This is a genomic window from Enterococcus viikkiensis (assembly GCF_005405345.1).
GTDB classification, from domain to species: domain Bacteria; phylum Bacillota; class Bacilli; order Lactobacillales; family Enterococcaceae; genus Enterococcus_A; species Enterococcus_A viikkiensis.
Map to the genome: position 1 here is coordinate 1 of NZ_BJDW01000007.1, position 57,671 is coordinate 57,671.

At 40.8% G+C, this 57,671-nt stretch carries 51 protein-coding genes, 4 pseudogenes and 1 riboswitch (1 of these 56 running past the window's edge); of the genes and pseudogenes, 21 read left to right on the plus strand and 34 right to left on the minus strand.

Features of this window, described 5'->3' with window-relative positions; translation table 11 throughout:
* Positions 1-275: 275 nt before the first annotated feature.
* Both FFM67_RS05225 and FFM67_RS05230 read left to right on the plus strand, forming a co-directional pair.
* The gene (locus FFM67_RS05225; RefSeq protein ID WP_137613528.1) at positions 276-1,799 is read left to right on the plus strand and encodes a helix-turn-helix domain containing protein; all 1,524 of its coding nucleotides are present in this window, start codon (positions 276-278) and stop codon (positions 1,797-1,799) included.
* The gene (locus FFM67_RS05230) at positions 1,777-3,309 is read left to right on the plus strand and encodes an AcpB/EbpR/MafR family transcriptional regulator (RefSeq protein WP_137613529.1); all 1,533 of its coding nucleotides are present in this window, start codon (positions 1,777-1,779) and stop codon (positions 3,307-3,309) included. Before FFM67_RS05225 ends, FFM67_RS05230 begins: the two co-directional genes overlap by 23 nt.
* Before the next feature lie 31 nt (positions 3,310-3,340).
* Here FFM67_RS05230 and FFM67_RS05235 read toward each other — a convergent pair whose 3' ends face one another.
* Positions 3,341-3,730: a hypothetical protein gene (locus FFM67_RS05235; RefSeq protein WP_137613530.1), complete on the minus strand. Its 390-nt coding sequence runs from the start codon at positions 3,728-3,730 to the stop codon at positions 3,341-3,343.
* Between the two features lie 294 nt (positions 3,731-4,024).
* Here FFM67_RS05235 and ald point away from each other — a divergent pair, with 294 nt between their 5' ends.
* Complete coding sequence (gene ald, locus FFM67_RS05240) at positions 4,025-5,161, plus strand: alanine dehydrogenase (protein ID WP_137613531.1); 1,137 nt, start codon at positions 4,025-4,027, stop codon at positions 5,159-5,161.
* A 77-nt stretch (positions 5,162-5,238) separates the two neighbouring features.
* Entirely contained in the window at positions 5,239-6,933 is a 1,695-nt protein-coding gene (locus FFM67_RS05245; protein ID WP_137613532.1) for a M3 family oligoendopeptidase, read from the plus strand.
* A gap of 205 nt (positions 6,934-7,138) precedes the next feature.
* On the opposite strand, the pseudogene FFM67_RS12375 reads toward FFM67_RS05245, so the two are convergent.
* A pseudogene (locus tag FFM67_RS12375) lies at positions 7,139-7,330 on the minus strand (IS3 family transposase); the annotation flags it as partial.
* A 328-nt stretch (positions 7,331-7,658) separates the two neighbouring features.
* On the opposite strand from FFM67_RS12375, the gene FFM67_RS05250 reads away from it, so the two are divergent.
* Positions 7,659-9,296, plus strand: coding sequence for a putative polysaccharide biosynthesis protein (locus FFM67_RS05250; protein ID WP_371851566.1), 1,638 nt, complete (start codon positions 7,659-7,661; stop codon positions 9,294-9,296).
* 106 nt (positions 9,297-9,402) lie between these two features.
* Here the strand turns inward: FFM67_RS05250 and FFM67_RS05255 are convergent, their stop codons facing one another.
* The 7 genes from FFM67_RS05255 to serC all read right to left on the minus strand — a co-directional run bounded on the left by FFM67_RS05255 (position 9,403) and on the right by serC (position 15,864).
* Positions 9,403-9,639: a hypothetical protein gene (locus tag FFM67_RS05255; protein WP_137613534.1), complete on the minus strand. Its 237-nt coding sequence runs from the start codon at positions 9,637-9,639 to the stop codon at positions 9,403-9,405.
* A gap of 23 nt (positions 9,640-9,662) precedes the next feature.
* Complete coding sequence (locus FFM67_RS05260; protein ID WP_137613535.1) at positions 9,663-10,166, minus strand: prolyl-tRNA synthetase associated domain-containing protein; 504 nt, start codon at positions 10,164-10,166, stop codon at positions 9,663-9,665.
* A 23-nt stretch (positions 10,167-10,189) separates the two neighbouring features.
* Positions 10,190-10,666 (minus strand): hypothetical protein, encoded by a 477-nt coding sequence (locus tag FFM67_RS05265; protein ID WP_137613536.1) that lies wholly within the window; start codon positions 10,664-10,666, stop codon positions 10,190-10,192.
* Positions 10,667-10,755: 89 nt separating this feature from the next.
* Positions 10,756-11,907 carry a trans-sulfuration enzyme family protein gene (locus FFM67_RS05270; RefSeq protein ID WP_137613537.1) on the minus strand — a complete coding sequence of 384 codons (1,152 nt, stop codon included), beginning with the start codon at positions 11,905-11,907 and terminating at the stop codon, positions 10,756-10,758.
* A gap of 460 nt (positions 11,908-12,367) precedes the next feature.
* Positions 12,368-13,594: a DUF1015 domain-containing protein gene (locus tag FFM67_RS05275; RefSeq protein ID WP_137613538.1), complete on the minus strand. Its 1,227-nt coding sequence runs from the start codon at positions 13,592-13,594 to the stop codon at positions 12,368-12,370.
* Positions 13,594-14,781, minus strand: a complete 1,188-nt coding sequence (locus FFM67_RS05280) for a 3-phosphoglycerate dehydrogenase family protein (protein ID WP_137613539.1) — start codon at positions 14,779-14,781, stop codon at positions 13,594-13,596. The genes FFM67_RS05275 and FFM67_RS05280 overlap by 1 nt, the downstream gene beginning before the upstream one ends.
* Positions 14,782-15,864, minus strand: a complete 1,083-nt coding sequence (gene serC / locus FFM67_RS05285) for a 3-phosphoserine/phosphohydroxythreonine transaminase (RefSeq protein WP_137613540.1) — start codon at positions 15,862-15,864, stop codon at positions 14,782-14,784. It lies immediately after the preceding gene.
* A 259-nt stretch (positions 15,865-16,123) separates the two neighbouring features.
* Between serC and FFM67_RS05290 the strand changes: the two genes are divergently transcribed.
* The 4 genes from FFM67_RS05290 to FFM67_RS05305 all read left to right on the plus strand — a co-directional run bounded on the left by FFM67_RS05290 (position 16,124) and on the right by FFM67_RS05305 (position 20,580).
* Complete coding sequence (locus FFM67_RS05290; RefSeq protein ID WP_137613541.1) at positions 16,124-16,423, plus strand: DUF2316 family protein; 300 nt, start codon at positions 16,124-16,126, stop codon at positions 16,421-16,423.
* A 321-nt stretch (positions 16,424-16,744) separates the two neighbouring features.
* Positions 16,745-18,370: a malolactic enzyme gene (locus tag FFM67_RS05295; RefSeq protein ID WP_137613542.1), complete on the plus strand. Its 1,626-nt coding sequence runs from the start codon at positions 16,745-16,747 to the stop codon at positions 18,368-18,370.
* A 103-nt stretch (positions 18,371-18,473) separates the two neighbouring features.
* Positions 18,474-19,796 carry a 2-hydroxycarboxylate transporter family protein gene (locus tag FFM67_RS05300; RefSeq protein WP_137613543.1) on the plus strand — a complete coding sequence of 441 codons (1,323 nt, stop codon included), beginning with the start codon at positions 18,474-18,476 and terminating at the stop codon, positions 19,794-19,796.
* Positions 19,797-19,974: 178 nt separating this feature from the next.
* Positions 19,975-20,580 carry a TMEM175 family protein gene (locus FFM67_RS05305; protein WP_137613544.1) on the plus strand — a complete coding sequence of 202 codons (606 nt, stop codon included), beginning with the start codon at positions 19,975-19,977 and terminating at the stop codon, positions 20,578-20,580.
* 35 nt (positions 20,581-20,615) lie between these two features.
* Here the strand turns inward: FFM67_RS05305 and FFM67_RS05310 are convergent, their stop codons facing one another.
* The 6 genes from FFM67_RS05310 to FFM67_RS12500 all read right to left on the minus strand — a co-directional run bounded on the left by FFM67_RS05310 (position 20,616) and on the right by FFM67_RS12500 (position 27,401).
* Positions 20,616-21,188 carry a helix-turn-helix domain-containing protein gene (locus FFM67_RS05310; RefSeq protein ID WP_137613545.1) on the minus strand — a complete coding sequence of 191 codons (573 nt, stop codon included), beginning with the start codon at positions 21,186-21,188 and terminating at the stop codon, positions 20,616-20,618.
* 321 nt (positions 21,189-21,509) lie between these two features.
* A complete protein-coding gene (yjeM, locus tag FFM67_RS05315; RefSeq protein ID WP_137613546.1) occupies positions 21,510-22,994 on the minus strand; it encodes a glutamate/gamma-aminobutyrate family transporter YjeM in 1,485 nt (494 codons plus the stop codon).
* Positions 22,995-23,640: 646 nt separating this feature from the next.
* Positions 23,641-25,236, minus strand: coding sequence for an ABC transporter (locus FFM67_RS05320; RefSeq protein WP_137613547.1), 1,596 nt, complete (start codon positions 25,234-25,236; stop codon positions 23,641-23,643).
* Complete coding sequence (locus FFM67_RS05325; RefSeq protein WP_137613548.1) at positions 25,229-25,987, minus strand: ABC transporter ATP-binding protein; 759 nt, start codon at positions 25,985-25,987, stop codon at positions 25,229-25,231. The genes FFM67_RS05320 and FFM67_RS05325 overlap by 8 nt, the downstream gene beginning before the upstream one ends.
* Positions 25,988-26,137: 150 nt before the next feature.
* Entirely contained in the window at positions 26,138-26,989 is an 852-nt protein-coding gene (locus tag FFM67_RS05330; RefSeq protein WP_137613549.1) for an AraC family transcriptional regulator, read from the minus strand.
* 286 nt (positions 26,990-27,275) lie between these two features.
* Positions 27,276-27,401: a hypothetical protein gene (locus FFM67_RS12500; RefSeq protein ID WP_281279092.1), complete on the minus strand. Its 126-nt coding sequence runs from the start codon at positions 27,399-27,401 to the stop codon at positions 27,276-27,278.
* A gap of 198 nt (positions 27,402-27,599) precedes the next feature.
* On the opposite strand from FFM67_RS12500, the gene FFM67_RS05335 reads away from it, so the two are divergent.
* Positions 27,600-29,033, plus strand: coding sequence for a basic amino acid/polyamine antiporter (locus FFM67_RS05335; RefSeq protein ID WP_137613550.1), 1,434 nt, complete (start codon positions 27,600-27,602; stop codon positions 29,031-29,033).
* Positions 29,034-29,068: 35 nt separating this feature from the next.
* Here the strand turns inward: FFM67_RS05335 and menA (FFM67_RS05340) are convergent, their stop codons facing one another.
* The 4 genes and pseudogenes from menA (FFM67_RS05340) to pplA all read right to left on the minus strand — a co-directional run bounded on the left by menA (FFM67_RS05340) (position 29,069) and on the right by pplA (position 33,193).
* Complete coding sequence (gene menA / locus FFM67_RS05340; protein WP_174784461.1) at positions 29,069-30,055, minus strand: 1,4-dihydroxy-2-naphthoate polyprenyltransferase; 987 nt, start codon at positions 30,053-30,055, stop codon at positions 29,069-29,071.
* A 41-nt stretch (positions 30,056-30,096) separates the two neighbouring features.
* Positions 30,097-31,046 (minus strand): annotated as a pseudogene (gene menA / locus FFM67_RS05345) (1,4-dihydroxy-2-naphthoate polyprenyltransferase).
* Position 31,047: 1 nt separating this feature from the next.
* Positions 31,048-32,094 carry an FAD:protein FMN transferase gene (locus FFM67_RS05350; RefSeq protein WP_371851567.1) on the minus strand — a complete coding sequence of 349 codons (1,047 nt, stop codon included), beginning with the start codon at positions 32,092-32,094 and terminating at the stop codon, positions 31,048-31,050.
* A gap of 199 nt (positions 32,095-32,293) precedes the next feature.
* On the minus strand, positions 32,294-33,193 hold the full coding sequence (pplA, locus tag FFM67_RS05355; protein WP_137613552.1) for an extracellular electron transfer flavoprotein PplA: 900 nt from the start codon (positions 33,191-33,193) through the stop codon (positions 32,294-32,296).
* A 10-nt stretch (positions 33,194-33,203) separates the two neighbouring features.
* Here pplA and FFM67_RS05360 point away from each other — a divergent pair.
* The 4 genes and pseudogenes from FFM67_RS05360 to FFM67_RS05375 form a co-directional block, all read left to right on the plus strand.
* Positions 33,204-34,433 (plus strand): annotated as a pseudogene (locus tag FFM67_RS05360) (NADH dehydrogenase FAD-containing subunit); the annotation flags it as partial.
* A gap of 119 nt (positions 34,434-34,552) precedes the next feature.
* On the plus strand, positions 34,553-34,969 hold the full coding sequence (locus tag FFM67_RS05365) for a NusG domain II-containing protein (RefSeq protein ID WP_137613553.1): 417 nt from the start codon (positions 34,553-34,555) through the stop codon (positions 34,967-34,969).
* An 11-nt stretch (positions 34,970-34,980) separates the two neighbouring features.
* On the plus strand, positions 34,981-35,547 hold the full coding sequence (locus FFM67_RS05370; RefSeq protein ID WP_137613554.1) for a Gx transporter family protein: 567 nt from the start codon (positions 34,981-34,983) through the stop codon (positions 35,545-35,547).
* Positions 35,544-36,530: a polyprenyl synthetase family protein gene (locus tag FFM67_RS05375; RefSeq protein ID WP_137613555.1), complete on the plus strand. Its 987-nt coding sequence runs from the start codon at positions 35,544-35,546 to the stop codon at positions 36,528-36,530. The genes FFM67_RS05370 and FFM67_RS05375 overlap by 4 nt, the downstream gene beginning before the upstream one ends.
* Before the next feature lie 44 nt (positions 36,531-36,574).
* On the opposite strand, the gene FFM67_RS05380 is transcribed toward FFM67_RS05375, so the two are convergent.
* The 7 genes from FFM67_RS05380 to FFM67_RS05410 all read right to left on the minus strand — a co-directional run bounded on the left by FFM67_RS05380 (position 36,575) and on the right by FFM67_RS05410 (position 43,617).
* On the minus strand, positions 36,575-37,111 hold the full coding sequence (locus FFM67_RS05380; RefSeq protein ID WP_137613556.1) for a GNAT family N-acetyltransferase: 537 nt from the start codon (positions 37,109-37,111) through the stop codon (positions 36,575-36,577).
* Between the two features lie 64 nt (positions 37,112-37,175).
* Positions 37,176-37,529 (minus strand): DUF1634 domain-containing protein, encoded by a 354-nt coding sequence (locus FFM67_RS05385; RefSeq protein WP_137613557.1) that lies wholly within the window; start codon positions 37,527-37,529, stop codon positions 37,176-37,178.
* Complete coding sequence (locus tag FFM67_RS05390; RefSeq protein ID WP_137613558.1) at positions 37,529-38,377, minus strand: sulfite exporter TauE/SafE family protein; 849 nt, start codon at positions 38,375-38,377, stop codon at positions 37,529-37,531. Before FFM67_RS05390 ends, FFM67_RS05385 begins: the two co-directional genes overlap by 1 nt.
* Before the next feature lie 119 nt (positions 38,378-38,496).
* Positions 38,497-40,062: a phosphatase PAP2/LCP family protein gene (locus FFM67_RS05395; RefSeq protein ID WP_174784462.1), complete on the minus strand. Its 1,566-nt coding sequence runs from the start codon at positions 40,060-40,062 to the stop codon at positions 38,497-38,499.
* A 21-nt stretch (positions 40,063-40,083) separates the two neighbouring features.
* On the minus strand, positions 40,084-41,226 hold the full coding sequence (locus tag FFM67_RS05400) for an FtsW/RodA/SpoVE family cell cycle protein (protein WP_137613560.1): 1,143 nt from the start codon (positions 41,224-41,226) through the stop codon (positions 40,084-40,086).
* Positions 41,198-42,346, minus strand: a complete 1,149-nt coding sequence (locus FFM67_RS05405) for an FtsW/RodA/SpoVE family cell cycle protein (protein ID WP_137613561.1) — start codon at positions 42,344-42,346, stop codon at positions 41,198-41,200. Before FFM67_RS05405 ends, FFM67_RS05400 begins: the two co-directional genes overlap by 29 nt.
* 108 nt (positions 42,347-42,454) lie before the next feature.
* Positions 42,455-42,622, minus strand: a riboswitch (M-box (ykoK) riboswitch).
* Between the two features lie 359 nt (positions 42,623-42,981).
* Positions 42,982-43,617 (minus strand): pentapeptide repeat-containing protein, encoded by a 636-nt coding sequence (locus tag FFM67_RS05410; protein WP_137613562.1) that lies wholly within the window; start codon positions 43,615-43,617, stop codon positions 42,982-42,984.
* Positions 43,618-43,771: 154 nt separating this feature from the next.
* Here FFM67_RS05410 and lepB point away from each other — a divergent pair, with 154 nt between their 5' ends.
* Positions 43,772-44,341, plus strand: coding sequence for a signal peptidase I (lepB, locus tag FFM67_RS05415; protein WP_137613563.1), 570 nt, complete (start codon positions 43,772-43,774; stop codon positions 44,339-44,341).
* Positions 44,342-44,383: 42 nt separating this feature from the next.
* Here the strand turns inward: lepB and FFM67_RS05420 are convergent, their stop codons facing one another.
* A complete protein-coding gene (locus FFM67_RS05420; RefSeq protein WP_246042939.1) occupies positions 44,384-44,821 on the minus strand; it encodes a hypothetical protein in 438 nt (145 codons plus the stop codon).
* Positions 44,787-46,094, minus strand: coding sequence for a Y-family DNA polymerase (locus FFM67_RS05425; protein WP_137613564.1), 1,308 nt, complete (start codon positions 46,092-46,094; stop codon positions 44,787-44,789). The genes FFM67_RS05420 and FFM67_RS05425 overlap by 35 nt, the downstream gene beginning before the upstream one ends.
* Positions 46,095-46,299: 205 nt before the next feature.
* Between FFM67_RS05425 and FFM67_RS05430 the strand changes: the two are divergent.
* Positions 46,300-46,830: pseudogene (locus tag FFM67_RS05430) on the plus strand (ClbS/DfsB family four-helix bundle protein).
* A gap of 163 nt (positions 46,831-46,993) precedes the next feature.
* On the opposite strand, the gene FFM67_RS05435 reads toward FFM67_RS05430, so the two are convergent.
* Both FFM67_RS05435 and FFM67_RS05440 read right to left on the minus strand, forming a co-directional pair.
* A complete protein-coding gene (locus FFM67_RS05435) occupies positions 46,994-47,938 on the minus strand; it encodes a permease prefix domain 1-containing protein (RefSeq protein WP_137613565.1) in 945 nt (314 codons plus the stop codon).
* Positions 47,939-47,941: 3 nt separating this feature from the next.
* Positions 47,942-48,268 (minus strand): PadR family transcriptional regulator, encoded by a 327-nt coding sequence (locus FFM67_RS05440; protein ID WP_137613566.1) that lies wholly within the window; start codon positions 48,266-48,268, stop codon positions 47,942-47,944.
* 142 nt (positions 48,269-48,410) lie between these two features.
* Between FFM67_RS05440 and FFM67_RS05445 the strand changes: the two genes are divergently transcribed.
* Positions 48,411-49,529, plus strand: a complete 1,119-nt coding sequence (locus tag FFM67_RS05445) for an NAD(P)/FAD-dependent oxidoreductase (protein WP_137613567.1) — start codon at positions 48,411-48,413, stop codon at positions 49,527-49,529.
* A 128-nt stretch (positions 49,530-49,657) separates the two neighbouring features.
* On the opposite strand, the gene FFM67_RS05450 is transcribed toward FFM67_RS05445, so the two are convergent.
* Entirely contained in the window at positions 49,658-50,563 is a 906-nt protein-coding gene (locus tag FFM67_RS05450) for an AraC family transcriptional regulator (protein WP_137613568.1), read from the minus strand.
* A 393-nt stretch (positions 50,564-50,956) separates the two neighbouring features.
* On the opposite strand from FFM67_RS05450, the gene FFM67_RS05455 reads away from it, so the two are divergent.
* The 4 genes from FFM67_RS05455 (at position 50,957) to rarD (ending at position 54,693) form a co-directional block, all read left to right on the plus strand.
* Positions 50,957-51,220: a hypothetical protein gene (locus FFM67_RS05455; protein WP_137613569.1), complete on the plus strand. Its 264-nt coding sequence runs from the start codon at positions 50,957-50,959 to the stop codon at positions 51,218-51,220.
* A gap of 241 nt (positions 51,221-51,461) precedes the next feature.
* A complete protein-coding gene (locus FFM67_RS05460) occupies positions 51,462-52,493 on the plus strand; it encodes an aldose epimerase family protein (protein ID WP_137613570.1) in 1,032 nt (343 codons plus the stop codon).
* A 1-nt stretch (position 52,494) separates the two neighbouring features.
* Positions 52,495-53,664 carry a galactokinase gene (locus FFM67_RS05465; RefSeq protein ID WP_137613571.1) on the plus strand — a complete coding sequence of 390 codons (1,170 nt, stop codon included), beginning with the start codon at positions 52,495-52,497 and terminating at the stop codon, positions 53,662-53,664.
* 135 nt (positions 53,665-53,799) lie between these two features.
* Positions 53,800-54,693: an EamA family transporter RarD gene (rarD, locus tag FFM67_RS05470; RefSeq protein WP_137613572.1), complete on the plus strand. Its 894-nt coding sequence runs from the start codon at positions 53,800-53,802 to the stop codon at positions 54,691-54,693.
* Between the two features lie 204 nt (positions 54,694-54,897).
* On the opposite strand, the gene FFM67_RS05475 is transcribed toward rarD, so the two are convergent.
* The 3 genes from FFM67_RS05475 to lysA form a co-directional block, all read right to left on the minus strand.
* Positions 54,898-55,797, minus strand: a complete 900-nt coding sequence (locus tag FFM67_RS05475) for an NAD(P)-dependent oxidoreductase (protein WP_137613573.1) — start codon at positions 55,795-55,797, stop codon at positions 54,898-54,900.
* Between the two features lie 122 nt (positions 55,798-55,919).
* A complete protein-coding gene (gene dapF, locus FFM67_RS05480; RefSeq protein ID WP_137613574.1) occupies positions 55,920-56,753 on the minus strand; it encodes a diaminopimelate epimerase in 834 nt (277 codons plus the stop codon).
* A gap of 21 nt (positions 56,754-56,774) precedes the next feature.
* Positions 56,775-57,671 carry the 3' portion of a diaminopimelate decarboxylase gene (lysA, locus tag FFM67_RS05485; protein WP_137613575.1) on the minus strand. Its footprint extends 402 nt past the window's final position, so 897 of the gene's 1,299 nt are visible here — the last part of the coding sequence; its start codon lies beyond the right edge, outside the window; its stop codon occupies positions 56,775-56,777.

Here is a 57,671-nt window from a genome sequence, read left to right on the forward strand (position 1 = left end):
ATTATCGAACACCTTTGGAAGTATTTTTGAGTTACGTAAGTATTGATGATTTGTCTAACTTAATTTGACAATTAAGAGAATTAAAAAATAAAAAATAAATTCGAAATTTTTTTTAATTATTTGCGTTTATCCTTATAAAATTAGTATCCTAATTTATAATAATTCTTATTGAGAATTAGTTAAATAACAAGGATAAGCATAATACAAATTAATCTAGCTTGTTTCCCCTCATTTTTGCCATTATATTAAATAAAAAATTATTCAAGGAGTTATCTATGAATTTACGAGGGTTAATGAAACAAGAGACGACGAGACGTTTAAGTCTCATCGAACAATTATATTATGCCAAAGATTTGCTTTCTTCCGAACAATTAATGGAAGCATTGGACTGCTCGCTACCTGCGTTAATTAGTGATATTCGTTTTTTAAATGAAGAAAACTTACCGATCAAAATAAAGAAAAAGAAAGGTCTTTATTCAATTGCGTTCGATCAATTCGCGACGATTGACATTGTCTATGCCTATATTTTACGGACCAGTTTAGAGTTTCAAGTAATCGAGTGCCTGTTTTTTGAGAAAAGTCGGGGAATTCAACTAGCGGCGGATCAATTAAATTGTAGCTTCTCTAACATGCAGCGTTATTTGAAAAACATCAAGCACACGCTAGCGAATTGGGATATCACTGTCCATCATCGCCCACTGCGAGTTGCCGGAGATGAAGCGAACTTACGACAATTCTATTATCATTTTTTTAGAGAAGCTAGAATGGCCTTTGCCGATTATGGTTTCTCAAAGGAATTACTCAATTCAGTGGATTGCTTCTTACGGCAATTATTAAAAGAAAATCAAATTGATAACAATATGACTGTCCACTTTCAACTGATGCACAGCTTTTTGATTGGCTTACAACGTTTGAAAAATGGTCATTCCATGAAAAAACTGTCTACTGAAAGCGGCTTAAGAATTCCTGCTTTCGATCAGCTAGAACGATTATCCAAACTGATCAAACGTGAGACTAAGGTTGATTTTACTGAGAAATTATTACAGGAATGCTTGTGGCCACTATTTTCTCATCAATTAATCTTAAACCGTCAGCAGCAATTATTTGCGATCCAAAAAAATACTCGACTGGCGAATTTCTATGAAGCTCATCATTTATTATTGAATCGTATTAGCGAACTGCTAGATACGCCACTTTCACAAGCTGAAATCGTTGAGAATCTGCGAATATTAGGCAATAGTCTGTTTTGCTACCAACCTAACAAACGATCGGTCGAGATTTTGCAGGAAACACAAGCCACTATGCTAAAATTGATCGAAAAAAAATATAGCCGTGAGCTGAGAAAAATCAGAACGGTCGTGGAAGATTTTTTACCAAACCAGCAGCATAGCGCCTTTACTGAGCTGTATATCAGCTTATTGGTTACATCAATCAGTCATCTGCTGCAGCGCTTAGTAGCGGCGGATAAACCAATCAAAGTCTTGCTGCTCTCTGATACCTCCACCACCCATGAACGTTTCTGGCACTCAATTTTTCCGGCTTTTATTAAAGGCGCTGTGGATTATGAATATTTTAGCAGTCCGTTTATTCAGCAGGAACAACTCACTAATCTAACTAAAAGATATGATTTGATTGTAACCAATGTGACGATGACTGCGCTTAAATCTGCTTGCCCACTGATTGCCATCAACACCTATCCAACCGCTCAAGATTTTGAACGAATTCAGCAATTTGTGAATTGTTTCGAACCACTGCCATTACGAAAGGAATATTATAATGAACTTACGCCGACTTCTTAAGCGAGATAGCCAGCGCCAATTAAATTTAATTGAAACCCTTTATTATTCCAAGCATCCTTGTTCCAGCGAGGAATTGTCTACCATCGCAGACTGCACGACACCTGCTTTATTAAATGATATCCGAACAATCAACACCCAAAGCAACTATTACAAAGTCGTGCGAGAAAACAGCTTATATCGGCTGGAGCTGAAAGACAACGCCACCATTGATGTTCTATTCTCTACGCTGCTAAATCATTCGATGGCTTTTAAAATCCTAGAAGCTATCTTCTTTGAGGAATGCTCTACCTTATTAGAGTTATCGCAAAAATTATTTTGCAGCTTGACCACGGTCCAATCGGCCATGAAGGATCTACAAGATGCTCTGGCACAATGGAAATTGACGATCCAACGGCGACCTTTTCGTTTGACTGGTGATGAGGTCGCGATCCGTCATCTATTCTTTCTCTATTTTTCAGAGAAAAAAGTTATGCGAAAAAATACGCGTTTCAGCTCGGAACTTTTCCGTTACGGTGACGAAATTGTTCGCTCTATGATCCATGAAAATGATTTATCGGTATCGTTTGCGCAATACAACCGCCTAAGTCTTACCTTTTTTATCAGTCTTGTGCGTATCTCTAACAACCACCGTTTTTCCTCCCGCACATTAAAATCGGAGAGCATTCTGCCACCAAAACAAGCGACGATGAGCCGCTTTGGTCCGCTCTTGCGGAAAGAGCTGCATATTCTCTACTCAGAAGATGTTATGAAGGATAGCTTTTGGTTGCTGTATTCGGATCTCTTTTTGCTAGGTGACAGACAAAAGAAAAAAGCCTTGGAATCAAATTATTCCTTGGCTTATCATTATGAAACGCATTATGAACTAGCTGAAAAACTCAGTACAATGCTCGTCGATCCCTTGACTGAAAACCAAAAGGATCAGTTAACCACCATTTTGATCAATCAGCATCTGTTTCATGCCAAAACAAAAGAATTTATCAGTATTCTACAAGACCGAAAAAAAGACTGCTTACATTTGCTAGAGACTTTTCATGCTCATTGTGTGCATCAGCTACGGGAACTAGTGCTTGAATTCACTGAAGATTATCAGCTTTTCGCGACAACCGAATTCATCGATAATTACATTTATCAAATAATAGCTGCCGTTCCCAGCTGTCTAAATAATATGCAGCAATCTAATCAGCCTGTCACCTTGCTAGTCGTCTCGACAGACTCTAGTATGCAGGAAAGCCTACTATCTGAATTGCTACGCTTTTCAATCAGGGGCAATTACACAATCCAACATATCAATTTTAACAGTCTCCAAAACAAAAGTTATTTAGAAATCTTTGAAGAATATGATATCGTCATCAGTACCTCCACCTTTGATGTACAAAGTTGTCGAACGCCGATCATCGCAGTAGAGCTGTGTCCCAGCATCCATTCTTTAAACAAGATTCAATCGTTGGTAGATAAGATTCATCGCAAAAATTTCTCTTCAGAAAAGCGCGAAGCTATTCCCGTTCAATAAACGTACCCTTTAAATGAGACCAGTCGAGACATTACGTTCTCGGCTTGTTTTCTTTTAACCGCATGACTTCTTTTTCCATTGACGCTTTTTCTAAGGTCAAGCTAGCAATCATCTTCTGGTATTTTTCAGGCCCATTTTTCTTACGGATCAGATTTAGTTGAACCGTAGAAAAGAAAATCATGAATACTGACAAAATAACTATTACAGCAAAAACCAATCCTGGTGTGATGCGAAAGAATACATACAGTAAAATAATTAGCCCAATAAGAATCTCGGCGATACTCAGTTTGGCACGCCGCCCTCCCCCAAAAAGAATTCGTTTTAAAACTGATCCATGTAACAATTCTTCATAACGCGTCAAACGTGCTTCTAAAAAACTGATTTGTTCCTTTAATATATCTATCCGTTGATTTTCCGGCATAATACAATCTCCCTTAAGTTTCTTTCCTTATTATTACCAGTAATTGGTTTTTTCGCAATAAATTCAGCAATCAAATAATAAATTTAAAATTATCACAAACTTTCAACCCATTCATTCTTACTTATTCCTCGAAAAGGCTTAGATGAGAAAATGAAAAGGGTTTCATTTGCTTACTTGTAGTAAAATGAATCGTATTTTTCACAAAATTTTATTTGATATTGTTTGAAACTCCTGTACAATTAATTTGTAAGCGGTTACGCTTGCCTATGATTTGTTAGAAGGAGTGTGTGTCGAATGATTATTGGAATTCCAAAAGAAATTAAAAACAACGAAAATCGTGTTGCCCTTCCCCCTTCAGGTGTTTTTGATCTGAGTAAACGTGGCCATAAAGTCCTCGTTGAGAAAAGTGCTGGCGCAGGATCCGCAATCTCTGATGATGAATATCGTGAAGCTGGAGCCACTATCGTTGAGGATGCAGCGACAGCCTGGTCTGCTGATATGGTCATGAAAGTGAAGGAACCTCTTCCTGAAGAATACCAGTATTTCCGCAAAGATTTGCTATTATTTACTTATCTGCATTTAGCTGCGAACAAGCCATTGACTGAAGCTTTGATTGAAAGTGGCGTCAATGCTATCGCTTATGAAAATGTTCAACCTGCTGACAATACGCTACCTTTGTTAGCCCCTATGAGCGAGATCGCTGGACGTATGGCGGCTCAAATCGGTGCCAACTATTTAGAACGAATCAATGGTGGTAAAGGAATCTTGTTATCTGGTGTGCCTGGTGTTCGTCGCGGCAATGTCGTCGTTATCGGCGGCGGCGTAGTAGGACTGAACGCTGCGAAAATCGCAGTCGGCCTTGGAGCGAACGTGACGATTTTAGATGTCAGCGTCCCACGTTTGAAAGAATTAGATATCATTTTCGGCAACGACGTACAAACCTTAATGTCAAATAGCTTCAATATTCAAGAAGCGTTAAAAACCGCTGACTTAGTCATTGGAGCGGTCTTGATTCCTGGTCACAAAGCGCCAACCTTAGTCACTAAGGAAATGGTGGCCAATATTCCAGATCATTCCGTGGTAGTCGACGTTGCCATTGATCAAGGCGGCATTTTTGAAACAGAAGATCGCGTAACCACTCATGACGCACCAACTTATGTCAAAGAAGGGGTTGTCCACTATGCCGTTGCAAACATGCCGGGCGCTGTTCCACAAACTGCAACTCATGCCCTAAGCAACAGTACGATGGCCTATGCAAACCTATTAGCTAACAACTCGTTAGAAGACTTGCTGAAGAGCAATCTGGCCTTAAATCGCGGGGTCAACACCTACAAAGGAAAACTAACTATTGAAGCAGTAGCCAAAGATTTGAACATAGACTACACACCAATCGATGAATTAATAAACAAAGAACTGCTAATGAATTCGTAAGCTTATAAGAACCGCCAGCACTATGCTGGCGGTTTTTTTGTTATACTTACAAAAAAGTTATTTATTGGAGGTTCGTTATGTCCTTTTCAACTTATCCTTATCAACGTCCGGAGCTGAAACAATACGAAAAAGCGTTTCGGCAAGCCTTGCAGCTCTTTGCTACGGCTTCTAATTATTCTGAGGCTAAAGAAGCCTTGACCCAGCTAAATCAATTACGCAATGAGATTGCCACTAATGCTAAGCTGGCCTATATTCGTCATTCGATCAATACCAATGACTCTTTTTATCGTGCTGAAAATGATTTTTGGGATCATCACCAGCCTTTGATTGATCAGCTCCACAACGAGTTTTATGAAAAGTTATTAGACTCGGCTTTTGAGATGGAACTAAAACAAGAATTTCCCGAAACCCTTTTTCTCTATGCCGAAGACCAACTGCGGCTGTTAAATGATGCAGTCATTCCCCTGAAACAACAAGAGAACGAAACCGTTAGTCAATACACCCAGCTCATTGCTTCTGCTCAGCTAGAATTTCAGGGACAGACATTGACCTTGTCAGAATTAGCGGCTTTTTTCACCGATACTGATCGCTCTATCCGCAAAGCCGCTCATAAAGTCTACGAAGACTTTTTTGTCGCCCATGAAAAAGATTTCGATACTATTTTTGATCGGTTGGTTCAGTTACGGCACCAACAAGCCCAACAATTGGGATTTAAAAACTATGTGGAGTATGGCGACCGCTTAATGAATCGCTGGAGCTATGATCGCAAGCAACTACAGTCCTTCCGTCAATTTATTATTGACGTTGTCGTTCCCATCAATCAAAAATTGTATCAACGGCAAAAAGAACGCTTGCAGCTAAAAGATCTCTATCATTATGATCTGCCGTTAGTGTTCCCTACTGGAAATGCCCAACCTGAGGGAGACGATTTAGTCCAAAAAGCTCAGCAAATGTATCATGAGTTGTCGCCTGAAACCGGGGACTTTTTCGACCAAATGATCAATCAAGAGTTGTTGGATTTGAGTAGTCGCCCCGGCAAGCAAAGCGGAGGTTATTGTGAATTCATTGACGGTATGCAGATGCCCTTCATCTTCGCTAATTTCAATGGTACATCAGATGATGTTGATGTCTTGACCCATGAGACCGGTCATGCTTTTCAAAGTTATTTATCTCGCTGGATCGAAGAAACGGAACTCGTTTTCCCCACTTCAGATACAGCGGAAATCCACTCCATGAGCATGGAGTTTTTAACTTGGCCGTGGATGAACCAGTTTTTCCCTAACGACAGTGTAAAATATCAATTTGCTCATTTAAGCAGCGCATTGCAGTTTCTGCCTTATGGTGCTTTAGTGGACCATTTCCAAGAAGAAGTCTATCTCCACCCAAGTTGGTCATCAGAAGAACGCAAGCGATGCTGGCGGGATTTGGAAAAAAGCTATTGTCCAGAGCGTAACTATCAAGAATCTGACGCTTTGGCTCGCGGACTCTATTGGTATCGTCAAGGACATATTTTTGAAGTTCCCTTCTATTATATTGATTACACGCTGGCACAAGTCTGCGCCCTACAATTTTGGCAACGACGAATTATCGCAGAAGATCCCGCTGTTTGGGCGGACTATCTCGCCATCTGTCGTATCGGCGGAACGAAGACTTTTTTAGAGACAGTAAGCTATGGAAAGCTCGCTTCGCCTTTTGACTACGAAAAAATGACTGAACTACTAACTATCGCAAGTAATTATTTGGCCACTATTCCAGAGACTGAATTGAACTAATCCTTAAATAATCCATCGGTGGGTTACAGATATCGCTCAGTTACTTTTCCCTATCCACTGATTCTGAAGCGATTCCGTTGGTCTTGTAAATCCAGAGATAGCCTCCGTGCTCTTTACCATACAGTGGATTGTCTAAAAGAGGATTCCCCCACACGTCGTGATGTGGAAGTGCACCCATTTTTTGATACAAAATAAAAAGAGCCACTCAATTTAATCTTGTTAATCGGGAATCAACGGGGGAAAGATACCCTAATTTGGCTAAAATTCTATTGTTATTCCAAAAATAGATGTATTTTTCAACGATATCGATTACTCTAGTATTAGAGCATATTGGCACGTTATCTGAAGGAGTTCCCTTATGGGGCATACTTTGGGTAACGTTTTTTTGTTTGACTAAATCAATTTACGCAAAGGATAAAATTTCCATACGGCGACACTCTCCCACTCCTATTTTTTGAATCACCACAGCAATTGAAAATTTCATCGATCAAAAGTATTTACGACCCTCGCTTTACACCGATTTCTTAAAGATTTTCTTACAGGATTGTAAGTCGCTGACAGAACAGGTAAAATATGGAGGACACTGTTGGAGAAAGCTGGTATATATGACAAATAATAGACAAGACAACGCCCTACCGGGAAATGAACCTCGTTCGCGAATGGCGCGTTATCATACAGAAACGGTCAAACTGACCAAAGAAGATAGCGAACAATCGGAAAAACAAATGGAGAAAGTCTCCCCGCCTGTTAAAAAACAAGCGACTGCCCAAGAAAAAATGGTCCAAAGCACCGCTTGGTTAACTGTAGGAAATATCTTCTCGCGCTTACTAGGCGCTGTATATGTGATCCCCTGGTACATGTGGATGCAGCCTCACGGAGAAGCAGCCAACTATCTTTATACAAAGGGCTACAATGTTTATGCATTGTTTCTAATGATCTCCACCGCGGGAATCCCAGCGGCGGTAGCGAAACAGACTGCTCGTTACAATTCCATGAATGAATATGGACTTAGTAAAAAACTTTTATTTTATACCTTGCGGCTGATGACGATTGGCGGCGTGATTTGTGCGGGCATTATGTTCGTTGGCGCCCCCTTCCTATCACAAGGAAATCCGGATCTCGTTCCGGTGATGCGTTCATTAAGCGTCGTCCTTTTGATTTTCCCTGCGATGAGTGTGATTCGCGGCTTCTTCCAAGGAAACAGCAATATGAAGCCGTATGCCATTTCACAAATTATCGAGCAGATCGCTCGCGTGTGTTATATGCTGGTCTCGGCTTATATCATTATGAAGATCAATAACGGCAGCTACAAAACCGCCGTCGTTCATTCCACCTTTGCGGCCTTTATTGGGGTAGCTTTCGCTATGGGTGTACTGATGTTCTCCTTATTAAAAGAACGTACCGCCTTTCGTCAGTTGGTTAAGGAAAGCAGTAATCAAATCAGCTTCTCTGGCCGCCAACTCGTAATGCAAATGATTGCGCAAGCCATTCCATTTATTATTGTCGGTAGTGGGATCAGTATTTTCAAATTAATCGACCAATATTCCTTTGAAAAAATTATGACGATCGTTACGAATTATTCTGCCGCCAAAAATGCGGATCTTTTCGCATTGATCTCAGCCAATCCGGACAAATTGACGATGGTCGTTATTGCGTTAGGAACCGCGATGGCTACTGCGGGACTGCCTTTGATCACCGAACGCTTTACGAAAAAAGATCAAGCGGGCTTGGCTAATTTAGTCACAAATAATTTTCAATTACTATTTTTTGTGATGATGCCAGCTACCGTAGGCATGATCGTCTTAGCTTATCCTTTAAACACTTTGTTCTATCGTCCAAATCCACTCGGAGCGCAATTATTGGCAGCTTCCTGTGTTGTTGGTATCATGATGGGCCTCTTCATGGTCTGTTCCACGATGCTGCAAGGATTAGACGGCAATATGCAAGCCGTTGGTTTTCTAGGGATCGGGATCGGGGTAAAAGTCATTACCCAATTCCCACTAATTTTCTTATTCAAAGCCTATGGACCTCTGGTTGCAACCTTTTTAGGTCTCTTAGTTGCAAATATGTTCTTATTAGACCGGATTCATGTCTTATCTCGATTCCCATTCCGAGAAACGATTGCGTCTTTCGCAAAAATCACTGGCATGTCACTCGTTATGGGTGTGGTTGCTGTGATTGTGAAGATCGGCTGTGAATTCGTCTTGAGTCCTGATTCTAAAATTCAATCAATGATTATTATTTTAATTGTGGCAGCCTGCGGCGGGTTGGCGTACATTGTATTGGCCTTAAAAACGCGCATGGCCGACAAATTACTTGGGCCTCGTGTTGATGGTATCCGCAGAAGATTGCATATTCGTTAATTGGACGCTTTCTTCACATTTTTACACCTTTTAAAATAGTGAACATACTCCGATTTCTAAAAAAGTAAAAGCGACTACGCTCGGTTCTTCCTGCGTAGTCGCTTTATTATTTTGATCCATTAAGGATACCGTAAATAATCAGTGCCAGTCCTATTAATACATTCAAGCTAAAGCCGAATTTATTTTTCATATTGAGGTTATTCCCAAAATTACTTGCTTTTGCTACTAAGATCCGTTTATCCTCTGAAAAATAGGTGCCTTGCCTTTTTTTATTTTCCACTAACGCCGGGATAGCCATCAGTGGCCAAACTAAAAGCAGTCCACCAAAAATAATCGAAAACATCGAATTCCCTCTTCCATTAAGAATTAAGCCGTCGCTTGCTCCGGCAAAACCAAATAAATCGGCTGAATCCCAAGCTTCGCTAAATAACATTGAAAATCAGTAAAGGCCAGCAGTAAAGTGGCCGTGTTAACATTGGGATGAAAACCAATCTTAGCCGATTGATCAATCGCTTGATCAATCACTAACGTAATTTGCCGCTCTCTGTCGTGAGGCAAAGCTAACGGTGTAACTGACCCTGGGGTTAAACCGAGTAAATCAAACAGCCGCTCTGGCGAGGCAAAGGATAAATGGCTCTCATCGAGAACTTTCGCCAAAGCTTTTATCGCCAACCGTTTCTCACTAGGACAAATGATAAAATAATTTCGTTTACTCTTTTTCCCCCGCAGCAGCAAATTTTTGACCTCGGTCCCATCGATGGAAAAATCAATCTCCGCTACTGTATAAACGGCTTGATGATCCACTCGTTCATAGGGAATTTGCCACTCTGATAGCAGCTGATACACTTCTGTGTCGGTCGCTTTCGCCATTTCATCCCTCCTTGTCATTTCCTCTATTGATTGGAAAACTCCTTGATTAGCTTACGCCACGTGATGATGGTTTTATTTACATGATTCGAGACTTCTAACTCTAGCTTTTTAGAATCTGTGACCTCTTGTTCCATAAATCGGTGAAGTTGAGCGATATTGTCTAACAATAGATTTTGCGCTTTTTGATTCTCTCTAGCCTGCTCTGTAACCAAACTGTCCGCTTCGGCCTGCAGCTGCTGCAAAACAAAAGGGGTCGTTTCTTTGAAATAGGGATAGCCATATTGGTTTAGATTGTGCTTATAGCTTTGTAAGATCGCCAATGACTGTTCAAAAACCGTCAACGCATCCGTCGTTCGCTCTGGTGTTTTGACTGGTTCTATTTTTTCAACGATCGTGGCATGTTTTTTTCGTTTCATTCCCCACTGTGTGACAAAAAAAGTGATCAAACAGGCGACCACGATTGCCATCAACACTTCCGGGCGTAATAAATTTTGACTCATTTGGTTTTCCCCTCTTTAAAAAGATGCCTCCATTATAACCGAAAAAAACGAGCGTATGGAGAAAAATTCCATGCGCTCGCTTGTTTTTATTATAAAAGTGGTTTCAACTTGCTTAACGCTTGTTCCAGATCCGCCAATAAATCTTCTGTATCCTCAATTCCTACCGATAAACGTAACAGTCCCTCCGTCACTCCTTGCTTTTCTCGTTCTTCTTTCGGCACACAAGCATGACTCATGGTAACTGGATAAGACAAAATGGACTCTACTCCTCCTAAGCTAACAGCAGCAATTGGCAATTCTAACGCTTCCGCAAAGGCATAAACGGCCGCTTGATCGGCTAATTCAAAAGAAAGAACAGCTCCACCGGAAGTCGCTTGTTTTTGCTGAATGTCATAACCAGGATGGCTTGCAAGTCCTGGATAATGAACTTTTTTGACCGCGGGATGCGTTTCTAATAGCTGACTGATTTTTTCAGCACTGCGGGCACTTTGTTCCATGCGTAAGCCCATCGTTTTCATGCCTCGCATCGTCAGCCAGCAATCTTCCACCCCTAAGATGCCACCAAGAACCTTTTGCTGCAACTTGATCTGCTGGCCCCATTTTTCATCATTCGTAACCACAAGACCTGCGACGACATCACTATGACCGTTAATAAACTTCGTGGCGCTGTGGATCACGACATCAACGCCTAAAGCTAAAGGTTTTTGAAATTGCGGTGTCATAAACGTATTGTCGATCATCGTCACTAATTGATAGTCTTTAGCTAAGGCAACGACCCGTTGAATATCAGTGACTTGCAACAATGGATTTGAAGGCGTTTCAAGATAGAGGCCACGTGTGTTCGGTTGAATCGCATTTTCCCAGGCCGTCAGATCCGTTTCATCCACAAAGGTGACTTCGATTCCAAAACGCTTCATCACCTCATTCACCAGCTGAAAAGTCCCACCGTAGATGCTTTTACACATCACTAAATGATCGCCTTGATTAAAGCTTAATAGCACCGCTGAGATTGCACTCATCCCCGACGCAAAGGCAATCCCATAGCGCCCGTCTTCCATTGCCGCCACTGCTTGCTCTAAGGCACTGCGAGTCGGATTACCGAAGCGGGAATAGGTGTAGTCCTGTCCTTCCTTGATAGACGTTTGCTTAAAGGTGGAGCATTGATAAAGGGGGATTGAAGACGCCCCTGTGACTTCATCAAAGACAGTGTACCCATGAATTAATTTTGTATTATCTCGCATCGTAAATCCCTCCTGTCATTTCTACAATATAAGCTTAGCATTAAATAAAGCGGTTTCATTGTTTTTGCAAAAATTCCCATGATAAACTTAGTGCTTTTTCAGGAATTCTCGATAATTTCTAATGTATGAAAAAGAAAAAAATACCGCCTAGGATCACTAATAAGGCTAAATTAACAAGGCTAAAGAGACCCAAAAAAACTTAGTTTCATCAGGATAAGAGGGGAAAAAACTGCTGCCTAGATTTGCCGCAACAATAATCAAGACACTCCCTAGCAAACGTCCCTCGCTGAAAAGCGTCCCACCAGACAGCTGATGATCGTCAAAAACAATGAGATACTTAATAATTTATTGGATTGTATAAAATCCAAGACTCTCCTCATCTGCCTCGCCTCCACTTTTAGCATACGCTATCAAGGAAAATTATGACAAAAAAGCTCCCGATAGGCATCGGGAACTTCTGTTATTTCGTTTCTAAATCGTGTAGGAACAAGCCGCTTAATAATTTAGGCTCGAACCAAGTGGATTTTGGTGGCATGATTTTTTTCGCATCGGCTACTGCCAATAAATCTCTCATCTGTGTCGGATACATGGAGAAAGCCAATTTGAAGTCTCCTGAATCAACTAGTCTTTCCAACTCTGCTGTCCCACGAATTCCACCAATAAAATCGATGCGTTTATCAGTACGAATGTCTTGAATATCAAAGATGGTTTCGAAAACATGCTTTTGCAGCAAAGCCACATCTAATTTCTCCACCGGATCATTGGGGATTTTCACCGCCTTAATCCTCAAGGTGTACCAAGTTTCGCCATCATACAGCTGGCAATCGCCGGCCTGTTTCGGTTTTTTGACACCTGATTTCGTCACGGAATAATTTTCCTTTAATTGTTCCATGAAATCAGCTGGCGGAGCGACCTTTAAGACCCGATTGTATTCCCAGATCGCCAATTCGTCTTCTGGAAAAAGAATCGATAAGAATTGCTCTGTCTCAGGATTTTGCTCACCATTTTCACGTTTTTCAAGTCCGATTTTCACTGCCGATTCGGTCCGATGATGACCATCGGCGATATAAAGCGCCTCAATTTCAGTAAATAATTTTGCCAACGTCTCAATCGTGTCACCTTGATCAATCACCCAAACACGATGTGTCACTTCATGATAGCTGGTAAAATCATAAACAGGCTTGTAGTCTTGCTGCCACGCTTTAATAATTTGCTGGATCTCAGTCTTTGGTCGATAGCTTAAGAAAATAGGACTAGTATTGGCATCACAAGTCCGGATGTGATTCATTCGATCGATTTCTTTTTCATGACGAGTAAACTCATGCTTCTTGATTTTTTCATCAATGTAATCTTCAATCGATGTACACGCGACAATTCCAGTTTGGCTGCGGCCATTCATGACTAACTCATAAAGATAGAAATAATTTTGCTCTTCCTTAAAGAGCCAGCCTGCTTTTAAGAAATCTGCTAAATTATCGGCGGCTTTTTGATAAACCTTTTTATCATAGGGCGAGACATCAGCTGGCAAGTCGATCTCAGCTTTATCGATATGGAAATAACTGTAAGGGTTTCCTTCCGCAAGTTCTTTCGCTTCTTGCGAATTTACGACATCGTAAGGCAAGGCCGCCACTTGCGCCGCTAACTCTGAAGTGGGACGAATCCCTTTAAATGGATGAACTTGAACCATTAAAATTCACTCTCCTCATCTCGTTTAATCGCTCGAACTCGGACAACCCCTTCGTTTTGGGCTAATTTCTGTGTGATTGCCGCAATTTTTTGCGGATCCGTCTCTGACACATCAACGAGTGTATAGGCGTAATCCTCTTTCCCGCGATTCACCATATTGTCAATATTTACCTCTAATGAAGCAATGTCAGAAGCAATCGAGCCTAGCATATTCGGGACATTTTTATTAATGATGGTAATTCGATAAGGAGAATCAAAGGCCATCTCGACATTCGGGAAATTCACTGAACGTTTAATCACCCCAGTTTCTAAAAACCGTTTCAAACCACGAGCCGCCATCTTCGCGCAATTCACTTCTGCTTCTTCGGTTGACGCCCCTAAGTGAGGCAAGACCGTGATTTTCTGATTGTGCAATAATTTTTCACCGGCGAAATCAGTCGTATACCCGCCAATTCGTTCTTCCTTCACCGCTTTGACCACGGCCTCCGTATCAACAATCTCACCGCGAGCAAAATTCATCAAGTGAGCGGTATTTTTCATTAAAACCAATTCGTCCGGTCCAATCAAATGTTTCGTCTGATCCGTCAATGGTACATGAACTGTGATGAAATCGCAATTTGTCAGTACTTCTTTAATATCAGTCGCCCGTCTTACCCGACGAGAAATGCTCCAAGCCGTATCTACAGAGACATAAGGATCGTAGCCGGTAACTTCCATGCCTAAACGATAGGCATCATTCGCTACCATTGCGCCAATCGAACCCAGTCCGATAACGCCTAATTTTTTCCCTTCAAGCTCGGTTCCGGCAAATTGGTTCTTTTGTGCTTCGGCTTGTTCCTCTACGTCGCTGCCGGATAACGTTTGGACCCATTCGATTCCTTGAACCATTGGCCGCACCGCAATCAATAGACTGGCCACTACCAACTCCTTCACTGCATTGGCATTCGCTCCCGGTGTATTGAAAACAACAATTCCCTGCTCCGTACATTTTTTTACTGGAATATTATTCGTACCTGCTCCGGCCCGTGCAACAGCTACCACTGATTCGGAAAATTGATAGTCATGGAGCTTCTGACTGCGTAAAATAATCCCATCCGGTTCTTCACTTTCATTGATGCGATAATTTTCTTGATCAAAACGCGCCATCCCTTCAGGAGCGATCGCGTTGAATGTTTTTATCTGAAACATTTAGTTCCCTCCATTTCCTTGTTCAAATTTTTCCATGAACGCAATCAGTGCTTCTACACCTTCTACTGGAAAGGCGTTATAAAGACTGGCCCGCATGCCACCGACTGAGCGATGGCCTTTTAAATTTTCAAAGCCTGCTGCTAAAGCCGCTTGGTTAAAGGCGTTATCCAACGTTTCATCACCGGTAACAAAGGGAATATTTGTCAACGAACGACTGGCTTTTTCTACTGGGCTTTTGAACAAGTTTGATTTTTCGATAGCATCATATAGTAATTGCGCTTTTTCACGATCTTTTGCGGTAATTCCGGCTACCCCACCTTGCTTTTTGACCCATTCAAAAACTAATTTCGCGATATAGATCGCATAAGTTGGCGGTGTATTGTAAAGAGAATGATGTTTCGCTTGCAATGCATAATCCAACATGGGGGCAAAAAGCGCTTCTTGATTGAGAAGATCTTCACGAATGATTACGACTGTTAATCCCGCGGGCCCGATATTTTTCTGTGCACCGGCATAAATCACACCGAAGTCCTCTACGTTATACTCATTAGCTAAAATATTTGATGACATATCTGCCACCACCGGTACGTCTCCAAAAGAAGGAATTTTGGCATACGCGGTTCCTTCGATCGTATTATTGGTTGTAATATGCACATAGGCTGCCTTTTGATCGACTGTTTCAGGCAGTTCAGGGATAGAAGTAAAATTCTGTTCTTCACTAGAGGCGATCACTTCAACTTCAATATTTTCTAAGGCTTTGGCGGCACTTATCGCTTTTTTAGACCATGAGCCGGTATTGACGTACAGCACTTTTTTCCCTTGCGCTAAATTCAAGGGAACCATTGAAAATTGTAAGCTGGCTCCGCCTTGTAAAAATAAAACCTTATAATTATCTGGAATCGCCATTAATTCTCGTAATAAACTCTCGGCATCTTGAATGATCGCTTCAAATAAGGAGGAACGATGACTCAGCTCCATCACCGACATGCCGCTGCCTTTATAATCAAGCATTTCGGACTGTGCGATCTCTAGCACTGGTTTGGGCAAAACAGCAGGCCCCGCAGAAAAATTGTAAATCGTCATACATATTCGCTCCTTTTCAATTTGATAAAACAAGTAACACCTTTCAGATGTGATGCCAATTATAACAGAAGTATTTAAATGATAAAAGATTAATTTTAAACTAATTTACTTTTCATTTCATTTTACCTGAAAAAGTTTCAGCTTGATTTGCATAAAATTTTTTAAAGATAACCTTTTGTTTGACAGTCAAATTTTAAAAGCGTATGCTGTCGATAGTTAAAAATACAACTATTTATTTTTAAAGAAAGAAGCGAGTGCTATGTCATTAAATCAACAACAAATGATCAATACAAAAAACGAATTGCACAAAAATTTTGAACGTAGCGGATTGAGTCTCGAACAGATTGCTGCTGACTTAAATACGACAGCAGATGTGATCGCCGATACTTTAGCATTGAACGTCTCCCGAATTGAAGATCCGTGGGTCTTAAAAAATTACTTAGAGGCCGTTCTGGAACAACTAGGTATCACCAGTGTCCCCTTCACCGCTTTAGTCGGTGATTACCATCGCCACTGGTTTTTGAACAGCCGTCGGATCGATAAGAAAAAAATCGGTTAATCACTAAAAGGTGCTCTTTAAACAGATAATAATGATTGATATAAAAGATTCCCTTCCCTGCCTTTTGATTATCAGAACAAACAAAAAAATACCGACAATCTCTTAACTGGTTTTCGGTATTTTTTTGTTTATTACAATTTGAATCAAAAAGCTTAATCCATTGAATAAAATCGTGGACCACTCTTCTTCACTTACTTTGCACTCTTTTCCGACTGCCCCCTCTTGTCATATAAGCAAAATTTATCGTAACTAATGATTTTGACTATACCTTCTTTCCTTCATTATACTTTCCTAGCACTTAAAATTTAGGAGGACTCATCTATGCTTACAGGTTTAAATCGTTTAAACAACCCATTCTTAAATAAAGGGACTGCGTTCACTAAAGAAGAACGCGTAAAATACGGAATCACAGGCATGCTACCAAGCACCGTGCAAACACTTGAACAACAAGCCGTTCAAACGTACGGACAATACTTAAGCAAACCATCTGATTTAGAAAAACGGATTTTCTTAATGAACATCTTTAATACCAATCGGACCTTATTTTTCAAATTAATGGGCCAACACTTAGTCGAATTCATGCCAATCGTTTATGATCCAGTCGTAGCAGATTCAATCGAACAATACAATGAAATCTTCGTTGAACCTCAAGACGCTGCCTTTCTTTCAATTGATGATCCAGCAAGTATTAAAGAGAGCTTGAAAAACGCCGCTGCTGGTCGTGACATTCGGTTGATTGTTGTAACTGATGCTGAAGGCATTCTTGGTATGGGCGACTGGGGTGTCAACGGTGTCGATATCGCCATCGGGAAATTAATGGTTTATACTGCCGCTGCTGGTATCAACCCAGCTCAAGTCTTGCCTGTTTCAATTGATGCTGGTACAAACAACGAAGAATTATTGAACAATCCGCTTTACTTAGGAAATCGTCACGCCCGTGTAGAAGGCGATACTTACTATGCATTCATCGATGAATTCGTTGAGTCAGCTACCGATTTATTCCCTGAATTGTTATTACACTGGGAAGACTTTGGTCGTGGTAACGCTGCAAATATCCTTGAAAAATATCAAGATAAGATCACTACCTTCAATGATGATATCCAAGGCACAGGGATTGTGGTCCTTGCTGGTGTCTTAGGTGGGTTAAATATCTCTGGCGAAGCGTTGAAAAACCAAAGAATCCTTACTTTCGGTGCAGGCACTGCTGGTGTCGGTATTGCGAATATTCTATTAAAAGAAATGGTACGTCAAGGAACACCTGAAGAAGAAGCACGTAAACACTTCTACCAAGTCGACAAACAAGGTTTATTATTTGAAGACACTGAAGGCTTGACACCTGGCCAAATCCCATTTGCTAGAAAACGAGCTGAATTTATCAACAACACTACGTTAACCAGCTTAGAAGCTGTTGTAAAAGAAATTCATCCAACCATTATGATTGGTACTTCTACTCAACCAGGTGCGTTCTCAGAAGCAATCGTCAAAGAAATGGCTGCTCATACACCTCGTCCAATTATTATGCCTTTATCAAATCCAACAAAATTAGCGGAAGCAACGGCAGAAGACTTAATTACATGGACCGACGGGAAAGCATTAATCGGAACGGGTATTCCAGCGGACGATGTTGAATACAAGGGTGTGACTTATCAAATTGGACAAGCAAACAATGCTTTGATGTACCCAGGCTTAGGCTTAGGTTTGATCGCTTCAACCTCAACTCGAGTAAACGATGAAATCATCTCTCAAGCTAGCCGCGCACTAGGCGGAATCGTCGATGTCACAAAACCAGGTGCATCGATCTTACCTCCAGTCGCAAAAATCACGGAATTTTCTCAAATCATTGCGGAAACAGTCGTGACATCGGTCGTGGACCAACAGTTAAACCGTGAAGACATTCCTGATGTAAAAACTGCTGTCGAAGCAGCCAAATGGCTCCCTGAATACTAAATCCAAAAGACAGCAACAAAAGGCCTTAAGAGCTGGAGTAGAGTATTCTACTCCCTCTTTTTAAGGCGTGAATCCATGTTTTATTAAAGAAAGGACGTCTCCAATGGCTCAAAAAGAACCCTCAACTGCTACGACATCTGAAGAAAAAAAGACTAGTTTTTGGTCAACCAAAATTTCCGGTGTTAGTTTACCCCTTTATTTGATTATGGTGGTCGTATTAATTATCGCAATCGCCTTGAAAAAATTACCGACAAATATGATCGGCCCAATCGCTATTTTAGTTATTTTCGGAAATTTATTCCACTTCGTTGGCAACAAAATTCCCATTGTCAAAAGTTATTTAGGTGGTGGCTCTGTTTTTGCGATCTTTGCTTCTGCAGCAATCGCAACATTCGGCATCTTACCTGACTATGTCGTTGAATCAACTAAGAATTTCGTAACAACTATGGGTTTCTTAGACTTTTATATTGCCGCTCTGATTACTGGTAGTATTCTTGGTATGAACCGGAAGCTATTAATGAAAGCTTCTGTCCGTTTTATTCCTGTGGCACTTATTTCTATGATTGTTTCTTTCTTCGCTGTCGGACTTGTCGGTATGGTGATCGGTAATGGCTTTGCCAATTCTGTTCTTTATATCTCATTACCTGCTATGGCTGGTGGTGTCGGTGCGGGTGCTGTGCCTCTATCAACCATCTATGCCCATGTTTTAGGAACCGACGCTTCTTCCATTATTTCTCGTTTGATTCCAGCAACCGCCATGACCAATGTTTTAGCAATCATCGGTGCCGCGTTAGTTGCCCGTGCAGGAGAATCATTCCCTAAGATTAATGGGAACGGTAAATTAATGGAAAAGGGCGACCTTGGCGACGGTAAACCTCGCGAAGTCAAACCAGATATTTTCCAATTAGGCGTTGGTATGATGGTTGCCTTGACCTTCTTCATTCTTGGTCAAATCTGTAATTTCTTTGTACCCAAAATCCACGCATATGCTTTCATGATTATTATCGTCGTGATTTGTAAAATTACCAATGTATTACCTGAATATTATGAAGATGCGGCGATCATGTTCAATAATTTAATCGTTAAAAACTTAACGGCCGCTGTCTTAGCTGGTATCGGTATTGCCTTATTGAACTTAAACGTCTTAGCGTCTGCTTTGACATGGCAATTTGTCGTTTTATGTTTAACCAGCGTAATCGTGATCTCTCTTGTTTCCGGCTTCGTTGGTCGCCTTTTTGGCTTATATCCGATCGAATCAACCATCACTGCCGGCCTATGCAACAACTCAATGGGTGGTACTGGAAATGTAGCTGTATTGTCTGCGGCAAATCGGATGGAATTGATTGCTTTTGCGCAAATGGGTAACCGTTTAGGCGGAGCTATCGTCTTAATCATTTCCGGTTTCCTGATGCAGTTATTCTCCTAAAACTTTACTATTGTTTCTTCCTCCTAAAAAAGCTTGTACGTAATCGTAGGACGATTACGTACAAGCTTTTTGTCTGATCTGATCCAGCTAAAAGTACTATCAGTTGCTTGAAATTTATTATCGTGCTAAAACTAAGCGAAAAATAAAATTTTTGCTGTACAGGAAAGGATTGTTCCGTATGAACAAAGGCAGAGTTGAAGCGTTTTCTGATGCGATCGTAGCAATTATTATGACCATCATGATTTTAGAATTCAAAACCCCAGAAGATTTTCATTGGCAAGCTATTTTAGAAAATTTGACCTATTTATTCGCCTATGCCGTCAGTTTCTTTTTTATCGCGGTGGCTTGGTACAATCATCATTATATGTTCAGCTTAACCAAACGTGTAACGAAAAAAATTTACTGGATCAATAATATTTGGCTTTTTACAATGGCTTTGATTCCTGTTGCCACCGCTTGGGCTGGAGAATTTATGTCCCATCGCGGACCGGAATACTTTTATCTTTTTATTTTTACCCTTTGGAGTTTGGCTTACCTGTGGCTTAGCAAAAGTTTCGAGCAACTCCATCAAAAAAAACACCCTGCCATCAGCCAAAAAATTCGTAAAATGGGGCCTAACCAGTATATGAGCAGTTTCTTTTTTCCTCTGACCGTCCTCATAATCGGCATCGGAATCTATTTCTACCCACCTATTAGTTTAATTGCGACCTTGATTGAACTGATTATTATGGCTTTTTGGACCAATGATGATAGTGATAAAATTTTTGATGACACGACCGAATGAATACTCCGCTCCTAGCTGTATAGGAGCGGTTTTTTTTATAGCATTCCACTAACCCACAAACTCAGTAAAACGATGGCCATAAAAATTCCCACAAAAACAAGGCAGATCAACGTTTTGATTAACAAATCCCTTTTGAAACTGCGTTCTTCTCGGAGTTTTTTTACCTCTCCGCCTTCCATGTAAGCAACAATCTCTTTATAGGTTTTAACATCGTTGTCCTTTTTGATTTTCTCAACCTTGAAGGCGGCCCACATGCAAATTAGCCATAAAACAAACGGAATCAATAACCCGACATTCCCAAGAAATTTCCACGCCGGTCCAATCGATACCGCGGCCAGAAGAAGCGTTCCATTCATCACCCAACCATACCCATTCATTTTATCGTTTCCAATTACTTTTTTCATTGTTTCCACGTCTCCTTTGACAAGTTCATCTAAAGTCACGTCAAAAAGAACGCTCAGCAATAATAGATTATGGATGTCAGGATAGCTTCGTTCATTTTCCCAATTTGATATTGTCTGACGAGAAACGTAAATTTTTTCAGACAACTCTTCTTGTGAAAACCCAGCTGCCTCTCTTAATCGTTTAATCTGTTTGCTTAAATTCATTTTATCCGCTCCTTTAGTCTCACTTTAGAACTCCCTAACCCGTTTCACTAGCCAAACTCTTTATCATAGGCTGTTTTACTCGTGTCAAAAGGCTTTATCATGGAAAAAAACTTATTTTCAACGTTTTTCTATTCATCTCTGTTTCCGATTTTTCGTATTCTCATAATAGTTTACCAGAAAAGACGAACCGAATTTAATGTACGAATAGTTTTCTAAGATTAAAATTATCCTTGATCTCAGGGCTGACACAACCCCCTCCTCCGTAGAGAACAGATTAAAAAGCCTCAGCGAAAATTCGCTAAGGCTTTCGTCACGATACTATTATGCTTTCGTACGACGGACATAGTTTTGGTAAAGAATGATACCCACTACTGTAAATCCGACTGGACCTGCAATCATCCAAAGAGTATCACGCATGCCTGCACCTTCGATAATCGGTTGGAAAATCGTGAAGACATTGGCACCTAATACTAATAGGAAGACTACAACACTAATCACAAGTGTCATGCTATGAGATTTATAGACTTCAAACGGACGATCAAGTCCTTCTTTTTTCTTAAATTTAGGGAATGCATAAATTAAGAACAAGTAAGGTAAGGTCATTGACACGTTCGCCATTAACGTCAAAATGTTATAGAAAGCTGATGGATCTGGCGTCGCAAATGAAGCGATCAAGATGATTGCAACAACGATTGCACATTGTGCCCACATCGCATAGCTTGGCATACCATTTTCATTTAATTCAGTGAATTTCTTAGGCCATAATTTCTTTGGTGTTCCCATGATCAACGTTTTCAATGGTGAATACGTCAATGTGAAGAACGCACCACTATAGGCTAAGAACATTCCTAAACCAGTATAACGAGCAAACCAGTTACCCATACTGATAGCAGCAGCTTGACTCAGGCCAATGCCTTTACCAAATTCTACCCCTAAGTTATTCATCATAACATAAGAAATATTTCCTAAGTTTGTTGTATCGCCTGAAAGGACACCCTCCCAGTTGGTACTTACGCCCCAAAGGAAGATTCCTAATGCGTAACCTACTGAAATGATCAAGGCAGAAAGAACAACCGCTTTAGGGAATGTTTTTTCTGGATTTTGGGTTTTATCAACCATCCCACCAACAGCTTCCAAACCGCCATAAGCAAAGATCGCGAATACCGCAAAACCTAGTAAACCGATTGGGCTTTGGTAACTTGGATTTGGTGAGTGCAAGATATGATTAAAAGGTTGCGCCAAATGGCCACCATTTGCCACCAAAATAATTCCTGAAATCACAATCAGAACAACGTTTAAGCTTGTTACGGCTAAGCCACCTAAGCTTGTAATCTTAACGATTCCTTTAACCCCTTTAATTGAGACTAAAGTAACGATAATCATCCAAACGCAGGCTAAAATACCGACCATTTGAGTCGAATTCAAACCGAACATTCCTAATTTTTGTGTTTGGTCACTGCCGGCAAAAGCCGTTGTAAAAGGGATCCAAACTTTTGATGATGTAGAAACCATCCAGACAACGTAAGAAGCAAACCACATAAATGTTCCGATAAATGCGAAACGTGGTCCTACGCTGACTTCCAACCATTTATACATCCCACTATTTTCACCTTTAATGGTAGAACCAAATTCTGCCATCATCAGCGCAAATGGAATGAAAAATAGAATCGCAGCCACAACGTAAAAGACGATTGAGCCATACCCCATTAAGTAAAAGGCCACTGGTCCATTAGCGAACCCAAATACTGAGGTAAAGATCATCATGACCAGAGCGCCAAGCGTCATGCCTTTTTCTGCTTTGGACATTAAAACCACTCCTATTCAATTATAATCTGGGAACTGCCGTAAAAATAAATTCAAAAAATTATTATTAGTTATTAATTGAGCAAGAATATTTCAACAGTTAAAAATTCCCAAAGTTAACTTTACAATGAAAAAAGACAAAGCGCAAGAAGGCAAAGTTCATGAAAAATTCAAAACAACGTAAACGCTTCTTGGGGGCACATAGCCAAAAAAGCTCCCCTACAAAATGATAAAATAACAAAAAAACAAGTTATTTAAATAAATATTTTTTATTTGTTTTTTTATCTTTTTTTCAACAATTGATTAAATACGGTTATATCAATGAAACGATAAGTTGAAAACAAGCTGAAACCGATACCATTATAACCATTGGCTTTTATTTCAAATTAAAAAAAGACAAGAAAAACAGCTAGTTTCTTGTTTTAAACCCCTGCTAAAATTAAAAACAATTGATCAAAACATGTTTTATTACTAAAAAGATAATAAATCAATTTGAAACATTTTAACAAATTGCCATTTAAAACACACTTTCTAATAATCAAATAGTTCAGTTGAATCTAATGTTTACAATCAGCCAAATTTTCTCAATCAGCCTCCTAAAACAGAACAAAAAAAGAAACTCCTGTTAGGAATTTCTTTTTAAATAGTATCAATAGCCTAGTTTTTTCCAAAAATTATTATAATTGATCCACAACCAAGCCCCAGACAGAATAGCTAACCACAGCATCACGCCGCCGTTTAGCAAAATGGGATTTAATCCCATTAAGACCCCAACGGCATACAGAGCGATTAAAATCGCCCCGATTAAGAAAGTTCCAAACAGCCATAACATCAAGCCATAGTTGCCTACACCGCGAGTGAAAAGTTGACTGACATTCGTCCAAGTCACATTTAACAGGCGATAGTCGCGAGTGAAAAAATATAGCGACATGAGGTATGTTCCCCACAGCGTTCCGATAACGAAAGTAACTAGCAAGAAGAGTGGCAAATGAATAACCAGACCAATTATTATGCCTATGCCGCCAGCAAGAGCCATTTGAATCTTGCACCCTACCCAAAATTTTTGACGCAAATATTTTCTTATGGATAAAGGCAGTGATTGAATAAAGAAGAAATTCTCACGATCCAGTGAAATTAAATTACTGACAAACGATGTTTGATTCAACATGATACAAGCGAAAACAAGTCCACTAACAAAGAACACTCCGCCAAATCTCAAAGATAGTGTTCGTAGATCTACTGGATTAGTCGTTACGATCGTCGCTAGCATAATGATCGGCATAATCAAGGATGAGGTCAAAACTTGCATGATCAAATTAGGGTTTTTCAACAATTGAACATTGTACCTACCTAATTGCTTTTTCAACGATTGATTCTCTTTCCGTTTGCGTTTTGTTGCGACGGTACGAGAGCCCTCATCACTGAATTGCTCGTATAAGCTTGGTACCACGAAATTCCGCAATGCCAATAGCAACAGAGCCGTTACCAGTAATAAAACGATGAGTGGCAAAAGCCCCTCCACCGAAAACAACCCATGCATGACATGGTAAAAAGGAAGAAAAATAGCGAACGGATGACGATCGACTAGGGTAGCTGAATGATCGACGGAATTTTGCGAAAAATTGATCGCCAACACGCCTCCAACGGAAACGACCATTGAAAAGCCTAGCATCAAACTAGTAAATAATTTTTTATGCTGACGAAACAACTTAGTTTTCGTCATGCCAAAAACAATCAAACTACAAAAACTAAACAGCAAAATAAAAAAGATCAAAAATAGCAAAATCGCTGCAATCACTGCGATTGGGATAAATTGACCGCTTCTGAAGGCAGTCAAAAAGAATAGAATCAACAAAGGCAATAAAAAAGGAACAATGGTCATACCCACCGCCAAAAACTTAGCGATAAAGACTTCGCCTTGTTTAATCGGCAATGCTAAATAATCTTGCAGGTCTTTGCTTTCAAAGAAGACATTGAAGATCGCCGATAAAGATTGGGAGAACCCAATCAATGCAAACAGTGCCATATAATAGGTAAAGAACCCCGGCAGCTGCGAAAAATCAATCATCACCATCGTCGCACCATAGACAAAAAGAAAAATTAAACCAGACAGTACATATTGTTGCAAAATACTGCGAATCACTTTTTTGCCTTTGCGGCCTTTTTTCCGAATTTGATTGGTCGCAGAAGGATTGATATACAGCATATTCACTGCGATCAGATGCTTAATGATTCCACTATTCATGGGCATCCCCCTCGATTTCTGCGACTAAATCTTCATCCGCCTTACGCCCAGCCATTTTCAAATAAACACTTTCTAAAGATTCATTAGGGTAATCCTGCAATAGATTTTCCACTGACCCGTTATAAATCAACTCACCCTGCTTCAAGATTGCCAACTCATCGCAAAGCTGTTGGGCCGTGTCTAAAACATGGGTTGAAAAAATGACGGTCTTCCCTTTTTCAGCATGCCCTTTAATCATCTGCTTCAAATCAAAAGCTGCTTGGGGATCTAATCCTTGTAAGGGTTCATCCAAAATCCAAATATCTGGGTCCGGCAGCAACGCTCCGATAAGAATCGTTTTTTGCCGCATCCCGTGAGAAAAACTTTCTAACGTCTCGTCTTCATGCCCCGCCAAATCAAATAAATTGATCAACTCCAATCGCCGGCGCTCTTCGCCCTTTAACTCATAGGCAGCTTCGATCAAATCCCAATATTCATTGGCAGTTAATTGTAAAAACATATCCGGCGAATCCGGCACATACGCGATTTTCCGTTTAATCGCCAAACGATCTTCTTTCAAATTCTTTCCATCAAATAAAATCTCCCCTTCTGTAGGTTCGATGATACTGACCAGACTTTTGATCGTTGTTGATTTTCCCGCACCATTGTGACCCAAAAAACCAAAAATTTCGCCTTCTTTGATCGTTAAATTCAAATTATCCAACGCTTTTTTCTCACCATAACTTTTTGTCACCTGTTTTAATTCGATCATGCCTCTCACACCCCGCTTCTCCTGTACTTACTTCAATACTATACGAGAAAAAGCCCAGGCTGACAAGGAGCGCCAATGTTCTTTAGCCTAGTTGACGTTCAAGATGCAAACTAAAAAAGTTGTCTAGATTATCCAGACAACTTTTCATGTTTATTTGACCCGTACTGGGAACCAGATTTGAAAATGAGCATTTTCTGGATTTGCGTCTAAATACAGTTCAATATCCGGTAGTTCCGCATACTCAAATCCGGAGGTTGGCAGCCATTCCGTAAAGATCTGTGTCTGCATTTCCTGAATCGCTCCCGGCATCGGGCCGTTGCCAGAAAAGATGGCCCATTTCGCTGCTGGAACTTCGTAGTGTTTGAACCCTACAGGGACTTGGTCACTGGCTACACCAATGACGTATTCCCAATTCTCTTGAATTTTTGAGGTCATCATGCTGATTCCCATGACACCAGGGTTTCTTTGATCCATGATCGGAAATAATTTTTGTAATTCCCCGCTAGCGCTGACTTTGCTCCAAAATTCCGGAATCATTTTTTTATATTTTTCCATATCTTGATCCAATTCAATCCCCACACCCGTTACGTTGAACGCTTCTTTTTCGACTAATTGATATTCCATTGCATGCACTCCCTTTACAGTAATTTTGAAGGTCAACATAGGATAGCTAGTTAGTTTTACGCCAGCCTGCTTTGCTTGTTGTGGTGTAATCCTGTGAATTTCTTTAAACACCCGATTAAAAGAAGTCGGTGAATCGTACCCATATTTCAGGGCGACATCAATCACTTTTTCTCCCTTTTGCAAATCCACCCCTGCCAAACTCATTCGACGGCGGCGAATATAACTTGCAAAAGTCACTCCGGCAATATACGAAAACATTCGCTGATAATGATAGCTTGAACATTGAGCCAATTGTGCGGCCTGCTCTAGCTCGATTACTCCGGCTAAATTCTCTTCCACATAAGCAATACTGTCGTTAAAATGATCCAACCAATCCATTCATCTTCCTCCTATCACTACTCTAGCTAAGTTTCTCAGTAAAAACCTCTCAAAACGTGCCCCTTATTGCGAGCAAACATGTCATCTGTAAAAGCATACCTATAAAAAGTGGGGCAATGCAAGTAATATAGCAAAAGCATTGAAATATTCTATATAAAAAAAGTTATTTTTACAGCCAATATCCCTTCACAATTAGCTCAATACTGTTAAAACCAGTTATTTAATTGGTCTACTCAAGATCTTTTTTTTCAAAAAGAAAAAGACACTCACAAAGGAGTATCTCTTCTTAGAATAATTTTCCAGTTCTAATGGCATAAATAGTTAAGGAAATTAGAATGAACAACGCCAACATTTCTAATAGAAAGTCGGTGGTCTTTACTTCGTTTTTCGAAGCGTTCTTCTCTCGTTTCATTGCTCTATTTGGCCCTCCTTATTTCAACAAAATAAGGATAACAAAGCATTGGTATAGGCAAGTAAAAAAGACTGTTGAATTTAATTAGAATCTGGTGGCAAACCTTTCATTCAATACCGTGTTAGTTTCATCCCTTCATAATGGCTATTTTTGAATAAATATGCTTGAATAAAAGAAGTGTTTTTTAGGAGGAAAATTATGGAACAAAATCAAATGTCTAGCAACCATACCAAAGAAGTGAGTTTGCTGGGCTTAAGTATGATTGTTATTGGATCGATGTTAGGCGGCGGCGTATTCAATCTGCCCAGCAGCATCTCACAATCCGCTGGCGTTATTGCTTCCCTATTTGCATGGTTCATCACGGGTGTCGGTGTCTTCTTTATCGCAAAGGTCTTTCAAACACTTTCAAATGAAGAGCCAGAAATCATCGGCGGAATTTATTATTATGCAAAGGATGGTTTCGGCGACTACATCGGGTTTAACTCTGCTTGGGGCTACTGGCTCAGTAACATTATCGGCAATGTTTCCTTTGTGATTCTATTTTTAGATGCCTTGAGTAAATTCGTTCCTGCTATCGGCGGTTCTGGTGGACAAATCGGACTCTTTTTAGGAACGTTTATGATTTGGGGCGTAGTTTTTCTAGTGGCTCGTGGGATTCGCACTGCCAGTATTTTAAACACGGTGGCGACTGCTGCCAAAGTCGTCCCGATTGTTTTAGCGATTTTGCTATTATTCATTCATTTTAAGTATCATATTTTTTCAATGGATGTTTTTGCCAAAAATGTACTTAACAGTGGAAAACATCTTGGTAGTGTTCCAACCCAAATTCGCCACGCAATGTTGCAAACAATGTGGGTTTTTGTTGGAATCGAAGGCGCAGTTGTTTTATCTGGTCGGGCAAAACGAGCAAAGGATGTTGGTCGGGCGACCTTGATCGGTTATTCTACGACGCTAGCCATTTATGTTCTGATCGTTATGTTAAGCTTTGGTACATTGCCGCAAGAACAGTTAGCGGCTTTGCCAAGCCCTTCTCTTAGCGGTGTACTCCGTGCTTCGACAGGCATTTGGGCTGCTCGTATGATTGATATCGGAGTCATCATCTCCGTCTTAGGCGCATGGATTTCTTGGACAATTTTAGCGGCGGAAATTTCTTTTGACGCGGCACAAGACAAAATGTTCCCGGCTTTCTTAGGGAAAGCCAATAAACAAAATGCACCGATTAATGCCTTGATCTTAAACGGCGTGATTATGCAAATCGTCTTTTTAATTTCTCGTTGGGCAATGGATGCGTTTCAAGCGGTGACTGATACGGCGACTACGATGGTCCTCATTCCTTATCTTTTATCGGCTGCCTTTTTATGGAAAGTGGCCAAGAAGAAGCAACACGCCGGTCAAAAATGGTTGGCTCTGGGAGGAATTATTTATGGCATCTATATGTTGTATTCTTCTGGTGGGTTGAATTTACTTTATTGTGTCGGCATTTATGCTTTAGGCTTTGTTTTTTGGCTGTGGAACAGTCATACTTACAAACGGCCTGTTTTTGCGACAAAGCGGGATAAAGGCTTATTTATAGGAGTCACTCTTTTGGGCATCCTAAGTTTGATCGTACTAGTCATACAGCTACACAATTAAAAAAGGTTGGTGAGTAAAAAACTCACCAACCTTTTTTATACTTTTTGCAAAATCAATATCGCTAACAGTCCCAACGCATAAAAGCTATTAAACACAATTAGGTTTTCCACCGCCATTGGAAACGTTTTGCTTTTGATTTGTTCTTTCGTAAAAATTTTTGTTTGTTTATGAACCTTAATCAGACTGATAAATGCCACTAAAATCGGCCAGTGATAAATGCCCGCGAGCCAGCCAATCAAAATAACTAGATACGGTGCATACGCCAGTAAATTAAACAAACGTAGGCTCCACTGACGTCCAATATAAAATGGCAACGTATAGCGATGATTCTCAATGTCTTGTGTCAAATCACTGATATTGTTTGCCAGCATGATATTGGCAATGGTCATCACCAACGGTAAAGCCGCCCACACCAAGGCCAAAATAATTATCGGGTTTCCGGTTAGCGCAAAATGTTTGAAATTCAGCTCCATATAAAAAAGCCGTTGATCATACGTATTAATATAAGTAGTGATGGCAAAGATTCCTAAGCCCTCTGTCACACCACTGAAAATTTCTCCCAAAGGCATCCGCGATAAAGGAATCGGACCGTACGTGTAAAAGACTCCAACAAAGCAACAAGCTAACCCCATTACTAGCAATAGCCAGCCCGTCTGGATCGCTAACGTAAAACCCACGATCGCTGCAAAACCTACCAAGCCCAAAATTAGTCGTTGGATCGTTTTCACTGACAAATTTTCGCGTCCAATAACGTTCTCTTCGTATTTGTATTTTTCTGAATGAGCTTTTAAAAAATCCATATAATTATTGATTGCGGTAATTGCTAAATCAAATGCCAACAATCCGAAAAAGAAAAAAATCGTTTTTCCTGGATGGAATGAATGAAAATAGGTATTCGTAAATAAAACGGCAATCACAAAGGGAAAGATACCCGCCATTTTTGTGCGAATCTGAACAAGCTCAAAGAAATGCTCTTTTGTCATTCGATTGAATTCAGGCTTCAAATTCTTACTATTTTCCATGTGTAACTCCTCTTCTTAATCCTTTACTTTTTTTGGTCGCCTTAACCCAGTACTTGCCAAAGCAACGTCAGCAACAGCCCTAACCCATAGCAGCTATTGAACGCGACGAGATTTTTAATAGACATCGCAAAAGTCTGACTTTTGATCTGCTTTTCCGTAAAAACTTTAGTCTGTGGATAAACTTTTAAAAGACTGACGAATGTCACTACGATTGGCCATTGATAAATACCTGCGATCCAGCCGACAATAATCGTTAGATAAGAACCATACATTAATACATTAAACAAAATCACACCATTTTACGTCCAAGATAAAAAGGTAACGTGTACCGATGATTTTCAATGTCTTGTTCTAAATCAGAAAGATTATTGGCCAACATAATATTCGCAATCGTAGCAATCAACGGTAACGATGCCCAAATAACAGCTAAGGCAGCGGTAGTACTACCAGTTAACGCAAAGTGCTGCAAGTCCAACTCTAAGAAAAAGGCCTTTTGATCGACGGTGTTCAAATAAATCGTTATCGCAAAGATTCCTAAGCCCATCGTTACGCCACTAAATAATTCTCCTAGTGGCATCCGTGATAGCGGAATCGGTCCGTAAGTGTAAAAGACCCCGATGAAACAACAAGCACACCCCATCACCAATAAAAGCCAACCGGTTTGGATCGCCAGCGTAATGCCGACGATCGCTGCAAATCCAATTAAGGCGAAAATAATCGCCACGACGGTTTTCTCCGATAACTGATCTTTTCCAATCACGTTTTCTTGGTACTTATACGTTTCAGAGTGGGCTTTGCGAAAATCCATATAATTATTGATTGCTGTCGTCGCCATATCGAACGCAACCATTCCCAAGAAGAAAAAGAGCGTTTTTCCTAAGTGAAAGGAATGAAAATACGTATTGGTGAACAATACCGCAATCAGAAATGGAAACAAGCTCGCTAATTTCGTACGGATCTCTACTAAGTCAAAAAAACTTTTTAAAGTCATTTTATTTCAAATCCTTTTCATTTCCCATAGTATAGCCAGCTTCTGGATTGATCTTGAACCCATCCTTGATCCCAGCTGTGACGTAAATTTTATCATCCTTTGTAACAAAGATTGCTTCTGTATCCTTTAGTGTATCCACATAAGCGATTCCCTTTTTGACACCCATGGAAAAGACTGCCGTAGATAAGCCATCGCCATCAATGGATTTTTTAGAGATGATCGTAACACCTGCAATGTCGTTATCAAAGGGATACCCTGTTTTCGGATTAAATAAGTGATGGTAAGTTTTCCCGTCAACTTCTAGGTAGCGCTCATAGATACCCGACGTTACCAAAGATTTATTGCTTTCCGGAACACTTCCTAAAACAACATTTCTTGCTTGGTTCGGGTCTTGGATCCCGACTGTCCAGTCTTCTTTTTGGTCATTTCGCGGACTGTGACCTAACACATATACATTCCCGCCAAGGTCAACGATGGCAGTCGTTACCTCATTTTCCTTTAGTACCTTAATCACTTCATCAGTAATATAGCCTTTCGCAATCGCGCCAAGATCCAATTTCATGCCTTTTTCTTTCAAGTAGACCGTTTTATCCTCATTATTGAATTCAACATCATGATAATTGACTAGCTTCAACGCCTGATCGATTTCATTTTGAGCTGGCTTGCGAGCATCTGGGAAGCCAATTCGCCACATAGAAGTGATTGGACCAATCGCCATATCAAAGCCGCCTTGAGAATCTTTACTATATTTGTAAGCTTCCTTCAATAAATAATACATATCGTCGGTCACTTTTACCGGTTTTTCACCTGCCGCTGCATTAATGGCATCAATTTCTGAGCCCTTTTGATTCACCGTGATTTTATCCGCCAATTCCTTCACTCGATCAAAGGCCGGTTTTAAAGCTTCCTTTTTACCATCATCGTAAATTCTGATTTGGACATATGTACCCATTAAAAATTGTTTATCTTCATATGGTTTCTCATTTATTTTTGGTTTACTGCTGCCGCAAGCGGTCAGAAGAATCATTAATACTCCTAAAAATACCATTGCTAGTCGTTTCTTCACACAAATACTCCCTTTGTATATTGTAAAATTTTTTCACCTTATCATAGCTCTTTCGAGGCGATTTTCATAGCTTTTTTTGCTTACCTCTAATTAATAATCAAGAAAATAAGTGCTTGAAAAGTATTAAAAAAAGAGCTGGGAGATCCCAGCTCTTTTTCAGATTCCCTAAGGAGATTAAAAATTATTTTTTAGTAACAATGTTGTCTACTTGGATTGTGTTTGTATTGCCTTTTTCAGCAGCGTTTACTAATTGAGCTGCATACGTTTGGAAAGCGTGTGAAGAATGAGTTGCACCAGTGACAACTTCAACATCAGCAGGAGCGCCTTTTTCAACTAAACCTTTGTTTAATTGTTCGATGTATTCTTTTGGTCCAACACCGCTTTTAGCTTTCATGTTCTTTTCGTAGTCAGCGTCATCTTTTTTAGATTTGCCGTCTTTGTCAACCATGTCAAAGTTTGATTCAGTGATTTTTCCACCAGCAACAGTCATGCTGAAGATTGTACGGTAGCCATTAGAGTAGTTCTTTTCTTCTAATTTGTAAGTGCCGTCTTTCATTGCAGCGCCATTGTCGATTTCGATTGTTTTTGTGTCGCCAGCTTGAGCTGCTTGAACTAATTGTTGAGAGTAGTTCTTGAAGTTTTCGCTAGAGTGAGTCGCACCAGTAACAGCTTCAACTGCATCTGGGTTTTGTGTATCTTCTAATGATTTATTTAAAGCTGGAATGTATTCTTTAGGACCAGTCTTTGTTTTTTCTTTCATGCTCTTTTCGTATTCAGCATCTTTTTGTTTTGATTTGCCGTCTTCGTTTAGGTAGTCATAGTTTGATTTTGTGATTTTGCCATCTTTAACAGTCATGTCAAAAACAACGCGGTAACCATGATCATAGTTCTTTTCTTCTAATTTATAGCTGCCATCTTTTAGATCGCCGCCAGCTTCTTTTTCTGCTGGTTTGACTGCTTCTGAAGAACTTGTTGATGAGCTTGAAGCTGCTTCTTTATCGTTGCTTCCCCCGCAGGCTGCTAAAGCTAGTGTCGAAAATGCCACTACCGCAAACCCTGATACCATTTTTTTCATTTTCATGAATAAACTCCACATTGTCTTAAAAGACGGCTCAAAAGTTCCAACCAATACCTTGATTTGGACTGCTGGTGTCAAAGGAACGTCTGATGCAGCAGACTTTGGACTTGAAGCGGCTCGTGGACAACGTTTGTACGCGAACGAATATATGCAAGCTAAAGGCTATGAAGACAAAGACATCTACATCGTTGGTGACTTGGTTCACTACGAAGAAAATGGTGATGGGCGTCCAACACCACAGATCGTTCAAGCTGCAGAACAAACAGCTCATACAGCAGCAGCGAATATCGTTGCCAAAGTTAAAAACACTGAAAAGCACGAATTCAAAAGTAATTACCAAGGATTCATGGTCTCCATCGGTTCAAAATGGGGCGTTGCCAACTTAATGGACAAAGTTCACATGGCTGGTTTTATGGCGATTGTGATGAAACATATCGTTAACTTGAAATATTTCTTTGATATGCGTTCTGGCTACTACATGTTCCAATACATGATGCACGAATTTTTCCATATTAAAAATGATCGCAATGTGACTCGTGGGCATTCTTCACGTTACGGTAATGTATTGTGGAGTGTTCCATTACGTGTCTTCTATGGTTCAATGTGGTTAATTGAATCCTCTAAAAAAGTCGTTGGTAATGGTCATTACTTGAACCCTACTTCTTGGTTTGGCGATGGCTCTTGGTTTACTGACAAAGTCGTCTTTCCATTTCCTTGGTTGCAAGAACAAGTAACTACTGGCGCCTCTGCAGCTGGTGCTCATGCGGCTGAAGCAACAACAGCGGCAACAGGTGCTGCTGGCGGTGCGACAGATGCTGCCGCTGCAACAGCGACTCAAGCAACGCACTTTGGTTTCAGCTATGCCTTTGGTGAAAACCCAATGCCTGTCTTTGAAAAAATGCCGCATTGGTTCTCAAAAATCATGGAAGTCATGATGCCGAATCAAGACGTGGCGTTGTTCATGCAAAAATTCATGACCTTCGTTGAAATCGGGATCGCATTAGCCTTAATCTTTGGGTTATTCACTTGGTTAGCGAGTGCCGCAACGATTGGTTTAACCATCGTCTTCTGTCTATCTGGCATGTTCTATTGGGTCAACATTTGGTTCATCTTTGTTGCCTTCGCATTAATGAACGGCTCTGGTCGTGCATTAGGTCTTGACCGTTGGGTGATTCCTTGGATTCAACGGACTGTCGGCAAATGGTGGTATGGAACACCTCGTTCAATCTACGGCAAAAAATAGAGTTAACAATTGAATTATTTATGAAAGAAAGTTCTAAAGGGCTTATTTCCCTCTTTAGGACTTTCTTTATGTTATGATTGGGACGATTCATTGTATGAAAAAATAAAGGGGTGTGACTCTTGAAGCTGAAGTATTTTGTAAAAATTAGTTTGCTACGACCTTGGGACGGAATCATTGTTTTACTGTTGATCTTGCTTTCTTTTGCCCCCATCGTCGTCTTCAGTATCAATCGTGTGAATGAGGCCCCCACGCAACAAGCGGTTCTTTCCGTTGATGGAAAAGAAATTAAAAGCTTCGATCTCAACGATGACAAGCAATCCTATACTTATCGCTACACCGATCCAGACGGTGATTATAATTTGATCGAGATCAAAGGATCTAAGATTCGGATCAAAGAAGCGAATTGCGGTGATCAGATTTGTGTTCGCCGAGGCTGGATTGATCAGTCTGGAGAAACGATTGTCTGTCTGCCTCACAAATTATTAATTGAAGTAAAAGCCTCAGATGGAGGTGAAACCGGCAGTGTCATTTATTAGCTGTCTGTATCATGCATAAGACTCAAAAATTGATCTACATAGCGCTTTTAGTTGCTCAAGGTGTCATTTTAGGTTTAGTTGAAAATATGATCCCTTCTCCTTTTGCTTTCGCTCCTGGTGCGAAGCTTGGTTTAGCCAATCTAATCACGATTATCGCGATTTTTACAATGCCTAAGAGAGACAGCTTTCGGCTAGTTTGGATGCGCCTGATCTTGACAACTTTATTAGGTGGTACGATCTCGACCTTTTTATATAGTATGAGCGGCTCCATGCTAAGCTATTTCGGCATGTTGCTGGTCAAAAGTCTCGGCCCTAAACGTGTCAGCATCATCGGCATCAGTGCCGCCGGCGGCTTTCTCCATAACGTCGGACAATTACTAGTCGCAAGTTGGATTGCCCAATCCTGGACAGTCATGCTCTATCTTCCCATCATGTCCTTATTTGGAATTCTCGCTGGGATCACGATTGGAATCTCGGGCAATTACTTACTCGTTCATGTGCAAGCTTTAAAAAAATTCCAGTTAAACTATGAGCTGGAAAAAAAGAATAAAAAAAGATTCGGAGGCTATCAAAAATGATCCTTCATCCAATGTGGCAAGACTATCCAGAACTTGCAAAACAACTGACGACGACGCTTTATTTAATGGAAGATGTCGTTAAGTTAAAAAATAAAAAAGTCGAACACGCTGTGCTAGAAATGATCCACGCCGGCGGCAAATTATTACGTCCTGCTTATCAATTACTCTTTGCCGAATTTGGTCCCGAGCAGGATCAAAAAAAAGCCACCTCACTAGCCGCAGCCATTGAAATGCTCCACACCGCTACTTTGATTCACGATGACATCGTCGATGATTCAACCTTGCGGCGGGGATTGCCAACGATTCGCTCGACTTTCGGAAATGATACGGCTGTTTATGCAGGAGATTACTTATTTATTTGCTGTTTCAAATTATTATCCGATTACGCTACCTCATTACGGAGCCTACAACTAAACTCCCGCAGTATGGAAAAAATTTTAGACGGCGAATTAGGTCAAATGGATGATCGCTATCGAACAGATCAAACCATTGAAGATTACTTAGAAAATATTTCCGGCAAGACAGCTGAATTATTTTCTTTAAGCTGTTTTGCTGGTGCTTTCGAAAGCGGCAGTAGTGAACGCTTTGCTAAAAAAGCTGGTGAGATTGGCCGTAATATCGGCATCGCCTTCCAAATCATGGACGATCTGTTAGACTATCAAGCGGATAGCACTACTTTAGGCAAACCAGTGTTAGAAGACGTCCGTCAAGGCGTCTATTCCCTACCTTTAATCTATGCCCTAAAAAAAGACAAAGCACAATTACTGCCTTATTTAGAAAAGAAAGAACACATGTCTGATGCCGACACAGTAGCGGTTCAACAACTCGTGATCGAATTAGGCGGTGCTAGCTTTACTCAAGACTTGGCAGCCGACTATACAAAAAAAGCGCTAAAAGACATTCGAAAACTACCCACGAATGAACATGGTACGAAAGAAAAATTAGAACGATTAACGAGTCAGATTTTAACGAGAAGAAGTTAACAAAAAGCCAGTCAGTGATGAAAACTCACTGACTGGCTTTTTTTTTATAATTCAGAAAAAGGAATAAACGTCGGCAATGCACCTTCCGTCTTTCGTAAAAATTTCTGTAACCAAAGAACATCATGCCATGCTTCAAACTTGTAACCAATTTTTGGAAAGAGGGCCGCCGATTGATACCCTAACCTCTCATGAAATTTTAGACTGCCGTGATTTCCACCGGTAATACAGGCGGTCAAAATCGCTACATTTTGTTTCTCCAATACCGCTTCCAATGCTTGGTAGAGACGTTTACCGGCTCCGATCCCTTGCTTCTGACGGTCTACATAAACACTAACCTCTACCGCCCAATCATAAGCGGCCCGCTCTTTGTACGCATGGGCATACGCGTAGCCGATGATTTCTCCCTGATTCTCAGCTACTAAATACGGATACGTTGTGATTGTTTCAGCGATCCGATCAGCAAAGGTCGCTTCACTAGGAACTTCGTAGTCGAATGTAATGGTTGTCTCAGTCACATAGGGTGCATAAATTTTGCGTAACGCAGCTGCGTCCGCAGGCGTCGCTGTACGAATAGTAATCATTGCAACACTCCTTTACTTATTTAAAATTAACACGGAAACTCGCGAAAAAAACTTCTCTTTGAAACTATTTTTCCACCAGTCCCAAACTCATCCCGATCACCAAAATCACTAAAACAATCACCGTTATCCAAACGTATAGATAATCTTTTTCTTTGGCAAAAGCAAAAATAGAAATCACTACTCGTAAAACAGGAGTAAGAATTAAACAAAATAATCCTAACATAATAAAGGCTTCTCCATTTAATTGCAGCAACCCATGAATGATCGCAGGTAAATTGTTGGGAACCGCCTGTGTACTTGGCTGGATGAACAATAAAAGCATTCCAATAACGATGATTACGGCCGAAACAATGACACCAATCCGCAAGATATAGCCAATTGAGCGCTCAATCGCCAAAATTTCTTCTTTGTCCTCCATTAATTCATCACCCCGAATCCCCGCAATACCATTTGAATGCCCATAATCAATAGAATCGGAATAAAGATCATACGAATTACCACTGGTTTCAATCGCTGCATGATGCGCGAGCCCATCGTGGCTCCGCCTAAAACTCCTAAAGCTAAAGGTGCCGCAATCTGTGGTAAAATCGCCCCGTTGAAAAAGTAGACCATAGCAGAGGCCGCGGCAGTCACACCCATCATTAAATTACTTGTCGCACTAGATGGTTTTAACGGCATTTTCATGATAGTATCCATCGCCGTCACCTTGAAGACCCCACTCCCGATTCCTAAAAGCCCTGAAGCAATCCCGGCACCAAACATCATAGCAAAACCTCCCGGAACCTTTTCAACTTGATAATCAATTTGTTGGTCCAGCACCTTATCATAATATGAACCATTCAGCTTTAATTTTTCTGCCAGTGAATTGCTAGTAGAGGACTGGATCTGTTCGGCTGATTTTCCCCTTAATTTTTGAATCATATTCACCACGGAAAATAATAAAAAACCACCAAATAAAATAAATAGAAATCCCGTTGGTACAATCCCGGAAAGCAGTGCTCCTGCGATTGCACCGATCGTAGTAGCAATCTCCAAAAACATTGCCACCCGTAAATTTAGCATGTCATCCTTTAAATATGCAATCGTCGCTCCTGAACTGGTGGCAATCACACAGACAATACTAGCAGCGATTGCGTATTTGATATCCAAGCCCATAACTAACGTTAAAAATGGTGTTAAAATAATTCCGCCGCCGATTCCTAAAATCGACCCTAAAATGCCGGCCAACACACCCGTCACAAGCAATAATCCTATTTGACTAAGCATCGTTTCCCCACCTTTCCTGTAACTATTATAGCGCAATTTTTTCTTAAAGCAGGAAATTTAACCGTGAGAGCCCGTTGCTTTTCGAATGGTTTGCATGCTCTAACTACTACTTCTTTTACTTATAGATTTAATTGTTTAAAAAGAATTTTTTTTACGCGGTCCACTTCTACTTGCGGAATCTCCTGATAAGAAATCCCTGCATCACCAGTGAACCCATCGCCAGTGAATCCCTCTCCTTGGACTTGCTGACTATTGATTTTCCTTAGACTCGTGTGATAGTCCGTCATAATTTTCTGCATTTGATTAAAGGTTAGATCCGTCTTGCCATTTTCCCCGATTCCAGCTAAAATTTTTTGGTAATGAAACAGACTTTTGGTTGAGAGTAGCTGACTGATTAATAATTCCATTACCTCTCGTTGCCGGCCTTGACGTCCGTAATCACCTTTGGGGTCTTCGTACCGCATTCGGGAATACTGTAATGCTTCCCAACCATTCAAGTGTTGCTTGCCTTTTGGATAATCAATTCCCTCGGCTGAAAAAGCAAAATCATTATCTACCGTGACGCCTCCGACTGCGTCCACCAATGTTTGTAAGCCATCCATATTAACCTCCATATAGTGATGGATCGGAATCGCTAAAAATTTTTCCACCGTATCAATCATCATTTCTGGTCCACCAATCGAATGGGCATGATTGATTTTATCCTGATACTCCGCACCAACGATCTCCACGAACGCATCACGAGGAATACTCACTAGCGTTGTTTCCTTCGTTTGATTATTTAAGGTTGCTACCATAATCGTGTTTGCACGAAAATCCGTTTTTCTCTTGGCATCATTTGCGATTCCTAAAATTAAAATACTAATTGGCTCAGAAGCCACCGGTGTGTTTACCGTCCTGGTTCGTTCAATCGGCGCATACATCGAATCCGCCGCATTACGCGAGTTATGATAAAACGTCAAAGCAAAGATGCTTAACCCAGTGATAAGTACCACTGCACAAGCCAGCAGACTTAATAAAATCGTTTGCCATTTTACAAATTTAGCGCCTTCCGTTTCTTTCAACCTTACGTTTACTGGTTGCAAATAAGAGTAAAAAAAGCAGCCACTGCCGAATGTAAGGCCTAATCCTAAGCATAGACCCGTGATGACATCGCTGATGAAATGAACGCCTAGATAAATTCGACCGCCGGCAATCACAAGCACTAACAACGCCAATCCTACTTTGACAAGTGTTGGCATTTTTTTATTCATAAAAAAATAAATTAAACAGAGAGAGCCAACCAGTGTCATGACTAGCAGCGAATGTCCACTGGGAAAACTATACGATGAACGCGTGAGATATTGTAGTTGCTCAGGTCGCACTCGTTGAAACACTTGCTTTAATAAATAGCCGACCCCACTGATAAAAATCAGATTACCTAAACACCAAACGGCTAAAGCTCTCTGCTGTTTTCGCCACAAAAAGAACGCGAGAAAACTGAAAATAATCAGCATTGGGCCAAGCGTTGCTACTTTTGCCAGCACTCCTGTAAACACCGTCAAAAACGAGATATTCGCTAGACGATTTTGCATAAAAAAAGTATCCAAATAATTGAGCCATTGAGCGTTTATTGCTACTCCGATCATAAAAATCAGCGCTACCGAAAGTGTGCAGACACTTAGTAAAGTAAATTTTTTTCGCATAGGTATCCTCTTTTCTTTAAACTACATTCTTTTTTGGAAGCCCAACATCATACCGAATCCGAGCCCCAATACGATCAAGGACGTCCCACCCTGACTTAAAATTGGCAATGGAATCCCTGTCAGCGGCAAAATACCAATGGCCGCCCCAATATTTTCAAAAATTTGAAATAATAAGCCAAAGACGAAGGCGATTGCTAGATACAGATTGGCTTTATTATTCGTTTTTATTGCATTGGAAAGGATTTGATAAAACAAATAAAAATAAAGAAAGATCACAAAGGTACTACCGATGAAACCAAAGTTCTCAGCGACCACGGTAAAGACCATATCGGATTCGCGAACCGGAACATATACCGAAGCTTGCTCTGCCTCTCGTCCAAATAACCCACCACTGCCAATTGCGTAAAGGCTCTGGACTTGCTGATAAGCAATCGAATCTTTGTACTGGAAAGGATCGGCCCATGCTCGAACGCGATCCAATTGATACGTCTTAAAGTGCAGACTATAAAGCAAACGATTCCCCCATTTGCTGAATACCAATACTAGTAAGGTGCCGCCGAGTGCCCCACCGATCCCCGTGATCGTTGCTAAGATTTTCCAGTGCATCCCGGAAATAATAAATAATGCTCCTAAAATAGCAATAAATACTAAACTTGTCCCAAAATCCCGTTGCATGAACATTAATAGAAAGGTTGGCAAACTAAATAACAGGATTTTTTTCAAATAGTGAAGATCACTCTTTAGCTTTCGCTGCTGGTCGCTTCTTTCCTCAGTCAGTGTGAGCCGAACCATAAAAAGGATGAAGCTTAATTTCATCAACTCGGATGGTTGAAAAGAAAAACGGCCGAGCCGCAGCCAGCGCTTTGTGTTAGTTACCTGATACATTGCCGGATCGTAAAACCAATACAAAAGTGCCATCACGCCTAGCGACAAAATATAAAAAAGCGGTGCATATCGTAATAAACTAGCGGTTTTAACTTTACTGACGGCTACCATTACTACCAGCGACAACAAACAAAAAATAACCTGTTTCAATACAACTTCCTTGACATTCACCTCGTCAAGTTCAGCCGCCAAAAATTGAACAGCAATACTGATTAAATAAAACAAAAAAATCGGTAAAAAAAGTGAATAATTAAATTCGTTGCTCAAACGTCTCCACATTGGATCGAACCTCCGAAGCAAATTTTAAACAAATTCCAAGCGCTACCGAAAGGATTAAATAGCTAGTACCGCCATAGCTGATGAATGGCAAAGGAACCCCGGTCATGGGAATCAGTCCTAGAATACTCGCCACATTGATACTTGTTTGGAGTAATATTAATGTTCCCACACCAAAATAGATCAGGCTTACCTGTTGACACTGTTCCTTTGCAGCTAGCACAAATAAACGTAGTGCGATCAAAAAAATCAATGCCAATACCAGCAATGCGACAATTACTCCTAATTCTTCTACCATGATTGAATAAATGAAGTCCGTCTCAGCAACGGGTAAATACCCTTTTTTCGTAATGCTGTTTCCTAGCCCGCGCCCGAAAAATCCGCCATTGTAAAGAGCATAATAGGAATTACTCATTTGAAATCCTTGCCCGTAAGAATCTAAGAAGGGATCTCTTACCAAACGAATGCGCTCATACGTATGGGAAAATAGTTGTGGCAGCAAATCGTGACTACCCAAAAAAAGAATCATTCCGCCAACTAGCACGATACCAACAATCAACCCTAAAAAAAGGAAGAGCGAAAGCTGGTATGGGATTTCTGCGGTCGTAATGAGTACGAAGGCAATCCCCCAAATAATAATGGCTCCGGTCACTTTCGGTTGCAGTAAAATGAATAGACCACTAAGTAAAACCAGCCCGCCAGGTATCCACAATTGATTTCTTGCCCGTTTCGTCCGGAAAAAATAAGCTAAATATAAGATCAACGCTACGTTTGTTACCTCTGATGGCTGAAATTGAATGCCAAATAAGGAAACCCATCTTTGTGCGCCATTGATTGTGACTCCGTTTATTTTGACAAACACTAAACTGACTAAGCCGATTGCCAACAAGCCTTTTGCTACGATGCTTTTTAATAAGATATTGCTTTTCACATGATAAATAAGTCCCATTAATAACCAACTTAACAGAATAAAAACCGCTTGCTTACTAAACAACGATAACGGATTTTTCCCTTCCCTTGTCAATCGATACGAACTCGCGCTGAAGACCATTAAAAGACCGATTAGGCTTACCACAAAATAAGGTAGTAACAATAGCCAATCGATCTTTCTTTTTTTTATCATAGTCATCTCTCCCTCTCATCAAGTAATTGTTGCGGTGAGAGCGTTCAAAGCAAAAAACAAAAAGACACCAAACGTTAGCAAAAAACTAACACGTTTGGTGTCTCACACAATCAATCTCATCGTCTGAGTTTTAGCACTAAACAACGTAAAGAATTACTCTTAGCTATTTTATGAAAAGCCTTAATCCGACAATTCCTGTTTTACACATTGGCGTCTTTCGACGTTTCTGCGCAATAGCTTATATTTGTTTAGGAGCCTCACCTAACAAGTTTACTTATATTTACTTTCACAATCATCCTACTTTTTTTGTCATAAAATAGCAAAAAAATATATAGATAATCCGATTATCTTTAAAATTACTTATGAAATCTTTTACCAAAAATTTACTGGACAGTCTTTTTTAACCCTAAACTGCTTAAACCAGCCACTCACTAAAAAAATCTCTCAGCCAATTCTACTAAGAAATTTTTATAGCTTGAATGCACGACAACCTAGCAAGATAAAATCCTCTGCTTCACCCAACAATTGAATGACCGGATCTTTTTATGGTGTTGCTCGCCATAAATTATTTTGTCACTCTTCTCATCCTACCGAAGAATGGGGATTCCTTTAATCGTTTCTGTTGTTTTTTCCAATTAGCCCTCCACGATCTCTAGGCCTAATCCTGCTGCAATCACCAGCGCTTGATAGGCATCGACTTTTAAGCCCTTCAACTGTTCCATTGAGCAAGCGATTTTGCTGAAAGAATTGCTGGTAAAGTCTAGACCCGCTAATTTGGTTCGTTGCCAATTGCTATTCTCCAAATTATTTTTTTCTAAAAATAAATGCTTCCACGTTACTTCAAAAAATTCGCCGTCAGACAGTTGACAGTTCTCAAACCAGACATTCTTCAAATTCGTTGCACTAAAAGAACCAAAATTGATTAAAGAGTCTTTAAAATGACAATCTCTAAGATAGCTCTCGGCAAAATTACACCCCGTTAATTTGCAATTTTCAAATACCACTTGATGAAAGCTGCCCCCAATCCATTCTAAATTGGAAAAATCACAATTCTTGAAGACGACGTTCCCCGCTTCAAAACGAATCAGTTTCGTCCGTTGCATTGTGACCTTTTCTAGAATTGAATGGCGGAGGACTAGATTTTCGCAAGTCAAATAGCTGAAATCCATTTCAAGACCATGTAAGGCTTCAAAGCTCGCTTCATCCTCTAAATAAAAATCCGAGGCAAATCGTTGCGGCAAGCTAGGTGCTGCTGGATAATTCTTTTTCATTCTATTACTCCTCTGTTGTTTGATTGTCTCTAGTGTCCCATAATTGAAAAAAATTCTCCAGCCCTCTATAATATACCTAATTTATATTAAAGAAGAAGCTAAAAAGAGCTTTTTGTTTGGAAGCATGCTAAACTGTACTATTGTGAGGTGAACTATGAACAGCAAACTAAAAGAATGGCTTCCAGTCATTATTATTGTTCTCTTGATTTTTTTGGCACGGGCATTTGTTTTCTCGCCAGTCAAAGTCGAAGGACACTCAATGGACCCGACATTGCATGACGGGCAGCGCTTGATTTCATCAAAAGTATCCAATATCGATAGACAAGACATCATTACTACCAAAGAACCTGATAATACCAACATTTACGTCGTCAAGCGAGTAATTGGGTTACCCGGTGACAAGATTGAAATGCAAAATAATCGTTTAACGATTAACGGAAAAGAATACAAAGAACCCTATCTAACGGATTATCAAAAGAAATTTAAAGAAGATAAACTATTCGATACCTATTCTTATAATTCAGCTTTCCAAGAACAAGCAGCCAATGCGGACAACTTTACGAATAATTTTTCCGTGACGGTTCCTAAAAATAGTTATTTTGTTTTAGGTGATAACCGCTTGATCTCTAAAGACAGTCGTATCTTCGGCTTTGTGGACAAGTCCTTAGTTCAAGGAAAAGTCGTGTTGCGCTTTTGGCCGTTAAATAAGATCCAGCTCTTCTAATTTTTAAAGCCTTGGCAGGTCTGCCAAGGCTTTATTCATATTTTACTCCTTTGGTGCGAGTATTTTTTTAGGCGCTAATAGTTCTATGTGATGGATTTGTTCGAACTCAACACGCAAGACTCCGCGCTCTTCTTCATTTAAAAAAAGCTGCTGCTCTTTCTGGCCGCTGATCTTTCCTACCAGATCCGGAAAAAATTGGCCTTCACTGTCTAACGCTTCTAGCTGGATCGCGACACGTTTATTTTGCAGATAGGCGGCTTGCAAACGCTCACCGATAGCTTCCATACTCATTTGACCTTTATCAAAATAAACCTGTTTTCGCTGCTTTGATTCTTTATTCAGCACCGCTGTATGATCGGATAAATAAAAACCAATCCACTTCATCATTCCACGGTCTTGATACACCCGTTTTGCCTCCATAAAAAGCTGTTTCGCGCTTTCATCGTCATAAGACATCTCCATCCATTCCTTCCATCCCACCCGCATGTCCTCCAACAAGCCCGGCTCGTTTAATCGCTGTTGCCCCTTCATTCAGGGAATGGGCTCGAACGATCGAAGTAAACTTGTAGCGATTTCGAATTTGGGCGATCACATCATCAATTTGATCCTCTTTAATTGTCTGCTGTGGATCTTCAAACAGATTCAGCTGCAAACTGCCAGCTGGTTTTAATGACGAAACGGTGATAGAAATATTACGGACCTCTGATTGATCCCAATATTTTTCAAATAATAAGCTTGCGGTACGGGTCAACTCTCGTCCTTGATTTGTGGGGAGGATCTTTAACTGATGATGGAAGCCGCCCTTTCCACCGCCGCGAAAGGCATAGCCAATCCCTAAGTGCAGCGTACCGCCTAAGACGCTTGCTTTTCTTAGTCGCTGCGCTACCTGTTCGCAGATCTCCGCAACCACTGTTAAGATTTCCCCTTTGCGAGCGTAATTTTTCGGTAAGACTTGGGAATTGCCGATGGATTTTTCTTTACTCAGAGATACCTCTTTCTCCGCTAGAATCGAGCGATCAATACCCCACGCATGCATGTAATGTTGCATCCCCATCACACCAAAATGATTTTTCAACACAAAAGGATCGCTGTGAGCCAAATCTCCCATCTTCTGCATCCCCATTAGTTGGTAACGCCGTTCCATTCGGCGCCCAATCCCACAAAAATCACTGAGCTTGATTGGCCAAATTTTTTCCGGCACATCGTGATAATGCCAGTGGGCAAAACGACTTTCTTCGTGCTTAGCTTCAATATCCATCGCGATTTTGGCCTGCAAAGGATTGTCCCCCATTCCCAAAGAAGTATAAATCCCTAGCTTCTCAATGACCTCCCTTTGGATCATCTGGCCGACTTCGGCCGAGCTATTGCCAAATAATTTCCAACTATGCGTCAGATCACCAAATTGTTCATCGATGCTGTATGTATGAATATCTTCTTCCGCCATGTATTGTCGAAAAATCTCTTGGATGCGCATATGATATTGAATGTAAAGGGTCATTCGTGGCGGTACGATCTTTAAATCCGGATGATTGGGAATTTCAAATCCGCGGCTGACATTGCTGATCCCTAAAACTTTCTTTGCCATTGGACTGGCCGCTAACACTAATCCCGCATTTTCACGATCGCCGCTCATGACTACCAACAACGTTTTTAATGGATGCCAGCCATGCTCCACGCATTCAACGCTAGCGTAAAAACTTTTTGAGTCCATACAAAAAACATCTCTGACTGGCTCTCCTTCGTAAATATTCATCAAAATCACCTCTCTAAAAAAGCAAACATACGTTCGTTTTTCAGTTTAAGTTGATTTCTATTTTTTGTCAATGATTTACGTATAAAGCTTGTATGAGAAACGAGCCTCGGAGATTTCTTTACCAAACCAATGAGGTTCGCTAAAATAAAAGATAGAAAAACTGTCCGTCCCTTGTTTTTAACGCAATCGATTAGGAGGATTTCTCATGGCTCGGCCTAAAAATAAAAAGGAACTCATTGATGCAAGCAACCAATCCTATACTAAAATGATGGATCTATTACACACGATTCCAGCAGAACAATTAACTCAGACCTTTACCTTCGATGTCGAAAACGAACAGCAAGCCCACTAGAAGCGAGATAAAAATTTAAGAGATGTATTGAGCCATCTATACGAATGGCAGCAATTACTGTTAGATTGGGTCGAGACAAATCAAGCAGGCACGCCTAAACCCTTTTTAAAAGAAGGCTACAATTGGAAAACTTACGGCGCAATGAATGTAGAATTCTGGGAAAAACATCAAACTACCAGCTATGACGAAGCCTTAAAACTTCTTCAAACGACCCATGAAAAAGTTATGGACTTAGCCCAGCAATTTTCAAATGAAGAATTGTTTTCTAAAGGCGTCTTTTCGTGGGTCGGGGGAAGCACACTAGGCAGCTACTTTGTGTCCGCTACTTCCAGCCACTATGAATGGGCCTCAAACAAGATCAAAAAGTTTAATAAGAGCTTATAAATACGCAAAAAATTAGTTTTCTCCGTTCAAATAGTAGTGAGGAAAACTAATTTTTTATTCGCAGCCGAATCCGAATATAAATCAAAAAACTAAGTAACTTACGAAAAGCATAACTGAAAAAAAAATCTCGCAGCTAGCTGCGAGATCCTGTGTATAGCCTATGCTACTTTTTTATGAAGATTGCCTCCACGATACTGTAAAAAATTCCCGCCATGACAAAAATTATCCAACTATAACCCCACGAATGTGTCAAAATGGACCAGCCAAAATAAATCATCGTAACCAGTGGCCAATAAATTCGCTCAAGGACATGTTTGGTGCGGGCTGAATCGCCATACTTTTCATACATCGCATTAGGACCTGGTTTGTCCTCATCAGCGACAAAATATTTTGCTGTGATGAACTTGTCAAAGCTGGTGTAATTGATACTACCGTAAACAATCAAGAAGACACCGACTGCTAAAAAGAGAAACATCATCGGAATGCCGTACTCCGCATACGTAAACAGCTGGAAAAAAAGGACCGGAGCCACGCATAAAACACAGATACAAATACCAAAGACCAGACTAATTTGAAAACTTTTCTGATAGCCTTGCTTCATGCGATTGGCTTCTTCGTTTAAAGACGCCGATACAAAGCGATCACTTAACTGAGCGCCAATTTTTGCAAACTGCATCCCATTATAAATAATCACACCTACACTCGCAGCTAAAATAATGAAAAAGAGCAGAACACCAAAGACCTGTGCCCCAGTAACACTCAGTCCAATCAACGTTCCAAGCGCCAACAAGCAGCCGCTGATCCCTAGACTCAGTCCCGAAGCAATTTTTTTGCGCTCCATAAGGTAATCATACATTTCCTCTTCTTCAATTCCATTTTCCGGTTCTCGTTCTCGCGTAGTGAACTGTAGCTCTTCTCGCAGTTCATCTACCGAGCCGAACTCGCTAATCACTTGTCCAATGGCCTCATGCTCACTTTTTCCTTCGTCCAGCAACGCCAAATAATGATCTTCCATAATGGATAAAATTTCCTGCTTCGCGTGCTGCACTTCCTTTGTCTTCGGAAATTCAAGGAACAGCGTCTCTATATAATTTCTAATCGTCTCCATTTTTTACCCTTCTTTCATAAATCTATTCACAACTTTTTTAGTCTGCTGCCATTCCTCGCGCTTTTCCGCTAAAAAAGTCAGCCCTTTATCTGTGATTTGATAATAGGTTCGTTTTTTTCCATGAGTCACTTCTCCCGGATAAGAACGAATATAATCATTTTTTTCTAGTCGGTTGAAGGCAGAATATAAAGTGGTTTCTTTAATGACGTAGATTGATTGACTGATCTCACGAATTTTCTGAGAGACCGCATACCCATAAGAATCCCCTTCCTTCAATACGGACAAAATGATTACATCGTTGTAACCGCGAATCCCATCACTTGAAATCATTTTGCCACCTCCTAAATATTACTTCATCTGTCGTTGTAATCATTGTACGTCAATTACTACGACAGGTAAAGTAAAATATGTCAGATTATTTGAAAAAAATTTTTTCTTATGGCAGAATCAACAGCAGAAAGAAGTGAATTTTATGGAAAAAATTGCAATTATTGGTGGCGGTATCATTGGGATGACGCTAGCAAATTATTTAGACTTGAAAAAATTTGATGTTACTTTATTTGATGAGGGTATTGGACAAGCCACCTCTGCCAGTGCAGGGATTATTTCGCCTTGGCTGTCTAAACGCCGCAACCAAAAGTGGTATCAATTAGCGAAGGACGGAGCGGCTTTTTTTCCAAAACTCCGGCAAGACTATCAACTTGATCAAACGATTTATCAGCAGTCTGGCATGTTGATTCTTCGGCCAGAAAAACAGTTGGAAGAATTATTGGCCTTAGCTGCCGAACGAAAAAAAGACGCGCCAGAAATCGGCACGATTGAAAAATTATCGCCGGAACAGACCCAAGCAGCTCTCCCGTTATTACAACCGGTACCAACCATCAAAATTAGTGGCGGTGGCCGGCTAGATGGCAAGGCCTATTTGAAACGCTTGAAACAAACGGCCGAGGTAAAGGGCGTAAATTTTGTCGCTAAACGAGTCACCCTAGATGATTCTCAAACTATTTTGCTGGATAATCATCCGATCGCCTTCGATCAAATCATTATTACGGCGGGACCCCACCTAAAAAATTTATTGGCTCCTTTAGGTTACCAAGTCGATTTACGACCACAAAAAGGCCAGCTTTTAGTGTTTCAAACGACGATTGCTCATAGTGGAACTTTTCCTGTGGCAATGTTGGATGGTGAGGCGGATTTGATTCCCTTCCTTGATGGCAAAATTTTACTTGGGGCAACCCATGAAAATGAGGCCGGCTGGAATTTAGCCGCAACTGAAGAAGCTTTTCAACAACTTACCTCCAGTGCCCGTAAATTTTTGATCAAACCACAACGTATTTTTGATGCGCCGATGCAGTATCGTGTGGGAACACGTGCGTATACGTCAGACTTTTCGCCTTTTTTTGGTCGGCTAAGTCCCGATCTAGTAGTTGCTAGCGGACTTGGTTCTTCCGGTTTGACAACGGGACCTTATATCGGCTATTTATTGGCTCAGCAGTTAAATACCGGCACCGAAAATGATACGGTCTATCAAAAGGCGCTTCATCAGTATATACGTTCTTCACTGAACGAAGTGAAAAATGGACAGTCCTAACGAGGACTGTCCATTGCAATTACATTGATTTTTAAGTTCTGTTCGTTCCATTATCTAGCCAATCGTCTCCTTCTTTATCCGCGGCGAGTTTTTGCAGCGAAAACCATTTATTGTAACTACTCCCTTTACTAGGTAGCCCGGTTCACGAAGGCTTGTTGCTTTAATCGTTGTTTTATCTCATTTAAAGAGACACTGGTGAACTCATCATTTTTCATTCGTTTGCGATACGCCGTGGCAGTCTCGCCAGTCATCTTTTTAAACATACGGCTAAAGACCACTAGACTATTGAAGCCCACTTCCTCAGCAATCTGCTCCACCGATTTGTCTGTCTGGGACAATAAAAAAGCCCCACGATTGATCCGGACACCCAAAATATATTCCTTCAAGCTAATCGACATATGGTTGCGAAAAACGCGTGACAAATGACTGCGATTGATTGCTAGGTGCTGGGCAATGCCTTCAACCGTTAAAGCCTCTCCATAATGAGCGTCAATATATTCCACTGTTTCCACTGCCAGCGGCGAATAATTTTTTTGCTCACCTACCTGAATTTTTCCGCCATCTGCCAATAAAACTCCTAGGAAACGGTACGCCAGCTCACTCAAATGCACCTCATTTTCAATCGTTTCAGCAGCATAAGGAAAACAAGCCAAAATCACCTCAATATATTTTTGAATATCGGAAGAAACCATCGTATACTGATCCTCTTTAAATAGCGAATGGGAAACGAGTTCCGCGGCATCTGCTCCACTAAAAGAAAACCAGCAATACATCCACGGATCTTCTCCATCTGCTAAATAAAATGTCGAGTCTCCAGGACGAATCAAAAAGAGATCGCCTTTTGTTAAATGAAACTGCTGGTTCTTGACTTGGTAGGTTCCTTTGCCTTCCATCACGATATGCAAAATATACTGTTGCCGAATCGCTGGACCAAAAGAATGGAAGGGCAATGATTTCGAGAATCCGCAAAAATTAAATTGTAGCCCATTTTTTAACTGATGCTGCTCCTTTTTAAAAAAAAGTGCCTGCTCCATTGGGATTCCCCCTTTTATTTTCAACTTTCATTATACAATAACTTCATCGGAATACCTCCGCTGAATAATTTATTGATCCAGCCAAAATTTTCTTTTTTTACGTGCTATGCTTAACTTATCAAACACAAAGGATGTCAGGATCCATGAAGAATCGGCTCAAGCAAGCTGTCCAGATACTGCTAATTTGTTTAATCGTTCTCAGTTCCTTCCTTACCCTGATTTAAAAATAGCCAACCCTATCATTTTTCAACAATTTTTTTCATTACACTTTTAGTAGGAACAAGCGGGATGTTAAAAGAACTATGGTTTTTCTTTCATAGAAAATAGTTTTGTCTCGAGTCTCTTTTTGGTATCCTATACCTGTCACTGATCCTTTTAAAGGAGGCCTACCTGATGGACCGTTATACGTTGCAACTGATTGCTTTTGCTGGGATTTTGGGGACTGGGCCCTTCTTGCTCTGCGCTTTTTTGATGAAGCTGACAAACGGCCTATTTCTTTCGCGACTTCCCCACCAATTTGTACAAGATCGTCATGACCCTAAATACGAACATGAGCGACAAGCGGGGCAAAGATTTAGCAAGCTAGTCTTTAAGTATCTTCCGCCTTTTTTTATCGGCTTTTTGCTTATTTTGCTGCTCTCCTATTTTGATATTTGAGCAAGCACTTGCTAAAATGCAACAAAAAGTTAAATAGTGGTCACAGAAATATATGTTTTCGAAAACGGTTTCTTGTTAGAGTAAAGGTAGTAAAATGTTCTTTAACAGGAAGGCGGTCTTTTCGATTTCCAACTGAGATGAAAACGGTGCGTTTGTCACTTTTTTAGTAATCGATAAACTGATATAAGGTAGTATCTTCAGAAAAAACTGGTAAAAAAGAACAATAAGAGAGGTTTTACACATGAAAATTAGCGAAAAAGATTTTGGCAAAGGGTATCACTTAATTACACTTGAAAATGAACACGGTTTCCACCTATCCGTCTCTGACTTAGGTGCACGAATTGTTCACTTGGGTAAGGATATTGAATTGATCCTAGGCTTTGATTCTGCTGAAGAATATTTGGAAAAAGATCCGTATATCGGTGCCTCAATTGGGCGTACAGCCGGCCGGATCCAGCATGGCCGTTTCACACTTGCGGGAAAAAATTACCAAGTTGAGACGGACCCGGAGACTGGTCACACCTTACACGGTGGTCCAACAAGCTTTGAAGCGAAGAAATGGGACTATACGATTGAAAACGGTGAAGAGGAAGCCTCAGTGATTTTCAAAACCCTCAGTCCTGACGGTGAGCATGACTTTCCTGGCAATTTGACCATTGAAGTTCGCTATACCTTGACGAATGACAATGTTTGGTGTTTAACCACCCAAGGCACCACTGATCAGCTAACGCTCTTCAATCCAACCAATCATGTTTATTTCAACCTGACTGGCGATCCAGCTCAGCCCATCGATGACCATACCCTTTGGCTAAACAGCGACCACTTCGCCCCTGTTGGCACAGATGTTTTGCCTACAGGAGAAATTAAAGACAGTACAGGAACCGCTTTTGATTTTCAAACGCCGCGAAAATTAGGGGATGCCTTTGCCACTTCTGATGAACAAAAAGATCAATTTGGCGGCTTCGATCACCCCTTCTTCTTGAAGGAACATACAGTAGAAACCCCTGCCGCAAAACTTACGAGCCCCGACGGTTCAGTGGAAGTTGAAATGCGCACGGATGCTTCAAGTGTGGTCATTTTCTCCGCTAATTTTGGTGAAGATGGTCCTGAAATGCGTGGCGCTAAGCTTGTTAATCATGGCGGAATTACTTTTGAAACACAGATCGCACCGGGTGCCGAGCAGTTTCCTGACTTTGGCTCAATCGCAATAGCGCCGATGCAGCCTTTTGAATCAACGACTGAATTTAAAATTAAATTGAAAGAAGCGAACTAAGATGGAAATCAAACAAGCGTTAAACACAAAATTTGCTGAAATTTTCGGCCCTAAAACAACAACTCATTATTTTTCTCCCGGTCGGATCAACTTGATCGGCGAACATACTGATTACAATGGTGGGCACGTTTTCCCAGCCTCGATCACTTATGGAACATATGGCTTGGCAGCTCCTCGTGAAGACAAAAAAGTCTTAGTTTATTCAACCAACTTCGATGAAATCGGCGTCATTACCTTTACACTTGACGACTTAACTTTCGATAAAAAAGACAACTGGGCCAACTACGTGAAAGGCATGGTCCTAAAATTAAAAGAAGCCGGTCATACGATCGACCACGGCTTTGAATTATTAGTCGAAGGAACGATTCCGAATGGTGCGGGACTTTCCAGCAGCGCTTCATTGGAATTATTAGTCGGCGTCATGCTTGAAGACGTCTTTGCGTTAAATACGGATCGCCTTGAGTTGGTTCAAACAGGGAAAAAAGTGGAAAACGAATTTATTGGTGTCAATTCAGGCATCATGGATCAATTTGCCATCGGCTTTGGCGAAGTAGACAAAGCGATCTTATTAGATACCAATACATTAAAATATGAAATGGTGCCAGTAAAATTAGGCGACTATGCGGTAGTCATCATGAATACCAACAAACGCCGTGAATTGGCGGATTCAAAATACAACGAACGCCGCAGCGAATGTGAAGAAGCCTTGGCGCGTCTACAAAAGAAATTAGACATCCAATCCTTAGGCGAATTGGATGACGTAACCTTTGAGGCCAATACCAATTTGATTGGCGATGATACCTTAATCCGTCGTGCTCGTCATGCCGTTACAGAAAATCAACGGACTTTAATCGCTAAAACAGAGTTAGAAAATGGCAATTTAGCTGCCTTCGGAAAATTACTGAACGCTTCTCATCATTCGCTACGATACGACTATGAAGTGACTGGCATCGAGTTAGATACACTGGTTGATGCCGCGCAAAAACAAGACGGCGTATTAGGTGCTCGCATGACTGGTGCCGGCTTTGGTGGCTGTGCGATCGCCTTAGTCAAAGAAGAAACCATTCCCGCTTTCAAAAATAATGTTTACGATGACTACCTTAAGGTTGTTGGCTACGCGCCTGACTTTTACGTGGCCCATATCGGCAGCGGCACAACCAAAATCGACTAAAATTATCCTCGCGACTTCTCTACTCTCAGTGGTAGAGAAGTTTTTATTTTGCTCAAAGAGAGAATCCTTTTTATGATAGAATGAACACACGACATTGAATACCGTACAGGCTATTCATGCTTGAAGGAGGGTAAAATGAAAAAAGATTCGGGATTGTTCTATGGTTTCAGCGCTTATATCATTTGGGGGATTCTCCCTCTTTATTGGAAATTATTAGGTGAAGTCGGTTCGGTGGAGGTGTTGTTCTATCGAATTTTTTGGTCATTAGTTTTTATGACGCTCTACTTAGTCACTTTTAAAAAAATTCCGCTATTCATTCAGGAAGTCAAAGCGTTGTTAAAAAGTCGACGCCAAACTATTGCAATTATTGCAGCCGCTTTTCTGATATCCATCAACTGGGGGGTCTTTATTTACACCGTATCCATCGGTCAAGTCCAGCAAGCCAGCCTAGGCTATTACATCAATCCGTTATTAAATGTGTTAGCCGGTGCTTTTTATCTGAAAGAGCCCTTATCAAGACAAGCCAAGTTAGCGAGCCTAGCCGCCTTGACTGGTGTTGCCTTACTCACGATCCAAACCGGCGTTTTCCCTATCAACTCACTGCTGCTAGCTACTAGCTTTTGTCTCTACGGCTTAACTAAGAAACAGTTGAATTTAAGTGGAGCAACTAGCATCACCTTAGAGACATTGATCATTGCGCCGATCGGTTTAATTTATTTATTTTTCTTATCTGACGTCGGCTTTATGAATTATTCATTGACGACAAATCTGCTGCTGATGGGCGCTGGGATCGTAACAGCGATTCCCTTATTACTATTCGCTATCGCGGTAAAAAAATTATCTTATATCACGATCGGCTTTTTGCAATACATCAATCCCACGATCATGCTGATTATGGCGATTTTCCTATTCCACGAACCGTATCAGCTACCGCAATTTATTGCTTTTGCCTTTATTTGGTTAGGAATTATTATTTTTGTCGTTGGCAACTTCATTGATACCCGTCAGAAAAAAAGGATTCGCTCTTAAGCAAATCCTTTTTTGTTATTATTAATTACATTCGTTGGCTAATTTTCTCAACTTTAAAATCTTACTCATTTTGATCTGTTCGTCACTTCAGCACAGCCCTATGCTTTGTTATAAGCTTTGAACGATTTTTCTGTCCGTTACTGTTAAAAAGAAACCAAGTGTGTGATCTCTTATAGCGGCCTTTTGGAAAATCGATTGAATTTTTTATTCTTTATTTTGGAAGGCTTCGATGTTTTGTATTACTTTTTGCGCCAACCGGACTTTAGCTAGTGACGTTAAGCCCGCGTTGGTTTTCCCCGCGAAAACATTCGGTAGACCAATCACTTCTGTACCCAAACCAGCTTCCGTATCGCTGAAAGCAAAATTACCCGGTTGCACCAACCAGTTTTTCAAAGCCGGTATTTCATGAGAAGGCGCGATCGAGACATTCATCAAAATTTTCCCATTACCGAATGTTGCAAAAGCTGCTTCATCAATCAGTACCACATTTTTATTCAAACAAGTAATCAAAATATCGACGTTGCTTAGTAACTCAGCCAGCGGCAAATAATCCATGCCCAATTCCTTTTCAAGCTCGGGCTTACGTGTTCGACTGAAATAAGTCACATCCATCCCGAAAAAATCCATTGTTCTGGCAAGTAAACTGCCTACCGTTCCCATACCAACGATCCCTACTTTGACGTCCGTCAATTCCAGCGGCTCCTCTTTCCACATCGCAGGCCCCCGTCCTTGCAGCAGACGAACCAGCTCGCTAATCGCATATTCCTTGACGCCTTCATCGCCATAATCCCGCACGCCGGTTACTACAATGCCTTTTTCATTGGCATACAAAATGTCGACGTTGGCATTTTCCGGCGCATACAAGCTGGCACAAATTCCAATGTAGCGAATATTCGGACAAGCTTCCAGTACTTGACGATCAATAAAACTAGTAAAGCTCAGCATCACGCAATCCGCGTCGCCAATCCGCTCAATGATCGTTTGAGCGTCTTGTGGGATATCCGTGTAAAAGATCGCTTCTTCTGCGTACTCTTTCAATTTTTCATCCCACTCCGGAAGCAGCTTCGTTGGCTCGATCGCCACCATTTTTTTAAATTTTTTCATTTCGTCCTCCTACACTTCGTTCTCTTTTTATGATAAGTTTTACACGATACGACGTCAATCACGATTATTGGCTAAAAAAAAAACAGCTTGTGAAATTTCAACAAGCTGCTGTTTCATACGTTTTAATCTAACATCAAATCATCATCTAAAATCGTCCCGGCAGCTACTCTATTGGTATCGCCTATTAAATAAAGTGACTCATCAACGACTTCAACCTGCAACTCACCACCTAATACTTCAACCGTAACTGGGCTTTCTTGAACCAAACCCTTTTTGTTTAAAACATAGGCAGTTGACCCTGTTCCAGTACCACAAGCCAAAGTGAAATCCTCTACGCCTCGCTCATACGTCCGTTCTACAACCGTTTGGTCAGAGAAGATGTCATAGAAATTAACATTTGCGCCTTTTTCAAAAGCTGGATGGTTCCGTAGCTTTCGCGCTAAATCAAAAATTGTTTCTAGCTCCGTCATGGCTAAGTCTGGTTGATGGACAACTAGATGAGGAATTCCAGGATCTCCTAATTCGACATAATCAACGGTTAGCTCTTTGCCAGCGACTTGAATTTTTTTATCCGCTTCAAAAACCGTTGGCGAATTTAGCTGTACACGATATGTTCGAGTGTTGATTCGCTCTGCTGGGACATTGCCAGCAATTGTTTCAATCACCATTTTTTCACCGGCCAAGCCTTGTTCATAGGCATAGCGGGCGACACAGCGGGCACCGTTTCCACACATTTCCGCCTCAGAGCCATCCGCATTGAAGAAGCGGGCATAAAAATCCCCCGTCCCGCGTGACGCTTCAATCACGATCACCGTATCTGCACCGACTGAGACGCGACGAGTACAGACGCGAGCAGCAAATTTAGTTAGTGTTTCAGTAGATAATTGCAAGGTTTGATTGTCGATTAAAATGAAATCATTGCCTGCTCCCTGCATTTTATAAAAAGGAATCTCCATTTCATACCCTCATTTCAATATTTACTGTAAAGAATCCGGGATTACTTCATTTTGAATAATTTGATCTAGACTTTGACGCTTGACGATGACTTCTGCATTCCCAGCTTTGGTTAAAATCACTGCTGGAATCGCCAATTTATTATAGTTGTTAGCCATTGAATAACCATATGCTCCCGTTGAGAAGGTAGCGAAAATATCCCCAGCTTCAACCTTTGGCAGTTTAATATCCTTAACTAAGATATCGGTGCTTTCACAGGCTTTGCCGGAAACAGTGACCGTTTCTATCGCTGGTTGATCGGCTTTATTGGCTAAAACACCGGTATACTCCGCTTGATACAACCCCGGTCGAATATTGTCCGTCATTCCTCCGTTGATACTGACATATTTTCGTAAGCCCGGCAATTCTTTGATTGCTCCGATAGTATGCAAACTGATTCCCGCTTCAGCCACGATACTGCGGCCCGGCTCAATCACTACTGCCGGTTGAGGATACTTTTCCTTTTCGCAAAAAGCGAGGACAAGTTTCATCATTGGATCCGTGAAATAGCTGAACGGCTTCGGCTGATCCCCATCGGTATAACGCACCCCAAAGCCACCGCCGAAATTCAGTTCCTCAATCACATAATCATAACGTTCTTTGACCAGCTTGACTAAATCTAGCGCGATTCCCACCGCCGCCAAATGGGCTTGATTATCAAACAGTTGGCTACCTATGTGAAAATGAAACCCTAAAAAATTCACTTCTGGTGTGTCGATAGCTTTCTTAATTTGTGGAAATAAAATTCCTTCGTCAATGGGAATCCCAAATTTTGAATCCTTTTGACCAGTAGAAATAAAAGAATGTGTGGTGGCATTGACTTCTGGTGTGATTCGAAACAAAATATTAACGACTTTCTGCTTTTCTTTGGCAATCGCCGC

Excerpts from the sequence above, each read along its gene's own strand:
- FFM67_RS05225 (WP_137613528.1), top strand. The coding sequence starts at position 276 with ATGAATTTACGAGGGTTAATGAAACAAGAGACGACGAGACGTTTAAGT.
- FFM67_RS05230 (WP_137613529.1), top strand. The coding sequence starts at position 1,777 with ATGAACTTACGCCGACTTCTTAAGCGAGATAGCCAGCGCCAATTAAAT.
- FFM67_RS05235 (WP_137613530.1), bottom strand. The coding sequence starts at position 3,730 with ATGCCGGAAAATCAACGGATAGATATATTAAAGGAACAAATCAGTTTT.
- ald (WP_137613531.1), top strand. The coding sequence starts at position 4,025 with ATGATTATTGGAATTCCAAAAGAAATTAAAAACAACGAAAATCGTGTT.
- FFM67_RS05245 (WP_137613532.1), top strand. The coding sequence starts at position 5,239 with ATGTCCTTTTCAACTTATCCTTATCAACGTCCGGAGCTGAAACAATAC.
- FFM67_RS05250 (WP_371851566.1), top strand. The coding sequence starts at position 7,659 with ATGGAGAAAGTCTCCCCGCCTGTTAAAAAACAAGCGACTGCCCAAGAA.
- FFM67_RS05255 (WP_137613534.1), bottom strand. The coding sequence starts at position 9,639 with ATGTTTTCGATTATTTTTGGTGGACTGCTTTTAGTTTGGCCACTGATG.
- FFM67_RS05260 (WP_137613535.1), bottom strand. The coding sequence starts at position 10,166 with ATGGCGAAAGCGACCGACACAGAAGTGTATCAGCTGCTATCAGAGTGG.
- FFM67_RS05265 (WP_137613536.1), bottom strand. The coding sequence starts at position 10,666 with ATGAGTCAAAATTTATTACGCCCGGAAGTGTTGATGGCAATCGTGGTC.
- FFM67_RS05270 (WP_137613537.1), bottom strand. The coding sequence starts at position 11,907 with ATGCGAGATAATACAAAATTAATTCATGGGTACACTGTCTTTGATGAA.
- FFM67_RS05275 (WP_137613538.1), bottom strand. The coding sequence starts at position 13,594 with ATGGTTCAAGTTCATCCATTTAAAGGGATTCGTCCCACTTCAGAGTTA.
- FFM67_RS05280 (WP_137613539.1), bottom strand. The coding sequence starts at position 14,781 with ATGTTTCAGATAAAAACATTCAACGCGATCGCTCCTGAAGGGATGGCG.
- serC (WP_137613540.1), bottom strand. The coding sequence starts at position 15,864 with ATGACGATTTACAATTTTTCTGCGGGGCCTGCTGTTTTGCCCAAACCA.
- FFM67_RS05290 (WP_137613541.1), top strand. The coding sequence starts at position 16,124 with ATGTCATTAAATCAACAACAAATGATCAATACAAAAAACGAATTGCAC.
- FFM67_RS05295 (WP_137613542.1), top strand. The coding sequence starts at position 16,745 with ATGCTTACAGGTTTAAATCGTTTAAACAACCCATTCTTAAATAAAGGG.
- FFM67_RS05300 (WP_137613543.1), top strand. The coding sequence starts at position 18,474 with ATGGCTCAAAAAGAACCCTCAACTGCTACGACATCTGAAGAAAAAAAG.
- FFM67_RS05305 (WP_137613544.1), top strand. The coding sequence starts at position 19,975 with ATGAACAAAGGCAGAGTTGAAGCGTTTTCTGATGCGATCGTAGCAATT.
- FFM67_RS05310 (WP_137613545.1), bottom strand. The coding sequence starts at position 21,188 with ATGAATTTAAGCAAACAGATTAAACGATTAAGAGAGGCAGCTGGGTTT.
- yjeM (WP_137613546.1), bottom strand. The coding sequence starts at position 22,994 with ATGTCCAAAGCAGAAAAAGGCATGACGCTTGGCGCTCTGGTCATGATG.
- FFM67_RS05320 (WP_137613547.1), bottom strand. The coding sequence starts at position 25,236 with ATGAATAGTGGAATCATTAAGCATCTGATCGCAGTGAATATGCTGTAT.
- FFM67_RS05325 (WP_137613548.1), bottom strand. The coding sequence starts at position 25,987 with ATGATCGAATTAAAACAGGTGACAAAAAGTTATGGTGAGAAAAAAGCG.
- FFM67_RS05330 (WP_137613549.1), bottom strand. The coding sequence starts at position 26,989 with ATGGATTGGTTGGATCATTTTAACGACAGTATTGCTTATGTGGAAGAG.
- FFM67_RS12500 (WP_281279092.1), bottom strand. The coding sequence starts at position 27,401 with ATGAAACGAGAGAAGAACGCTTCGAAAAACGAAGTAAAGACCACCGAC.
- FFM67_RS05335 (WP_137613550.1), top strand. The coding sequence starts at position 27,600 with ATGGAACAAAATCAAATGTCTAGCAACCATACCAAAGAAGTGAGTTTG.
- menA (WP_174784461.1), bottom strand. The coding sequence starts at position 30,055 with ATGGAAAATAGTAAGAATTTGAAGCCTGAATTCAATCGAATGACAAAA.
- FFM67_RS05350 (WP_371851567.1), bottom strand. The coding sequence starts at position 32,094 with ATGGTATTTTTAGGAGTATTAATGATTCTTCTGACCGCTTGCGGCAGC.
- pplA (WP_137613552.1), bottom strand. The coding sequence starts at position 33,193 with ATGAAAATGAAAAAAATGGTATCAGGGTTTGCGGTAGTGGCATTTTCG.
- FFM67_RS05370 (WP_137613554.1), top strand. The coding sequence starts at position 34,981 with ATGCATAAGACTCAAAAATTGATCTACATAGCGCTTTTAGTTGCTCAA.
- FFM67_RS05375 (WP_137613555.1), top strand. The coding sequence starts at position 35,544 with ATGATCCTTCATCCAATGTGGCAAGACTATCCAGAACTTGCAAAACAA.
- FFM67_RS05380 (WP_137613556.1), bottom strand. The coding sequence starts at position 37,111 with ATGATTACTATTCGTACAGCGACGCCTGCGGACGCAGCTGCGTTACGC.
- FFM67_RS05385 (WP_137613557.1), bottom strand. The coding sequence starts at position 37,529 with ATGGAGGACAAAGAAGAAATTTTGGCGATTGAGCGCTCAATTGGCTAT.
- FFM67_RS05390 (WP_137613558.1), bottom strand. The coding sequence starts at position 38,377 with ATGCTTAGTCAAATAGGATTATTGCTTGTGACGGGTGTGTTGGCCGGC.
- FFM67_RS05395 (WP_174784462.1), bottom strand. The coding sequence starts at position 40,062 with ATGCGAAAAAAATTTACTTTACTAAGTGTCTGCACACTTTCGGTAGCG.
- FFM67_RS05400 (WP_137613560.1), bottom strand. The coding sequence starts at position 41,226 with ATGTGGAGACGTTTGAGCAACGAATTTAATTATTCACTTTTTTTACCG.
- FFM67_RS05405 (WP_137613561.1), bottom strand. The coding sequence starts at position 42,346 with ATGATAAAAAAAAGAAAGATCGATTGGCTATTGTTACTACCTTATTTT.
- FFM67_RS05410 (WP_137613562.1), bottom strand. The coding sequence starts at position 43,617 with ATGAAAAAGAATTATCCAGCAGCACCTAGCTTGCCGCAACGATTTGCC.
- lepB (WP_137613563.1), top strand. The coding sequence starts at position 43,772 with ATGAACAGCAAACTAAAAGAATGGCTTCCAGTCATTATTATTGTTCTC.
- FFM67_RS05425 (WP_137613564.1), bottom strand. The coding sequence starts at position 46,094 with ATGAATATTTACGAAGGAGAGCCAGTCAGAGATGTTTTTTGTATGGAC.
- FFM67_RS05435 (WP_137613565.1), bottom strand. The coding sequence starts at position 47,938 with ATGGAGACGATTAGAAATTATATAGAGACGCTGTTCCTTGAATTTCCG.
- FFM67_RS05440 (WP_137613566.1), bottom strand. The coding sequence starts at position 48,268 with ATGATTTCAAGTGATGGGATTCGCGGTTACAACGATGTAATCATTTTG.
- FFM67_RS05445 (WP_137613567.1), top strand. The coding sequence starts at position 48,411 with ATGGAAAAAATTGCAATTATTGGTGGCGGTATCATTGGGATGACGCTA.
- FFM67_RS05450 (WP_137613568.1), bottom strand. The coding sequence starts at position 50,563 with ATGGAGCAGGCACTTTTTTTTAAAAAGGAGCAGCATCAGTTAAAAAAT.
- FFM67_RS05455 (WP_137613569.1), top strand. The coding sequence starts at position 50,957 with ATGGACCGTTATACGTTGCAACTGATTGCTTTTGCTGGGATTTTGGGG.
- FFM67_RS05460 (WP_137613570.1), top strand. The coding sequence starts at position 51,462 with ATGAAAATTAGCGAAAAAGATTTTGGCAAAGGGTATCACTTAATTACA.
- FFM67_RS05465 (WP_137613571.1), top strand. The coding sequence starts at position 52,495 with ATGGAAATCAAACAAGCGTTAAACACAAAATTTGCTGAAATTTTCGGC.
- rarD (WP_137613572.1), top strand. The coding sequence starts at position 53,800 with ATGAAAAAAGATTCGGGATTGTTCTATGGTTTCAGCGCTTATATCATT.
- FFM67_RS05475 (WP_137613573.1), bottom strand. The coding sequence starts at position 55,797 with ATGAAAAAATTTAAAAAAATGGTGGCGATCGAGCCAACGAAGCTGCTT.
- dapF (WP_137613574.1), bottom strand. The coding sequence starts at position 56,753 with ATGGAGATTCCTTTTTATAAAATGCAGGGAGCAGGCAATGATTTCATT.